The following is a 55,739-nucleotide window of genomic DNA, read 5'->3' as shown; positions in this document are numbered from 1 at the left end:
GCGTTGACCAGCGCGCCGCCGGAGTTGCCGGGGTTGATGGAGGCGTCGGTCTGGACGGCGCCGCCGATCGTGGTGGGCTCGCCGCCGCTCTGCTCCGGCTGCTGGCCCCAGCCGGGCGGGACCTGCTGGTTCTGCTCGCCGCCGACGGTGAGGGTGCGGTCGAGCGCGCTGACGATGCCCTTCGTGACGGATCCGGCGAGGCCGAGCGGGCTTCCGATGGCCAGCACGTCGTCGCCGACCTTCAGCAGGTCGCTGTTGCCGAGCGTGGCCTTGGTCAGCCCGGAGACGTCCTCCGCCCGGATGACGGCCAGGTCGGTGGCCGGGTCGGTGCCGACCACGCTGGCCTTGGCCGTCTTGCCGTCGCTGAACTTGACGGTCATCTGCCCTCCGCGTCCCGCGCCTTCGACCACGTGGTTGTTGGTCAGGATGAGCCCGTCCTCCGACAGCACCACGCCGGAGCCCTCGCCGGTCTGGCCCTGGATCATCACGACGCTCGGCTGCACCTTGGCGGCCACCTCGGTGACGCTGAGCTCGGCGGAGGTGTTCTTGAAGACCGGGCTCGGCGTGCCGGTGTTGCTGTTGGTGCTGACGGTGACCGGATCGGGCTGGAACGCGTTGGCGACGACGGCCCCCACGACGCCGCCGCCGATGGCCGTGGCCGCCAGGGCCAGCCCGGCCACCGTCTTACGCCCGAAGCCCGGCTTCTTCGCAGGCGCGGGCGGCGGCGGAGGCGGCGGCTCCATGATGATCGTGTCCCGCCGGGGAAAGCCCCCGGCGGCCGGCGCGGTGGCGCCGAACTGGCTCCACCCGGCACCCTGCTCGCGAGGCTCGTTCGCGTCCATCTGTCATCTCCCTAAGTCCCGATGACTCTAGGGTCGCAGGGTAGGCGTAAGACCTCGTTAAGCCGGTGATCGGAGGACCGTGAGACCGTTCACGGCCGCCTTATCGACGCTGCTCGCACACGGTGCGCGATCGCTCGAATCGGTCAAGAGAACGGCGCCTGACTCCGCCGGAGCCCGGCCGGGCGTGCGGCTCGACCGGGGTCAGCCCACGCCGTGGGCATCATCGGTGATCAGCAGGGTCTCCAACTCCTTGAGGAGCACCACCGCCCGGTCGGCGTCGGCCGGGTCCGGCACCGCTCCCCGTACGACCTCCTCCACCGGCGTGGTCGCGCGCCGGAACAGCAGGTGCAGGGCGGCGTCCGCCACCCGGACCTGGGTGCGGCGGCCGTCGGCCGGGTCGGGGCCGGTCTCCAGGATGCCGCGCTCGCGCATCCGGGCCACCGAGGCGGACACGTGGCTCTGGGCGAACCCCGTGCGGGCCTGGATCTCCCCCACCGCGCTGCCCGGGTGCCGCAGCACGTCCTCGAAGACCGCCTCCTCTCCGGGCGTCAGCAAGGGCTGATCCTCGCCGTCCGTGGCCTTGGACAGCTCCACCAGCCGCCGCCCCAACCTGCGCAACCTCGCGATGTTCATGGTGGCATATTACATCGCCACCGATGCATCGCTACCGATGAAATTGGCTCCGTGACACAGATCACGGAGCGGATCAGGAATGGCGGGAGCTCACCCTGTCGTTAGCAACGGCGTGAACGAGGCATACGCGAACACCTACGGCGCCCATCGGGCGGCCGCGTGTTGTCGCATGCGTATGGGGCGAATGCCGGCCCGCTAGACCAGACCGTCCGCCCGTTCTCCTCGAAGGTCATCATGATCGCACCTGGCTTCGTGCTGCGCAGGTTGAGCCACCTGCCGTTCCACCCGGGCACCCGCTGACCCCGGCCACACGCACCGGCACCTGTTCGTCCGAGCGGCCCAGGCCGCTCTCAGTCGTGGGGATTTTCCGTGATCCAGGCTTCAGGCCTGCGCAAGCAGTACGGTGGCACCGTCGCGCTCGACGGTGTCGACCTGCATGTGCGCGAAGGCGAGATCTACGGCGTGCTCGGCCAGAGCGGCGCCGGCAAGAGCACCCTCCTGCGCTGCGTCAACCTGCTCGAGCGCCCCACCGCGGGCAGCGTCACCGTGGCCGGCCAGGACCTGACGGCGCTGCGCGACGCGGAGCTGAACCGGGCCAGACAGCGCATCGGCATGATCCACCAGCACTTCGCGCTGCTGTCCTCGCGCACGGTGGCCGGTAACGTCGCCTTCCCGCTGGAGGTCATGGGCGTGCCCAGGGCCGAGCGCGAGCGCCGCGTCGCCGAGCTGCTGGAGCTGGTCGGGCTCGAAGGCCGCGGCAAGGACCGCCCCCACCAGCTGTCCGGCGGGCAGAAGCAGCGAGTCGGCATCGCCAGGGCCCTGGCGGGCAACCCATCCGTGCTGCTGTCCGACGAGGCCACCTCCGCGCTGGACCCGGCCACCACCCAGTCGATCCTGGCGCTGCTCAAGCGGCTCAACGCCGAGCTGGGCCTGACGATCCTGCTCATCACCCACGAGATGAACGTCGTCAAGAGCGTCTGCGACTCCGTGGCCATCATGGCGCGCGGCCGCATCGAGGAGTCGGGCGCCATCGCCGACCTCATCAGGACGCCCGGGTCCCGCCTGACCAGGGAGATCTTCCCGCTTCCCGAGCCCGCACCGGCCGGCTCGGTCACGCTCACGTTCACCGGCGACCCGCGGCAGCCGGTGGTGTCGGAAATCGTGCGGAAGTTCGACGTGGACCTGAGCATCCTGGGCGGCTCGATCGAAGAGCTCGCCGGCGGCTCCGTCGGCCGGTTGCGCGTGTCGCTCGACGGCGCCGACGCCCCCGCCGCGCTGGCGTACCTGCGCGGCTCGGGCCTGATCGTGGAGGAAGCGGCATGACCTGGGACGAGATGCTGCCGCTGCTCTGGCCGGCGACGCTGGAGACGGCGCAGATGGTCGGCTGGTCGGCGGTGTTCACCGTGTTGCTCGGGTTGCCGCTGGGCGTGGCGCTGGTGGTGTTCGACCGGGACGGGCTGCGGCCGGCGCCCGCGCTGAAGTCGGCGCTCGGGTTCGTGGTGAACATCGGGCGGTCGCTGCCGTTCATCGTGCTGATGATCGCGATCATCCCCTTCACCCGGCTCGTCGCCGGGACCACCATCGGGACCGCGGCCTTCGTCGTGCCGCTCACCGTCGGGGCGGTGCCGTTCTTCGCCCGGCTGGTCGAGACCGCGCTCAGGGAGGTCGGCACGGACGTCGTGCAGGCGGCCCAGGCCATGGGCGCGAGCCGGACCACCATCGTGCGCAAGGTCCTGCTGCCCGAGGCCCTGCCGGGGCTGGTGGCGGGCCTGACCGTGACCGTCGTCGCGCTCATCGGCTACTCCGCCATGGCCGGCACGCTCGGCGGGGGCGGCCTCGGCGACCTGGCCGTCCGGTACGGCTACCAGCGGTTCGAGACCCTCCTGATGATCGTGACGGTCGTCCTCCTCCTCGTGATCGTGCAACTCCTGCAAAGCCTGGGCGACTGGGTCGCTCGGCGCCTATCGCATAAGTAAGGAAAAGAAATGAAGTTTCGTGCCATTGCGGGTGCTGTCGCGCTAGCCCTGTCGCTCGCCGCATGCGGTACGTCGCAGTCCGCCACCAGCACGGCGGCCGAAGGGGCCGACGTGGTGCTCAAGGTGGGCGCCAGCCCGGTGCCGCACGCCGAGATCCTCAACTACGTCAAGCAGAACCTGGCCCCGGCCGGCGGGCTGAAGCTGGAGGTCGTCGAGTTCACCGACTACGTCCAGCCGAACGTGCAGCTCGATGAGGGCCAGCTGACCGCGAACTTCTTCCAGCACAAGCCGTACCTGGACGACTTCAACTCCTCCAAGGGCACCGAGCTGAGCTTCGTCGCCCCGGTCCACCTGGAGCCGCTGGGCCTGTACTCCAAGAAGATCACCGCGCTGTCCGCGCTGTCCGGCGGCGCCACCGTGGCCGTGCCCAACGACGCCACCAACCTCGGCCGCGCGCTCAAGCTGCTCGCCGACAACGGCCTCGTCACGCTCAAGGACGGCGCGGGCACCGCGGCGACCGAGCGCGACGTGGTGGAGAACCCGAAGAACCTGCAGTTCAAGCCGCTGGAGGCGGCGCAGCTGCCGCGTTCGCTCGACGACGTGGACGCCGCCGTGATCAACGGCAACTACGCCATCGAGGCCGGGCTCAAGCCCGCCACGCAGGCTCTGGCGCTGGAGAAGACCGAGGGCAACCCGTACGTCAATGGGCTCGTCGTCCAGGCCGGCCACGAGAAGGACGCGAACATCGTCACCCTCGGCAAGCTGCTGCAGGACCCGAAGGTCAAGGACTTCATCAAGCAGAAGTACGCGGGCTCCGTGATCGCCGCGAACTGATATTGAAAACGCGCGGCCGAAACAGGAATAATCCCTTATCACACCGGTTCGGGCGTCAAGCGAATTGTAAGCGCGGCGCAATTGGGCGGGCGCAGGAATGCCGGGTCAGGAAAAACCCTCTCCCGAGGAGGACCCAAAGTGCGATTCGTTTCACGAATCCTGCTCGGCGTCACCGCCGCCACGTTGGTGGCGATCGGCGCACCGGTCGCCGCCAACGCGACGACCACGCCGGCATCATCCGCCGCGAGCTCGTACGACGCCGCGTGGGGGCCCTACTACTCCGGCGATCACAAGGCCAAGTCCTACGGCCACGTGAGCGTCGAGAAGAAGAAGTTCAAGTTCTGGTACTGGAAGTGGATCACCGTCAAGAAGGAGATCTGCTGGAAGGACAAGGACGGCGACAAGCACTGCAAGTGGGTCGAGAAGAAGGTCAAGAAGCGCTTCTGGGAGTGGCGCCACGACTACTTCTTCACGGTCCACAGCACGCTTCACAACGCCAAGTGGTGGGGCAAGAAGAAGTGCGCGTGGGAGACGTTCAAGGTCGTGAACAAGGACGGTTCCGCGTACTTCAAGAGCTTCCGCAACTGCTCGAAGCACCCGCAGGAGTTCACCTTCTACGGTAAGAACGCCGCCCACATCTACGTGGACGTGAGCCGGGGCACCTGGCACCAGCCGACCGGCTTCCACTCCGGCTGGGAGGACGTCTTCCACGCGGCGGCCTGACCGCCCTGTTCCCGGAGCCGCGGCCTCAACGGAGAGGTCGCGGCTTCCGTGCTGCCGGTGGGCCGAATAGTGTTCGGATATGTATCCGGGAGCCATCGCAGCAGTCACCCCAGACAAGCCCGCTGTGATCATGGCGGGCTCCGGACGGATCATCACCTATCGCGAGCTCGACGAGGAGTCCAACCGCCTGGCCCACCTGTTCCGCGCGGCCGGGCTACGCCCGGGCGACCACCTCGCCTTCATGCTGCCCAACCATCCCCTCTTCCTGGCCATCGCCTGGGCCGCGCACCGCTCGGGCCTGTACTACACGCCGATCAACTCCCGGCTGCAGACCGACGAGGTGGCCTACATCGTCGGCAACTGCGGCGCTCGGGCGTTCATCTCGAGCGCGGACCTGGCGAGCGTCGCCACCTCGATCACCGCCGCCACGCCCCGGGTCGAGCTGCGTCTCATGATCGACGGCACCGCCGAGGGCTTCGACTCCTACGAGGAGGCGGTCGCCAAGCAGCCGGTCACCCCGATCGACGACGAGTGCACCGGCACTGACATGCTCTACTCCTCGGGCACCACCGGCCGGCCCAAGGGCGTCAAAGTGACCGCCCCGCACGGCCCCCTCACCGAGCCCGGCATGCTGTTCATGCTCATCCAGGCGTTGTTCGCGCCGTCGGCCGACAGCGTCTACCTCTCCCCCGCGCCGCTCTACCACGCCGCCCCGCTGCGGTACTGCCTGACGTTCCAGCGCTTCGGCGCCACGGTGGTGGTGATGGAGCGCTTCGACCCGGAGCAGTGTCTGCAGGCGGTCGAGCGCTACCAGGTGACGCACGCGCAGCTCGTGCCCACGATGTTCATCAAGATGCTCAAGCTGCCGGAAGAGATCCGGACAAAATACGATATTTCATCGCTCCAGCATGCGATCCATGCCGCCGCCCCCTGCCCCGTCCCCGTCAAGGAGCAGATGATCGACTGGTGGGGCCCGATCATCCACGAGTACTACGCCGGCACCGAGGGCAACGGCTTCCTCTACGTCAACGCGCAGGACTGGCTCCAGCACAAGGGCACGGTCGGCCGCTCGCTCCTCGGCGTCGTGCACATCCTCGACGAGAACGGCGACGACCTGCCGCCGGGCGAGCACGGCACGATCTACTTCGAGAACGGCGCCAGGTTCGAATACCACGGCGACCCGGACAAGACCCGCTCCGCACGGGACCCCCAGGGCCGCGGCTGGACCACGCTGGGCGACATCGGCTACCTGGACGACGACGGTTTCCTGTATCTCACCGACCGCCGCTCTTACATGATCATCTCTGGCGGGGTGAACATCTACCCGCAGGAGGCCGAGAACGTGTTGTCGGTGCACCCGAAGGTGGCCGACGTGGCGGTGTTCGGGGTGCCGGACGAGGAGATGGGCGAGCAGGTCAAGGCCGTGGTCGAGCCGATGTCCATGGACGAGGCGGGGCCGGAGCTGGAGGCGGAGCTGATCGCGTACTGCCGCGAGCGCCTGGCCCACTACAAGTGCCCCAAGTCCGTGGACTTCCGCGCGGAGCTGCCCCGCCACCCGACGGGAAAGCTCTACAAGCGGCTGCTCAGGGACGAATACTGGCCGCCCCGCACATGACAACGCCCGCCGTACCCGGGCGGGTACGGCGGGCGATCCGGCGTCAGGCCGCTACCGTAGAGGCGACCTGGGCCGGGGTGAGCGCGATGTCCAGGACCTCGCGCACGTCGCTGACCGGGTGGATGGTCAGCTCGCCGCGGACCTCCTCGGGCACGTCGTCCAGGTCCGGCTCGTTGCGGGCCGGGATGAGGACGGTGGTGATGCCCGCCCGGTGCGCGGCCAGCAGCTTCTGCTTGACGCCGCCGATCGGCAGGACCCGCCCGGTCAGGGAGATCTCGCCGGTCATGGCCACGTCGCTGCGGACCAGCCGCCCAGACAGCAGCGAGGCCAGCGCGGTCGTCAGCGTCACACCGGCCGACGGCCCGTCCTTGGGCACGGCGCCCGCCGGGAAGTGCACGTGGACCGAGCGGTCCTTCAGCGCGGTGACCGGCAGCTCCAGCTCCGCGCCATGCGAGCGCAGGTACGACAGCGCGATCCGGGCCGACTCCTTCATCACGTCGCCCAGCTGGCCGGTCAGCGTGAGCCCGGTCTCGCCGGTCTCCGGGTCGGCCATGGACGCCTCCACGTAGAGCACGTCACCCCCGGCCCCGGTGACCGCCAGGCCCGTCGCCACGCCCGGCACCGAGGTGCGCTGGGTGGCCTCCGGCAGCGAGGACTCCGGCACGAACCGCGGCCTGCCGAGGTAGCCGACCAGGTCGCCCTCGCCGACGGTGACGGGCAGCTCGTCCCCGTCCGTCGTCGCGGCCGCCACCTTGCGCAGGACCCTGGCGACCGCCCGCTCCAGTGAGCGCACGCCGGCCTCGCGGGTGTACTCGGCGGCCAGCTTGCGCAGCGCGTCGTCCTCGACCTTCACCTCCTCGGCGCTCAGCCCGGCCAGCTCCAGCTGCCGCGGCAGCAGGTGGTCGCGGGCGATCGCGACCTTCTCGTCCTCGGTGTAGCCGTCGAGGGTGACGACCTCCATCCGGTCGAGCAGCGGCCCGGGGATGGCCTCCAGGACGTTGGCCGTGGCCAGGAAGAGCACGTCGGACAGGTCGAGCTCGACCTCGAGGTAGTGGTCGCGGAACGTGTGGTTCTGCGCCGGGTCGAGCACCTCCAGCAGCGCGGCCGTGGGGTCGCCGCGGTAATCGGCGCCGACCTTGTCGACCTCGTCGAGCAGCACGACCGGGTTCATCGAGCCGGCCTCGCGGATGGCGCGGACGACGCGGCCGGGCAGCGCGCCGACGTAGGTGCGCCGGTGGCCGCGGATCTCCGCCTCGTCGCGGACGCCGCCGAGCGCGACGCGCACGAACTTGCGGCCCATCGCGCGCGCCACGGACTCGCCCAGCGAGGTCTTGCCGACTCCGGGAGGACCGGCGAGGGCGAGCACGGCGCCGCTGCGACGGCCGCCCACCACGCCGAGCCCCTTGTCCTGGCGGCGCTTGCGCACGGCCAGGTGCTCGATGATGCGGTCCTTGACGTCGGACAGGCCGGTGTGGTCGGCGTCGAGCACGGTCCGCGCGCCCGTGATGTCGTAGTTGTCCTCGGTCCGCGTGTTCCAGGGGATGTCGAGGACGGTGTCGAGCCACGTGCGGATCCAGCCGGTCTCGGGCGACTGGTCGGAGGTCCGCTCCAGCTTGTCGACCTCCTTGAGCGCGGCCTCGCGCACCTTCTCCGGCAGGTCGGCGGCCTCGACACGGGCCCGGTAGTCCTCTTCCTCGGTCTCGGTGTCGCCGTTGAGCTCCTTGAGCTCCTTGCGCACGGCGGCGAGCTGCTGGCGCAGCAGGAACTCGCGCTGCTGCTTCTCCATGCCCTCCTGGACGTCCTTGCGGATCGTCTCGGCGACGTCGAGCTCGGCGAGGTGCTCGCGGGACCACTCGATCAGCTTGGCCAGCCGGTCGGCCGGGTCGGCGGCCTCGAGCAGCTCGACCTTCTGCGCCGTGGTCAGCCACGGGGTGTAGCCGGAGCTGTCGGCCAGCAGCGACGGGTCCTCGATCTGGTTGACCTGGTCGACCACCTGCCAGGCGCCGCGCTTCTGCAGGATCGTGGTGGCCAGGGCCTTGTACTCCTTGGCCAGCTCATGCGCGCGCTCGCCGGCGGGGACGGCGTCGATCGTGTCGGCCGCGACCCACAGCGCGGCGCCGGGGCCGGTGGTGCCGATGCCCACGCGGACGCGGTTGACGCCGCGGACCACCGCGGCCGGCTCGCCGCCCGGCAGCCTCCCGACCTGCTCGACAACGGCCTGCACGCCGACCGGGCCGTAACGGCCGTCGATCCGGGGAACGAGGAGGACCCGCGGCTTGTTGCCACCGGATGCACGGGCCGCGTCTATGGCTGCGCGCACCTCGGAGTCGGACAGGTCCAGCGGGACCACCATGCCCGGCAGGACGACCTCGTCGTCCAGCGGCAGGACCGGGAGGGTCAAGCTCTCACTCATGCGAACTCCCAAGGGTTGAGTTATACCGACTCAATTCATTGGAGCCCCGCATTGTTCCCTTCCTTGTTGATGTTCGCTCAGGGCGATCGTAATCATGTAAGCGCGTGGGAGGGTGACGGGCCCGGAACCGCGCCGTACAGTCGGCTGATGGACCCGGTTGAGCTCTTCCATCAGGTGGCGGCGACCGTTCCCGCCTACAGGGCCTTTCTCGCGGCCAACAACGTCGATCCGGCCAAGGTGACGACATTTCAGGACTTCGAGCGGTTGCCGATGACCACGAAGGACTCCTACACCCTTCGCCACCCCCTGCCGGACCTCTGCAGGAACGGTGAGATCGGCGACATGATCGCGGTGTCGTCGGGCTCGACGGGCGTTCCGTCGTTCTGGCCGCGCTCGGTGGCGGACGAGCGGGTGATCGCCGCGCGGTTCGAGGAGGTCTTCCGCGACTCCTTCGCCGCCCGGGAGCGCCGGACGCTGGCCGTGGTCTGCTTCGCGCTCGGCACCTGGGTGGGCGGCCTGTTCACCATCAACTGCTGCCGCCACCTGGCCGAACGCGGCTACCCGATCACGGTCGTGGCGCCCGGCACCGACCGCAGGGAGATCGCGCGTGTGCTGCCGGAGCTGGCCCCGTACTTCGACCAGGTCGTCCTCCTGGGCTACCCGCCGTTCCTGAAGAACGTCATCGACACCGAGGACCTGCCCTGGGCCTCCTGGAACATCAAGCTCGTGACGGCGGGCGAGGTATTCAGCGAGGAGTGGCGCACCCTGGTCGCCGAGCGGGCCGGGATCGCCGACCCCGTGCGCGGCATCGCCTCCCTCTATGGCACCGCCGACGCGGGCGTGCTGGGCAACGAGACCGCGCTGTCGGTGGAGATCCGCCGCTTCCTGGCCAAGCGCCCGAACACGGCGAGGGAGCTGTTCGGCGAGTCCCGGCTGCCGACCCTCGTCCAGTACGACCCGCGGGTGCGCTTCTTCGAGGAGCACGAGGGCACGTTGCTCTTCTCGGGCGACAACGGCATCCCGCTCATCCGCTACCACATCGCCGACGAGGGCGGCGTGATCCCGTACGACCAGATGGTGGGCTTCGTCCGGCGGCACGGCTTCGAGCCGGCCGAGCAGGGCCCTGAGCGGCCCTTCGTGTACGTGTTCGGCCGCGGTCATTTCACGCTCTCCTACTACGGGGCGAACGTCTTTCCCGAGAACATCGCGGTCGGCCTGGAGCAGCCCGAGGTCGCCGGCTCGGTGACGGGCAAGTTCGTGATGGAGGTGGTGGAGGACGCCCAGCGCGACCGGCACCTGACGGTGACCGTGGAGCTGATGCCCGGCGAGAAGCTGTCGGAGGAGACGGCGCAGGCCGTGGGCGCGTCGATCCTGGCCCAGCTGCTGCGGCTGAACAACGAGTTCGCCGGCTACGTGCCGCTGGCGCAGCAGATGCCGTTCATCCGCCTTCGCGAGGCCGGGGACCCGGAGTATTTCCCTCCGGGCGCCAAACACCGCTACACCCGCTGACCGCCGTCCACAACTGGACGCCCGGCAGGTGCAGGCGCAGGTGGTGAACCTGTTCGCGGAGCTGCAGCGCACGCTCGGGGTGGCGCTGGTGTTCATCGCCCACGATCTCGCCGTGGTGAGCCCGCGCTGGAAGCCGTGGAGGACCACTACGCGGCCTGTCACTACGCGGAGCGCCCCGACCGCGTGACCTCTTGACGTGCCGTTTTCGGGGTACAGAAGAGAGGAGGTGGGCTTTGATGACAGACTGTCGTCAAAAGCTTGACGTACGACGACGGCGTTTGTGACACTTCGTCATGAAACGTTAGCGCAAGTAGAGGTGGCCTGTGACGACGCCGTTCTCCGAAACCCTGAGGAACGCCACGTGGGGCGACCACCAGTCCGCCGAGTCCGAGGGCTACCTGGCGGCGCTGATGGACGGCCGGCTGAGTGAACACGAGTACGGCGAGATGGTGGCCCAGCACTACTTCGCCTACGTCGCACTCGACGGGGTGTCGCGCCGGCTCGCCGACCACCCGGTAGCCGGCGGCTTCGTGTTCCCCGAGCTGTACCGCGAGCGCGCCTTGGAGCGCGACCTGTCGAAGATCTACGGTCCGGGCTGGCGCGACCGGATCGCCCCGTCCACGTCCACCCGAACCCTTGTCGCGCGGATCCAGCAGGTGTCCGACTGGCCTGGGGGCTACATCGCCCACCACTACACCCGCTACCTGGGCGACCTGTCCGGCGGCCAGTTCATCCGCATGGAACTGCAGAAGATCTACGGGTACGGCGAGGGCGGCGGCGTCGACTTCTACCGCTTCGACGAGCTGGGCAGCCTGCCACGCTTCAAGAACGAATACCGTGCCCGCCTGGACGCCCTGGAGCTGGACGAGCAGGAGCGGCAACGCATCATCCGTGAGGTCAAGCTGGCGTACCAGCTGAACACGGAGGTGCTGGCCGAGCTCAAGCACGTCGTGAAGAGCGCCGCCTGAGGTCGCCCGATCAGCTTCGATAGGGGTCCCGCAAGGGGGTGACCCGCTCGGCGAAGTCCGCTTTCAGCTCGGCCATCCGCGGGCCGGCCTCGTAGTAGCGGCCCTTCGTCTCGCCGTACGGCTGGAGCCAGCCCTTGGCGGCGAGATCCCGCAGGTCGCGGGCGGCCTGGCCCTGGCTGAGGCCCTCGTCGGACTGATATCTGCTGCGGCGCAGCCGCCTGCTCACGAAGGCCTCGTAGAGCGCCGAGACACAGCGTGTATTGAGGCCGGCCGCGTCGACCTGCTCCTCCAGCAGCATCCAGATCTCGCCGGCCTCGGCGAGGCGCCGGCGCACCCGCTGCGCCTGCATGTGGTGCGCTCTCAGGCAGAAGCGCACCCACTCGAGGGTGTCGCCGTGCGGGCTCCACCGCCGCTGTTGGACCTCGCCGAGCATGTCGTAGTACTCGAAGGTGGTGCGCTGCTCACCGAGCCATTCCTCAATGGAGGAAAACTCAGGCGTCATGATCTGGTCCCGGCCCAGGACCAAGGTCTGCAGGGCACGCGACATCCGGCCGTTTCCATCGCGCCACGGGTGGATGCTGACGAGATTGAAGTGGGCCATCGCGGCCCGCACATAGCTCGGCGCCTCCAGGTCGCCCTCGTTGAGCCAGAGGACCAGCTCGTCCAGGAGCCCTTCGACCAGTTCGACATCTGGTCCTTCGTAAACCACTTCTCCTGTGCTCGAATCCCGGACATAGATGCCTCCCGGCCGTATCACTCCAGGAGTTTTGTTGCGGTGATGGCCGATCATCATGAAGTTCAGCGCGTTGAGCATGCCGACGTCGTAACGGAACACGGAAGCGCGCGACAGCATCCCGATATAGGTCAGAGCCTGCTGGTAGCCGGCGATTTCCTTCGCGATGGCGGCGGATGCCTCAAGAGGCTCGTCGCCGGCCATGATCGACTGAATGTCCTCGACGCTGGCCTTGTAGCCCTCGATAGAGTTCGATCCTTGGATCGCCCGTGCCTGGAGTTGTCTGCGGAGCTGGCCGTCCCACCGGTGCGTTTCAGCGAGGCGGTATTTGAGGTCTTGCCGCATGTCCTCGATCTCGGCCAGCACCGTCTTGTCGGCCGGCTCGAGTGCGGGAGTGCCGTAGAGCATGAACCCATGAAAGCACGAATCAACCATCCATTCAAGTGACCGAATGATTTAACCATATGTCCCCCGATATGATCACCATTCGTCCCAGATGGAGGCCAGTGAGTGGATGGTCGCCGATCGCAGCAGCGCCGTGCCGCGGTCAGCAAACAGGCCCACGCGGGGCGAGCCGGGGTCGGCGAAGACCTGTTCGGTGAAGACGACCTGACCGCGGTCGAAGAAGACCTCGACCGAGGAGGTGTCCACGATGGCGGTCAGGCGCAGGCCATCCGCGGAAAGCGGGGCGGCGTGCCTGCCGCTGGGCGTCCCTTCCACGAACGTCTCGCCACGGACGACGTCGTACCCGATGCGCAGTCCCTCGTGGATCACCAGCCCGAACCGCTCCGCCGTACCCGGCTCGAACTCCGCGGTGATCTCCAGCGCCCCCTCGGGGAGGGGACGGAACGTGACGCCGGGCGGGACGTCCAGATCGGCGAGGTGGACGGCGTCGGTCGTGCGCAACGCCTGGAGGGCGGCCACGGGCCGCTGCACCAGGCGCGGGCGGCCGCCGATGTCCTCCAGCAGCAGCTCGCGCGGCAAACTCTGCGCCCCACGCCAGGGATCGGTGGGGTGGGCGGCGGCGTCGTCCCAGTTGCTCATCCAGCCGATCCAGCGGCGCCGCCCGACCGGGGTGTGGTTCCAGGAGACCGCGGCGTAGAAGTCACGGCCGTGGTCCGCCCAGGAGGCCGGCCAGTCGCTGGTGAAGGTGACGCCGTCGAAGCGGCCCACGAAGTATTGGACGCCGGAGCCGCCGGCCGGCCCGCCGGGATTGAAGCTGACGACCAGCACCCACCTGCCGTCCAGCTCGAACAGGTCGGGAACCTCCCAGACGCCGTCTACAGATCCGTCAGGTCCGAAGTCGCTCAGCCACGTCCAGGAGAGCAGGTCGTCGGAGCGGTAGAAGCTCACTTTCCACTCCAGGGCCAGCACGACGGCCATGACCCAGTAGCCCCCTGGGCCGTACCAGAAGACCTTGGGGTCGCGGAACTCCTTGGAGCCGATGTCGAGGACGGGGTTGCCCGGGTGGCGGGTCCACGTCCTGCCCCGGTCGATGCTGCGGGCCAGCGATTGCGCCTGCAGCCCCGACGCGGGGTAGTGGCTGGTGTAGACGGCCACCATGGTCCCGTCGTGGTCGATCACGGCGCTCCCGGAGAAGACGTACTCGTCGTCGGTGGCCTCGATCGCGACGCCGAGCTCCTCCCAGTGGACCAGGTCGGTGCTGACGGCGTGTCCCCACGACATGTTCCCCCAGTCGTTCCCGTAGGGGTTGTACTGGTAGAAGAGGTGGTACTCGCCGTCGTGCCAGACCAGGCCGTTGGGGTCGTTCATCCAGTTGCGCGCGGGTGTGTAGTGCAGCTGCGGACGGTGCGGCGTCACCGCGGCACCGCCACCGAGTCGCGGACGACCAGCGGGCACGGCATGAGCTTGTGCTCGGTCGCGTCGCCCTCGGCCTTGCTCAGCAAGCGGGACGCCGCCCAGGCGCCCATCTCGTAGTGCGGCAGGGCGACGGTGGTCAGCCCGGGCTCCAGTGAGTCGGCGATGTGCTCCTGGTCGTCGAAGCCGACGATCGACACCTCGCCCGGCACGGCGAGCCCCAAGTGGCGGGCGGCCCGGTAAGCCCCCATCGCCACGCGGTCGTTGTAGCAGAACAGCGCGGTCGGCCGGTCGGGCCGCGACAGCAGCTCCCGCGCCGCCCACTGCCCGCTGTGGACGTCTCCGGTCGTCCCACGCATCACCAGCGACGGTTCGAAGTGCTCGCCGAGCGTGTCCTGGTAGGCCTCCAGCCGCTGGTGGGCGGCCGGTATGTCGTCATCGATCGTGCAGAACCCGATCCGGGTGTGCCCGGCGGCCATCAGGTGCTCCACCGCGGCCCGCGCGCCGCCGCGCTCGTCGGGCACCACCCAGTCGACGTCCCCCTCGACGGGCCGCCCGTCCAGCACGATCAGCGGCAGCCCTTCGGGGATCTCCGGCAGCTCGATCTCGCGGTGGTACATCGAGGCGTAGATCAGCGCGTCGACATTGCGCTGGACCAGTGCCTGCACTGCGCTCTGCTCCATCTCGGCGTTGCCGCCCGTGTCGATGAGCAGCAGCAGGCAGCCCTGCTCCCACGCCGCCTCCTGGGCGCCCTTGAGCATCCGGCCCGCGAACGCCGTGCTGGCAACCATGTCCGACAGCAGGCCGATGGTGTTGGTCTGGCGGGTGCGCAGACTACGGGCGAGCAGGTTGGGCGCGTAGCCGAGCTCGGCCGCCGCGCGCCTGACGCGCTCACCGATGGCCGGCTTGACCCGCCCGGCGTCCCTGCCGTTCATGACGAGCGACACGGTGGAGACCGAAACGCCCGCTCTCGTCGCCACATCCTTCAGCGTCGCCACCAGCCGCTCCTCTCACGTCAAACGATTTACGTGGAACGATTGACGTGATTGTTGGGCAGAGGTTTCCCCGGTGTCGAGCGGGAGGCATCGGACGTGACCAGACTGTTATAAGGGGCGCCCCACCCGTCATGTGAGGACCGGGAGCCGGCGGCGATCAGCCCGGCTCGGCCTACCATGGGCCTATGCCCCGCATCTCGGCCGCCACGATCGGCGAGCACCGTGCTCAGACGCGCGACCGCATCCTGCAGGCCGTCTCGCGCCTGGCGCGTGTGCAGGGCATCGACGGCATCTCCCTGACAGACGTGGCCGCGGAGGCCGGGATCACCCGGACGGTGCTGTACAACTACTTTCCGGACAAGGCCGCGTTGCTGCTGGCGTTCACCGAACGGGTGACCCAATACTTCATCGCCAGTTACGAGCGTGAGCTGCCGGAGGGCGCCCCGCCGGCGGATCGGTTGCGGGCGTTCGTGCGCCTGCAGCTGGCCGGGTTGCTGGCGCATCCGCATCCTGGGGCCGCCGATCTCAGTGCGGCGCTGGGGCCGGACGCATACCAGCAGTTGGCCGAGCACGTCGCGCCCATGCAACGCATTCTGGTGGAGATCCTGGAGAGCGGCATGGCGTCGGGCGACTTCCGGGTGGTCGATGTCGCGGCCACCGCCCGCATGGTCCTGGCCGTCATCGGGGCCGAGCGGGTGCCGCTCATCAGCGGGGCTGTCACGGTGGAGGCGGCGCAGGCGCTGGTGTGCGAGTTCGTGTTGCGGGCGCTCGGCAGCGGATCCGCTACCTGACCGCGTTCGGCGCGATGACAGGATGGGGCCCATGACATTCGGCCCCAAAGAGCTCCACAATGGCGACCACCTGGAGCTGAAGTCGGCGAGCGGCCGGTGGGTGTTACTGGCGACCGTCCTCGGGTCCGGGCTCGCGCTGCTCGACAGCACCGTGGTCAACGTCGCGCTGCCCTTCCTCGGACGAGAGCTCGACGCGGGCATGGACGGCCTGCAGTGGACGATCAACGCCTACACGCTCACCCTCGCCGGGCTGATCCTCCTGGGCGGGTCCCTCGGCGACCGCTACGGCCGGCGGAGGGTCTTCCTCGTCGGCACGGTGTGGTTCGCCGTGGCGTCCGCGCTGTGCGGGCTGGCGCCGAACATCGAGGTCCTGATCGCGGCCCGGGCCCTGCAGGGCGTCGGCGGGGCGCTGCTGACGCCGGGGTCGCTGGCGATCATTCAGGCGTCATTCGTGCGGCACGACCGGCCGCGGGCGGTCGGGGCGTGGTCGGGGCTCGGCGGAGTGGCCGCCGCGATCGGGCCGCTGCTCGGCGGGTGGCTGGTGCAGACGGTGGGGTGGCGGTGGGCGTTCCTGATCAACCTGCCGTTCGCGCTGGTGGTGGTGCTGGTCGCGCTGCGGCACGTGCCCGAGAGCAGGGACGAGCAGGCGGCGGGGCGCTTCGACGTGCTGGGATCGGTGCTGGCGGCGCTGGCGCTGGCCGGCATCACGTACGGGCTGATCGAGACGGGCGCCCTGGTCCCGTTGCTGGTCGGGCTGGCGATGGCGGCCGCGTTCGTGGTGCTGGAGATCCGCAGGTCGCCGGACGCGCTGGTGCCCGTGGGGATCTTCAAGAACCACGTGTTCTCGGCGGTGAACGTGGTGACGCTGATCATGTACGCGGCCATGGGCGTGGTGTTCTTCCTGCTGGTCGTGCAGTTGCAGGTGGTGTCCGGGTTCTCGCCCATCGCGGCGGGCCTCGCCATGTTGCCGACCACGATTCTGATGATCGTGCTGTCGGCCAGGGCGGGTGACATCGCCAAGCGCTACGGGCCGCGTCTGCCGATGACCATCGGGATCCTGATCGCGGGCTGCGGGTTCCTCTGGATGAGCACGATCGGTCCGGACGCCTCCTACGTGCTGCAGGTCCTGCCCGCGGTGTCCGTCTTCGGGCTCGGGCTGTCGGCGGCGGTCGCGCCGCTGACGGCCACCGTCCTGGCCACCGCCGACGAGCGGTATGCGGGCACCGCCAGCGGCGTCAACAACGCGGTCGCCCGCACCGGCAGCCTGCTCGCCGTGGCCGCGGTGCCGCCGCTGGTCGGGCTGGTGGGCGACGCGTTCCAGAATCCGCCGGTGTTCGACGCCGGGTTCCGGATGGCGATGCTGATCAGCGCCGGGATGATGGTGGTGTCGGCGCTGATCACGTTCGTCACGATCAAGGAAAACGTGCTGGCGGCCGAGGACTAGAAGGTGAACGCCTGGCTGCGGACGCTGTTGTCGAAGTTCGACAGCAGCAGCTCGGGCTCGCCGACGGAGCGGACGCCGGGGAGCCTGGTGAGCAGCTCGCGGAACATCGTGCGCATCTCCTGCCTGGCCAGGTTCGCACCCAGGCAGAAGTGCGGTCCCGGGCCGCCGAAGCCGACGTGTGGCTTGGTGTCGCGGGTGATGTCGAACGTGTCCGGGTCGGGGAAGACCGACTCGTCCCGGTTGGCGGAGCCGTAGAACAACACGACCTTGTCGCCCTTCTTCAGCTCCAGGCCGCGCAGCGCATAGTCCTCGGTGACCGTGCGGCGGAACTGCATGATGGGCGAGACGTAGCGGACCATCTCCTCGATGGCCGCGTTGATGTGCGTGCCGAAGTCGCTCATGAGCAGCTCGCGCTGCGCCGGGTTGTCGGTGAGGAGCTTGATGCCGTGCGCCATCGTGTTGCGGGCGGTCTCGTTGCCGGCGACCAGCAGCAGCGCGAAGAAGGAGCCGAGCTCCTTATCGGTCAGCTTCTCCCCGTCGGGGTTGGCGTTGACCAGGAGGGAGACGAGGTCGCCCTTGGGGTCGGCGACGCGTTCGTGGCCGAGCTTGATGACCATGCGCTGCAACGCCAGCAGGGCCAGCATGTTCTGGCCGGCCATCTGGACGCTGCGGGCCAGGCTGGGGCGTACGCCGGTGTAGGCGGTGGAGATGTCGACGTGCTGGTGGACCTTGGCCCGCAGCTCCTGCGGGATGTCGAGCATGTCGCAGATGACGTGGATCGGCAGGCGGGCGGCGACCTGGGTGACGAAGTCGCGGGGGCCGTCCTTGACGACGTCGTCGACGATGCGGGCGCAGGCGGCCTCGATGTCGCTCTGCAGGCCGGCCAGCATCTTGGGGCTGAAGGAGCGGGTGACGATGCGGCGCAGGCGGGCGTGGCGCGGGTCGTCCATGTTGACCATCGACTCACCGAACACCTGCTTCACCCAGCCGGGCGGCTCCGGGTTGGTGACCGCCGGCTCGCTGGAGAAGATCTTGGCGTTGCGGCTGGCCTCGACCACGTCCGCGTGCCGTACGAGCGCATAGAAGCCCTTGCCGGAACGCAGGAGCGGCACCTTCTTCTCCGGGAAGAACACCGGATGCTCTAATTGCCGGAGCCGGGCGAACGCCTCATTCCGCTCTTTGAGCGGCCTGCGCCAGAAATCCAGATCAGCGAGGTCGATGTCCACCCGTCTATCCTGGCACGTTCCCACGGTGTTAAAGCCGGGTTCGTGCGGGCCGGACATACCTGCAAGTATGAATGCGCTGCTCGCCGCCTGCCTGGTTCTGCCCCTCGCTTCCGGCGCCACTCCCGCCGCCGCCCGCTCGTGCGGCGGGCATCCTCTCGACTTCGACGGCGACAGCCGTCCCGACCTCGCCGTGGCCGCCCCCTACGACAACGCGCGGGCCGGTTCGGTGACCGTCATGTATGGGTCGGGGAAGAAGGTGAAGCTCGCCCAGGACGGCGCGGAGCCGGGCGACTCGTTCGGCTCCGCGCTGGCCGTCGGCGACTTCAACGGCGACAAGTGCGCCGACCTGGCCGTCGGGGTGTCGGAGGAGTTCGCCGGGGAGCGGATCTCCGGCGCCGACGGGAACGGGGTCGTCCAGCTCTTCAGCGGGTCCGTGGACGGTCTGGTCAAGGGCAAGGAGCTCGCGGTCGCGAAGCCGTCCAGCGACCGGTTCGGGGCCTCGCTGGCCGCCGGGGATCTCGACGGAGACGGGCGGGACGAGCTCGTCGTGGGTGCGCCCAGCCACCGGTCGGGTGGCGCGGTGACGGTGTACTGGATGAAGGGCCGCAAGCCGTACCAGATCACGCAGAAGACGCCGTGGGTGCGGCAGGCGGCGAACGTGACCGACCAGTGGGGCGCCTCGCTCGCGACCGGGGACTTCGACGGGGACGGGCGCGACGAGCTGGCCGTCGGGGCGCCTGCCGACAGCGTCACGCTGGACGGGCAGGGTTCGGTGACGGTGATCGACGTACGGGGCGAGCGGGCGCGGCAGCTCACCCAGAGCAGCCCGGGCATCAAGGGCGCCTCCGAGAAGTGGGACGGGTTCGGCGCGGCGCTGGCCACCGGGGACTTCAACGGCGACGGCAAGGCCGACCTGGCCATCGGCGTGCCCGGCGAGGGCATCACCAAGAACCAGCGCGCCCTGGACTACGGCGACGGCACCGTAGACGTCCTGTACGGCTCCCGCAACGGGCTGCGCACCGACAAGACCGAGGCCTGGTCGCAGAACACGCTCGACGGCAAGCCCCGTTACTACGACCGGTTCGGCGCGTCGCTGGCCGCCGGGGACTTCAACGGCGACGGCAGGGACGAGCTGGCCATCGGCGTGCCCGGCGAGCGGGCGGTCCAGGTACTGATGGGCCGGTCCTCCGGCGGGCTGACCAGGGTCGGGAACCTGCTGATCAAGGGCAAGGGCCGGGACTTCGGCGCCTCGCTGGCCGCGCTGCCCCTGGGCGAGCGCTACCGGCCGCTGGAGAAGCGCCGGCCGCTGTACGGGCTGGTGGTGGCGGCGCCGGACCAGGGGCTGGTCATGTACGCGCCGGGCTCCAGGAAGCCGGGTCTGCGGCTGGGCAAGGTCCGCCAGCTCAGCAAGGGCACCGGCCTGTTCGGCTACGCCATCGGCTGAGTCAGCGGGAGGATCACCCGGAACAGGGCGCCCTTGCCGGGCTCGGACTCCGCGGTGACGATCCCGCCGTGGGCCTCCACCAGGGTCGCCGCGATCGACAATCCCAGTCCCGACCCGCCGGCGCCGCGTGCCGGGTCGGCCCGGTAGAACCGCTCGAACACCCGCTCCGCCACGTCCGGCGGGAACCCGGGCCCTTCGTCGGCCACCTCCACCACGGCCTGGTCGCCGTCCACGCCGACCCGCACCTGGAACGCCGTGCCCGCCGGGGTGTGGGTGAGCGCGTTGGTCACGAGGTTGCCGAGCACCTGCCCGAGCCGCGGCTCGTCCCCGATCACCACCACGTCGCCGTCTCCCGCGAACAGCCGTACCAGCTCGATCCGCCGGTCGGGCGCCAGCGTCCGGGCGTCGATCACCGCCGTGGCCGCCAGGCTCAGCAGGTCCACGGGCTGCATGGCCAGCTCGCGCCGCTGGTCCAGCCGGGCGAGCAGCAGCATGTCCTCCACCAGCAGCCCCATCCGCGCCGCCTGCCCCTCGATGCGGCTCAGCAGCCGTATGGCCTCGTCCAGGTCGCGCTCCTCCCCCAGCCGGTAGAGCTCCGCGAACCCTCTGATCGACGTCAGCGGTGTGCGCAGCTCGTGGGAGGCGTCGGCCATGAACCGGCGCATCAGCTCTTCCGAGCGCCTGGCGGCCGTGGCGGAGCGGCGGGCGGACTCGGCCGCCTTCTCCCGTTCCCGCGCTGCCGACTCGATCCGGGCGAGCATGGTGTTGAGCGAGCGGCCGAGCTTGCCGACCTCGGTGGTGGCCGCCCAGAGCGGCACGCGGCGCGACAGGTCGCCGCCCGCGATGTCCTTGGCCGTCCGCGCGATGTCGCGCAGCGGGCGCAGGCTGCGGCGTACCAGCCAATGGCAGACGACGCCGAGCACGATCAGCGTGCCGCCGCCGGCCACCGCCACGATGAGGGCGAGCTGCGAGACCGTGGCGTCCACATCGCCCAGATTGACGCCGATCACCCGGCTCTCGCCCTCGCGCCCGGGCGCGGCGACGACCCGCCAGCTCGGGCCGCCCGCCGCTCGCGACTCGACGGTGAACGGGCGGCCCTGGAGGGCGCGCACGTCGGCGGCGGCCAGCCGGGGCAGGGCGGGGACGTGCTCGTCGGTCGACTCGCTGAGCGTCCTGATCGTGGCGCCGTTCGCGTTCAGCACCACGACGTGGAACAGCCCGAAGAAACGTGCCGGGCGCGCCGGGCGCGGCTCGGGCGGCGGGGTCACGTCGCGCGGGGCGCTGGCGGCACGCAGTTGCTGGTCGACGCGGTCGACGAGGTAGCCGCGCAGCAACCGCACGGCGAACAGGCCGGTCAGGGTGATGGCGAGGGTGACCAGCAGCAGGGTGGCCGAGACCAGCCGCAGCCAGAGCGGAGTCCGCGCCAGATATTTCCTCATACGCGGGGCGGGCGCAGGATGTAGCCGACCCCGCGCAGCGTGTGCAGGTATTTGCGCTCGCCGGTGTCCACTTTCCTGCGCAGGTAGGAGACGTATGACTCGACGAGGCCGACGTCGGTGCGCCAGTCGCCGTTCCAGACGTGGTCGAGGATCTGCGTCTTGGACAGCACCCGGCCCACGTTGAGCATGAAGTACTGCAGCAGCCTGAACTCCGTCGGCGACAACTTCACGGGGATGCCGTCCCTCCAGACCTCGTGGGTCTCCTCATCCAGCTCCAGGTCGGCCACCTGCAGCCGGTTCGGCGGCGGAGTGCCGGAGCCCGCGCGCCGGGTCCTGCGCAGTACCGCCCGGATCCGGGCGATGACCTCTTCCAGGCTGAACGGCTTGGTCACGTAGTCCTCGCCGAGCCCCAGCCCGGCGATCCTGTCTTCGGGCGCGTCCTTGGCGGTCACGAAGAGCACCGGGACCCGGCGGCCGCGGGACCGCAGCCTGCCCGCGACCGCCAGGCCGTCAAGGTCGGGCAGCATCACGTCGAGCATCACCAGGTCCGGCGAGCTCTCCTCGGCCACCCGCAGCGCCTCCATGCCGTCGGCGGCGGTCAGCACCTCGAACCCGGCCATGCGCAGGCTGGCCGAGAACAGCTCCCTGATGTTGGGCTCGTCGTCGACCACCAGCAGCCTGGCCTCGGGCTCGCGGCTCATCGCGGGCCGCCTCCCTGGGTGATCGAGGCCGCGGCCACGGAGCCGTCGTCGCCCTGCCGGCCGCGTACCGTGACCGTGCTGCCCGCCTGCAGGTCGGACACCTTGCCCGGCTTGGCGATCTGGACGGTGGTCTGGTCGGTGGTGGTGACGGTGACGGTGGAGCCGTCCATGGTCTTGACGTAGATCGTGCCGCCCTCCACCTTCTCCACGGTCCCGATCGTGCCGCCGCCGCCCGTGCGCTGGGCGAGGCCGCCCTGCCGGCCGCCGTACCCGGGGGGCGCCTGCTGCACTCCCGCGGGGCCGTACCCCTGGGGCGCCTGTTGCATTCCTCCGGCGCGCAGCTGGGCTGCCGAGGTGCCGGCCGAGCCGCCGGTCAGCTTGCCGGCCTGGATGCCGATGATGATCCCCGCCACCAGCACGACGCCGGCGGCCAGCGTCAGCGTGAGCTTCGACAGGCCCGCGCGGGGCTGGACGGTGAGCTCCTCGCGCAGGTCGTCGGGGTACGGCGAGGAGTCGAGCTGGGCCATGTGCATCTCCTTACGTGGCGCCCTACTCATGGCGCAGGGCCTGGATCGGCCTGAGCTTGGCCGCCCGGTTGGCGGGATAACTGCCGAAGAACAGCCCGATCCCCACCGACACGCCCAGCGCCAGCGCGACCGACGACGGCACCAGGACGGGCTCGATGCCGGCGATCGTGAATCTGGTCCCCAGGAACGCCACCAGCACCCCCGACAGCCCGCCGACCAGACTCAGCAACGTGGCCTCCAGCAGGAACTGGCCCAGGATGGCGCTCCTGGGCGCGCCGATCGCCTTGCGGATGCCGATCTCGCGGGTGCGCTCCGTGACGGTCACCAGCATGATGTTGGTGATGCCGATGCCGCCCACCAGCAGCGAGATCGCGGCGACGGCGCCGAGCAGCACGGTGAAGGTGCCCGTCGCCGCGCTGACGGTCTCCTGCAACGTGGCCTGGTTGAGCAGGCGGTAGTCCGGGTTGTCGTTGGTGATGCCATGTCGTTGGTTGAGGATAGCCGTGACCTCCGACTGGGCCGTCGTGGTGGTCCCGGCCCCGGTCGCCTGGACGACGATCGAGCTGAGCGAGCCGAACCCGCTCAGGCTCTGCTGCACGGCCGGCAGCGGCGCGACGGCCACGTCGTCGGCGTCCTGCATGCCGGTCGACCCGGCCTCTTTCAGCACGCCGACGACCGTGAACGGCACGCCGGACACGCTGACCTGCTTGCCGATCGGGTCGACGGTACCGAACAGCTCCTCCACGACGGTCCGGCCGAGCACCACGACCTTCCTGGCGGCCAGCACGTCGTCGTTGAAGAAGTACGTGCCCTTCGCCACGGGCTTGTTCGTGGCCTCGAAGTAGCTCGGGTACGTGCCGACGAACTGGGCGATCGTGTGGCTGGCCGCCCCGTACGCGGCGGTCGAGGAGGAGGGGGTGACCACGGGCGAGACGCTCTTGACCGAGGGCGCGAGCGTCTTGTCGGTCAGCGCCTTGGCGTCGGCCAGGCTGAGCTGCCTGGCCTGGGTGCGCGGGCCGGTGTTGCCGCCCTGCGTCCGCATGCCCGCGCCCCCGCCACCGCCTCCGCCCCCGGAGAAGGAAGGGGAGATCGTCAGCGTGTTCGCGCCGAGGCGCTGGATGTTCTGCTGGATGCTGCGCGAGGAGCCCTCGCCGACGGCCACCAGCATGATGACGGCGGCCACGCCGATGAGGATGCCGAGCGTGGTGAGCGAGCTGCGCATCTTGTTGGCCAGCAGGCCGCGCAGCGCGAAGCGGAGGATCTCGAGCTGGTTCACCGGGCCGCCATCCTCGGGGGCGGGCCGTCCACGGGCGCCTGCCGGCGGTCTTCGACGATCTCCCCGTCCACCAGCCTGACCACCCGCTTGGCATGCGCGGCCACGTCGTCCTCATGGGTGATGAGCACGATCGTGCGGCCGGAGTCGCTGAGCCGGTCCATGATCTGCAGCACGTCGCCGGTGGAGGCGGTGTCGAGGTTGCCGGTCGGCTCGTCGGCCAGCAGCAGGGCCGGCGCGGTGACCAGTGCCCTGGCGACGGCGACGCGCTGCTGCTGGCCGCCGGAGAGCTGGTTCGGCTCGTGGTGCACGCGGTCGGCCAGGCCGACCTGCTCCAGCGCGGCCAGCGCCCGGGCGCGCCGCTCGGCCTGGCCGACGCCACCGTACACGAGCGGCAGCTCCACGTTGGCCAGGGCGCTCATGCGCGGGATCAGGTTGAACGACTGGAAGACGAACCCGACCCGGCGGTTGCGCAGGATGGCGAGCTGGTGCTCGTCCAGACGGCCCACGTCGGCGCCGTCGATCAGGTACGTGCCGCTCGTGGGCACGTCCAGGCAGCCGAGGATATTCATGAGCGTGGACTTGCCGGAGCCGGAGGCGCCCATGATGGCGACGAAGTCGCCGCGCTCGACGTCCATGCTGACGCCGCGCAGGGCGCGGACCCGGGCATCGCCCTCGCCGTACTCCATGACGAGGTTCCTGACGCGCAGGACCGGCGCGGGGCCGTCCGGGGCCGTCATTGCCCGCCTCCCTGCATGCCGCCCCCACTGCGCACCGGGCCGCCGGCGGGGAAGCCCCCGCCGCCGAACTGGCGCTGGATGCCGCCGCCGGTGGTGGTGCCGGTCGAGGCCGCCGGCGGCACGATCCGGTCACCCTCGGACACGCCCGACGTGATCTCGGTCAGCGTCGCGCCGCGCACCCCGACCTCCACGGGGGTCCTGGTCTGCCTGCCGTCCTTGAACAGGGTGACCGTGGTCTGCCCGCCGCTGGTGGAGACCGCCGTGGAGGGGACGGTGACGACGTCGTCCGCCTGGCCGACCACGACCTCGACGGTGGCGGTCTGGCCCAGCCGCACTTGGCCCGGCACCTCCGTGAAGGTGACCGTGACCGGATACTGCACCACGTTGTTGCTGGTGGCGGCGACCGGCTCGATCTGGGTGACCTTGCCGGTGGCGCGCACGCCGGGCAGCGCGTCGAACGTGACCGTGGCCGTCTGGCCCTGCTTGAGCTTGCCGGCGTCGGCTTCGGTGAAGGAGGCGACCAGCTGGAGCTTGCCGGTGTCGGCGATCTCGATGAATCCGCTGGATCCCGACCCGGAGCCGGTCTGGGCCTGTCCGGTGCTCTGCCCGGAGCTCTGTCCCGAGGTCTGGCCCGAGCTTTGTCCTGAGCTCTGTCCTGAGCCGCTGTTGCCGCCGACCGAGCCGTTCACCGCTGTGACCGTGCCGCCGAACGGGGCCTTCAGCACGGTGCCCGCCACGGTGCGCCGCGCCTCCCGATAGTCGTTGCGGGCTTTGATGGAGGCGGAGTAGAGCTGGGCCGTGCCGGTCCCGTCGGCCACGGCGCTGTCGTACGCGGCCTTGGCCGCCGCCAGGCTCTCCTGGGCGGCGTCGTCGTCGAGCCTGGCCAGGATGGCGCCCTTGCCGACCTTGTCGCCGGCCTTCACGTAGATCTTCTCGACCGTCCCGGACGTCCCGAACGAGAGGGCGCGGGACTTGGAGCTCGCGACCGCGCCCGAGGCCGACACGGAGGCCACCACGGAGCCGCGGCTCGCCGTCACCGTGCGCACGGTCGTCTCGCCCGCCGCCTGTCCCGTGCCGAGCTGGCCGTAGGCGAGCACGGCACCGCCCAGCAGGAGCACTGTCAGGGCTCCGTTGGTCATCAGCGCCCGGCGGCTCATCCGCGCTCTGCGCCTGTTCGACACCTTCACAGGCGGTGACCCTTGCACACAAGCCTGCGCCGCAGCCGCGAGCAAGCTGAACGTTCGCTGACAACGCCGGTCCCGGGGCGGACGCACAGCGAACTCTGAGGCTCCTCGCAGCGTGCCGCGAACCTGCTTCGCCAGGATGATCCGCCATGAGACGGACTTTCGCGCTGGGCGGGCTCGCCCTGGCCGTGCTCGCCGCGGGATCCGGCCTGGCGCTCACGCTGCGCGACGACACCCCGGCCGCCCTTCAGGTACGGCTCGCCGCCGCCCAGCGCGGGCAGGTCACGGCCGTGGTGAGCGCCGCCGGCAACACCGTGGACGGCTCCCGCCGCGACCTGGCCTTCGGTTCTTCCGGGACGCTCACCAAGGTGTACGTCAAGGTCGGGGCCAAGGCGAAGAAGGGCCAGGTCCTGGCCAGGATCGACGGGCGGGCGGCGCGGGAGGCGTACGAGGCGGCCCAGGCCGGCGTGGCGGCGGCCGAAGAGGCCCTGGAGGAGGCGTCCGCCACGACGGGCACGTCGAACAGCGCGGTGACCTCCTGCGCCCCCAGCGGCGGGGGTGCCCTGGGTCCAGCGGGCCGTCGCTCCGCAGGCCCGAGTCCGAGTGCGAGCCTCAGCCCGACGGGAAGCTCGACGCCGGACCCGGCGGGCAGCCCGCGCCCGTCGGCCACCCCCACCACGGAGCCGACCGGCCCGGGGCCCGAGCCCCGGCCCACGGTGACGGTCACCGTGACCGCCACCGTCACCGCGACCGTCACCGCCACGCCGAGCGGCGGCGCCCAGCAGCCTGGCGACGGGCGGCCGTCCTCGGCCGACGGCAGCCCGTCGGCCACGAGTTCCCCCACTGGCTCCCCCACCGGCTCCCCCGCCGGCAAGCCATCCGCCGGCGGAAAACCCATCGCGAGCGGGAGGCCCACCGCGAGCGGTAAGCCGTCGGCGCGACCGAGCACCGGTGCGTCGAGCGGCGCTCGCCCTACGCAGGGCACCGGCCCCTGCGGGCCGAACCAGACCGGGGCCAGGGCCGAGGCCGGCGAAGAGCAGGCCGCCGCCAACGTGGACCGCGCCGAGGCCGCGCTCGAGCAGGCGGCGGACGCGGTACGCGCCACTCGCATCGTGGCCCCGGCCGCGGGAACGGTGCTGTCGGTCGCGGGCGGTGTCGGCGACACGGCGGGCACGGACACCTTCATCAGCCTCGGCCACCTGGACGAGCTGCAGGTCCAGGCCATGGTCACCGAATCCGACGTCAACCGGCTCAAGCTCGGCCAAAGAGCTCAGATCACGCTCGCGACGCGTGGCGGCGAACGCCATGAGGGCACGGTGACGGCCATCGCGCCGACCGCCACCGTGGACGGTCAGCTCGTCCGCTACTCGGTCACCCTCGCTTTCGACGCGCCGCCGTCCGGCCTCATGCTCGGGCAGACGGCCTCGGTGACCGTCACCACGGACGAGGCCAAGAACACGATCTACGTCCCCGCGGCGGCGGTACGCAACAGGTCCGACGGCACCCAGGTGGTCACCGTACGGTCGGGAGGCCGGGACGTGGCGAAAGTGGTGCGGACGGGAGTACGCGGTGACCAGTTCGTCGAGGTCACCGCGGGCCTGGGCGAGAGCGACCAGGTGGTCATGTCGGGCGGCACGACGGGCGAGTTCCCTGACGGCAACTGGCCCGGCGCATGACCTCCGCCCCCCGCCACCTGTGTTGAGGGGATCTTCAGCTGGTTCCCAGCGGACGTTCAGCCAACCGGGGGCGCCCCCGCCTGGCCGGCCGCCGCCGCCCCCGTCAGGGCCGGGATGCTGATGCGGTGGGCGGTCTTGGCCTTGGCGCCGCGGCGGGAGATGTAGTCCAGCGTTCGGTAGTCGACGGACAGGTCGTCGCGGGTCAGGCGGGCCACCAGGTAGCCGCGGCGCTGGTCGATGTAGGAAATGTGGGGATTCTCCTGGAGAGCCTCCGCGATCCACGTCCGGTCCCGGTACCCGTCCCCATCGCTCGCGATCGACGACGCCACCAGCTCCCTGGCCACCACCGGCGAGTCGGGGTCGTCGAAGTCGGTCTTGAGCTCGGCCAGGTGGTGCATGTGCGCGTCCCCCGTCAGGACCACCGGGTTGGGCGTACGGGCCAGCGACCCCAGCAGCCGCGTCCGCTCGGCCGCGTACCCGTCCCACGAGTCCAGGTTGACCTCACGCCCCGGCCCGACCTTGTAGTCGCGGTGCGTCATCATGATCTGCTGGCCGAGCAGGTTCCAGCGGGTGGTGGAGCCGCGCAGCCCCTCCTCCAGCCACCGCCACTGGCCGGCGCCGAGCAGCGTGCGCTGGTCGGCGAGGCGGTCGTCGCACCCGGCCCGTACGCCGTCCAGGCACGCCTGGTCATCGCGGAACTGCCGGGTGTCGAGCAGGTGGAAGCGGGCCAGCGTGCCCCAGGAGATGCGCCGGTTCACCTTGAGCACCGCCCCGTTGAGGCTGGCGCGGCGCAGCGGCATGTTCTCGTAATACGCGCGGAACGCCTCGGCCCGCACACGGGCGAACCCGGGAGTCTCCCTGCTGGAGACCGGCCCGGCCCAGTTGTTCTCCACCTCGTGGTCGTCGAAGGCCACCAGCCACGGCGCCGCCGCGTGCGCGGCCTGGAGATCGTGGTCGCTCTTGTACTGGGCGTGCCGGAGCCGGTAGTCGGCGAGCGTCTGGCACTTGCCGGGCGTATGGGTGCGGACGCGGCCGGCAAGTGCCGTGTAGCCGCTGGGGCCGTACTCGTACATGTAGTCGCCGAGGAACACCACCAGATCGGGCTCCTCCTCGGCCAGGCGCCGGTAGGCGGTGTAGTAGCCGTGCTCGTAGTGCGCGCAGGCGGCCACCGCGAAGGTGAGCGGTGTCGTCTCGCCGGCAGGCGTCGTCCTGGTGCGGCCCGTGGGCGAGATCCGGCCCTCGCTCCTGAACCGGTAGAAGTAGTCGCGCCCCGGCTCCAGGCCCTTCAGCTCGACGTGGACGCTGTGGGCGTCGCGGGCCCGGGCGGTTGCCGTACCGGACTCGACGATCCTGGAGAAGCGCTCGTCGGCCGAGACCTGCCAGTCCACCTGCACGTCGCGGGCCGGCATGCCGCCGCGGCCGTCGCCGCTCAGCGGGTTGACGGCCAGCCGCGTCCACAGGACGAAGCCGTCGGACGAGGGGTCGCCGGAGGCCACGCCGAGCGTGAACGGGTCGGTTCTCAGGGTTCTGGAGGAGGACGTGGCGGATGCTGGGGAGATGGGGGCTTGTGAGCTGAGGAGGCCGGCTGTCGCCGCCGCCGTCAGGAAGGCTCTACGGTCCACGTCCACAGGTATGTCCGCCTGCGCTGACCCCGCCGTGACAGTGGAGTCAAGGGCGGATGAACAGCATCAGTCGTCCCGTACGTCGGGCAGCGTTTCGCGCAGGGCCGCAGCATCGGTGAAGTGCACGCCGCGCATGCCCGCGCGTTCGGCGCCCTCGACGTTCTCCTGACGGTCGTCAATGAAGACGATCTCTGAGGGGGCGGCGCCGAGCGCGCGGGCCATCTCGTCGAAGATCTCCCGATCCGGCTTGACCAGGCCCATCCTGCCGCTGTAGAAGCGGCGGCCGATGGCGGCGACCCAGGGCAGCTGGTCCAGCCCGTCGCCGATGCAGACCGGCATGTTCGACAGCAGCGCGACGTCGCACCCCGCCTCGATGAGCTCGCCGAGCAGGGTCACCGTGCCCTCGTTGGGATGGGCCCAGCTGGCCACGTCCATGGCGACCAGGCGGGCGACCTCGCCGTGGGTGGCGCTCCTGCCGAGCACCGCGGACCAGTAGGCGAGCGGGGGCAGGCCGCGGTCGAAGTCCAGGCGGTGCTCCCAGTAACCCTCCTTGAACACCTCGGGGTCCACGTTCACCGCCCGCGCCATGGCCAGGGCATCGGACTCGGGCTGGGGCTGCGACAGGACGCCGCCGTAGTCGAAGACAATCCACGTCATACCAAGAATGGTCGCAGATGCGGATCAAGCACCGGGCAGCCCAGGTACTTCTCGGCGGTGTGGAAGTCGATCCAGTCGAGATTGACCAGCTCCTCGACGTCCACGCCGGCGAAGCTGCCGCACAGGTCGGGCGGGATGGCGGCGATGTCGTCCTTGTCGGCGATGTTCACCCAGCGCCGGACCCCGGACGGGCGCTCGCCTCGGCCGTTGATGGGGGCCGGCAGCAGGCGCTCGAAGACGACGTTGCGCATGCCGAGCGGGCTGCCGAGGGTGATCAGCAGGTCGATCCGCAGGTCGGGGTTGGCCCAGAGGGCCTCGTACGCGACGACGCTGCCGAGCGAGTGCGCGATGACCACCTTCGGCCGGTTCCTGCGGATGGTCTCGGCGACGACCTGCCGGCACTTCTCGCGCCTGGCCTGGTCGGTGAGGTATGCCGCCACCTCCGGCGCGAACAGCTGGGCGAACGCCGCCGACCTGCCGTCGAGCTTGGTGAGCAGCCAGCCGGTGAACGACTTGAGCGCGCCGGTGATGTGCTCACCCACGCCCAGGTTCTTCGCCCATTCCACGAGGACCTGCTGAGCGGGGGCCTCCAGGGCGGCCAGCGAGCGCGGGGCGTCCTTCCCGTCGTGCAGGTGGTGGGAGAAGTACGCGATCTCGCTGAAGTACGCCCTCGCCTCGCCGCCGAGCGCGGTGTGCAGGTAGCGGTCCCATTTGAGGCGCATGGCCTGCGCGGCACCGGCCGCGGACCGGCCGGCCTCCACGTAGTAGTTGTACTTGCCGATCCCGTGTACGCCGACGATGACCGCCATCCTGCCTCCTCACGCGCGATCTTCTGGCGCGATGGTGGCACATGCCGCTTGCATCCGGCCATCACGAGAACGCCCGGCTTCAGGGTCTGAGCCGGCGCGATCCCGAAGGCAGTCATGGAAAATGCCGTTGCGTGCGGCATATGGCGCACAGATACGGTGACACTTACCTACATCAGGCATATTTCTGAACAGGAGCCCCACCCATGTCCCGCCCGTTGGTCGTCAACGACTCGGTCGTCATCCCCGACGCCGAGCTCGTCTGGCGCTTCTCCCGTTCGTCAGGCCCGGGCGGCCAGGGCGTCAACACCACCGACAGCCGTGTGGAGCTGATCTTCGACGTCGCCGCGAGCACGGCGCTGCCACCCCCGCTCAAGGCGCGGGCACTCGACCGGCTCGGCTCCGGCACGATCACGATCGCCGCTTCGGAGTACCGTTCCCAGCTCAGGAACAGAGAAGCCGCCGCGCACCGCCTGGCGCAGCGGCTGCGCGAGGCCATCGCCCCACCGCCCAAGCGCCGCCGCCCGACCAAGCCGAGCCGGGGGGCCATCGAACGCCGCATCGCCGCCAAGAAGCACCGCGCCGACCTCAAACGCCAGCGCCGCGAACCTTAAAGCGCACAGCACGGGCCCGGCTCAGAGCAGGAGCGCGGGCTCCATCACCTCGGCCGGGCACAACTGGGCGATCACGGCGCGGACCTGGCGGCGCAGGGCGGGATCGGCGAGATAACCGTCCTCGTCGAAGTGCGGGCAGGCAGGCGAGATCACCAGCTCGGCGCCCATCACGACGGCCCCGGCCGCCTGGAGCCGCTTGTACAACTCCGCCTGCGCCCACATGGCCCCGCAGGCTCGCGCGCTCGCGCTCATCACCGCCACATGCTTGCCGGTCAGCGCCTCACCGGCGGACATCCAGTCGAGGGTGTGGATCAGCTCGCCAGGCAACAGGCTGTGCTCGGGTGCGGTCATGAGCACCGCGTCCGACGCGGCGAGGAGCCCCAGGAGCTTTCGGACGGGCGCCGGCACCGGCCCGGCCGCGTACGACGGTATCTCGCCCAGTCCCGGCCACACCTGGAATCCGACGCCCTCGGGCAGCTCACCGCCCGCCGCATCCAGCAATCTGTTGATAAAAGACCCCTCGTGGAGGCCGGCGGCGATCCCGATGATTTTCACCCTCTGCTCCCAAGGGGTTCCGGTGTTACCGGGAAACCTGCCCGATGCCGTGGATGTCCAAGACCATCTCCGGGTCAAGAACGGTACGGCTGACGCGCCGCGGCGGCGTGGGAGCCTGCGTTCTTACCTCCTCGCGGCGGCGCGGGCCCTGCGTTCCTCACGGCGCTCGACGAACCTGGCCGCCGTCGCCTCCGTCTTGTCCAGGAACGCGGCCAGCTCCTCGCGCGCCTTGTCGCCCTCGGGGCCCAGGTCGCTCTTGTCGAACACCGACCACTGCCGCAGCACCGGCATGAGCACGTCGTCGAGGTGCAGGCGCAGGTCGTAGATGCCCTCGTTCGCGATGATCATGGCCTTGCGGACGAAGCCGTCGATGTTCGAGCCCGGCATCTGGAAGGTGGTGACGACGTCGGTCACCGCGCGCATGGTCTGGCTCGGGTCCAGCTCGAAGGCCGCCTTGAGCAGGTTGCGGTAGAAGAGCATGTGCAGGTTCTCGTCGGCGGCGATCCTGGCGAGCAGCCGCTCGCAGCCCTCGTCGCCGGAGGCCCTGCCGGTGTTGCGGTGCGAGATGCGGGTGGCCAGCTCCTGGAAGGAGACGTATGCCAGCTGCTGCAGCATGGTGCCGTAGTCGCTGATGAAGCCGTTCTCCATGTGCTGCATGCGGGCCCGCTCCAGCGCCACGGGATCGACGGCGCGGGTGACGGTCAGATAGTCGCGGATGGCGGTGCCGTGCCGGTCCTCCTCCGCCGTCCAGCGGTGCACCCATGTGCCCCACGCGCCGTCACGGCCGAACGTGGTGGCGATCTCATGGTGGTAGCTGGGGAGGTTGTCCTCCGTCAGGAGGTTCACGATGAGCGAGATGCGGGCCGCCTCGGGGATCTTCGAGTCGCTCTCCTGCCACGCCTCGCCCCCGTAGATGCCGTCGAAGTCGCGGCCCTCGCTCCACGGAATGTACTCGTGCGGGAACCACTCCTTGGCCATCTGGTGATGACGGTCGAGTTCCCCGGCGACCACGGGCTCGAGCTCGTGCAGCAGCTCAGTCTGAGTCATCGCCATAAAGATCTTCTCCTTCAGGTTACGGTACCGTAGGTTAGGTTACCCGAAGGACCTGTCGAGCGATTAACGGCATCCGTCCCGATTTAGCAGCCGATCGAGCTTGATGCCCAGATCGAGCATCTCCGAGCGGACGGAGCCGAACTCGTGGGCGAGCTCCGCCCGTACGGCCGCGAACCCCTCCACCATGTCGAGCCGCAGATCCCCGTCCTCGTCGCCCCTGTCCCCCGGCCGCGCGTTCACCGCCCGCCGCACGCCCTCGACCTCGGTCTGCACGGCGGCGACGTCCTCACCCAACTCGGCCCGGGCGGCGGCGAGCTCGGTGCGGAGCTCGGCGACCTCGGCCTGGAGATGCCTGGTCCGGTCGTCGACCTCACGCAGCAGGTCCCCATACCAGGCCGGCGTACCCGTCTGGAGAACCTCCCCCTGCACGTCCACAGACGCCCTACTTTCCTCTGCTTTCGTCACCATGCGGTTGCAATCAGTAGCGATGGTAATCAGCGGCTGACCGCGCCGAGTGCGGTTTTACCCATCAATCGACCGGAGCCCCCGGCCCGCCCAGGACCGGGGGCGCCGCGACGCCTCTACGCCCCGATCTTGTCCAGGACTCGATCCAGCTTGGCGTCAAGGGTCGAGACCTTGGCGTCGAGCTCGGATACGTCCGAGCGGATGGCTGCGATTTCGGTGTCGACGGCGGTGAATCGCTCATCCACGGCGGCGAATCGCTCATCTACGGCGGTGAATCGCTCATCGATGGCGGCGAATCGCATGTCCACGGCCGCGAACCCCGCGTTCATCTCCTTCCGAAGGTCGCCGACATCAGCCTTGACGTCGGCGATATCGTCCTTCATCACGGCGATGTCGCCGTCCATCCGGGCGATGTCGGTCTTCATCGCGGCGATGTCGCCGTCCATCCGGGCGATGTCGCCCTTCATCACCGTGATGTCGAGCTCGATGTTCTTCGTCCGGTTGTTGATCTCGCAGAGCAGGTCCGCGTGCCGATCCAGCTCTTTCGAGTGGTCCGACAGCAGTCCTCTCCTGCCCTTCACGCCCACGATCCCCTCTACGAAGTCCATGCGCTCCTTCAAGCCTTCGATCTCGGTCTGTACGTGCACGTGCCCCTCCCGTAGGTTGGCCGGAAGGGACCTGGCTACTAAGACTAGCCGGGTCCCACTTTCTGTCAGCACATGATTGCAGAGAGTGCGCGGGCGCGTCGCCACGAGGGAAGGCCACGGGAGTGGTTTTCTTACACCCGGTCTTCGATCTCCCACACGTGGTCGATGACATGCCAGGCGATGCGCCTGATGGCATACCGCGGCGGCCATTTGGCCGTCTGGGGCGGGGCCCAGGACCGGGAGAGGACCTCGGCCAGCTCGGCACGCATGGCGTCACGGTCCGCGACCGAGGTGAAGGGCTTGTGGCGGACGTCGACCATGCGGGCGTAGCCGCGCTCGGCCTCCACCACGTGATCCACGATCTTGCTGCGGTCCCGCCCGCCCCCGCGCGGGCCCTTGCGGAGCTCTTCCGGGGAGGCGGCGGCGACCTCGTCGAACAGGTCCCAGGCGGCACGGACCAGGGCGACCTGGCGCGCGGCCTCGTCGGCGGGCAGCGGCTCCTGGTCCAGGTCGGGCACCGCGTACGGCACGCCGAAGTCGGACGTGGGACTGCCGGGCACCCGGGCCACCACCACCGGGTCGCCCGGCGAGAAGGACAGGCCGGCGCGCTCGGCCACGACGCGGTAGCGGGGCACGTAGTCCATGAGGCGGTCGATGGCCGCCTCCTCACCCTTGGCGATCCGGCACCAGCCGGGCCAGTCGAGCGAGCAGGCGAACACCTTCTTGGGGCCGATCTCCAGGTACAGGCGGGTCATGACACATCAGCGTCCCATCTATACCTGTCAGCAGGGGTCAGGTTCAGATGAGGTCGATGAGGTCGGCCACCGAGTCGACGACGAGGGAGGGCCGGTAGGGGTAGCGGTCGATCTCCTCGCGCCGGGTGACGCCGGTGAGGACGAGGATGGTGTAAAGACCGGCCTCCATGCCGCACACGATGTCGGTGTCCATGCGGTCGCCGATCATCGCGGTGGTCTCGCTGTGGCCCTCGATGTCATTGAGCGCGCTGCGCATCATGCGGGGGTTGGGCTTGCCGACGAAGTAGGGGGCGACGCCGGTGGCCTTGGTGATGAGCGCGGCCACGGCGCCGCAGGCCGGCAGGGAGCCCTCGGTGGAGGGGCCGATGGAGTCGGGGTTGGTGGCGATGAAGCGTGCGCCGCCCTCGATGAGGCGGATGGCGCGGGTGATCTGGGTGAAGCTGTAGGTGCGGGTCTCGCCGAGCACCACGTAGTCGGGGTCGAGGTCGGTGAGGATGTAGCCGGCCCCGTGCAGGGCCGTGGTCAGCCCGGCCTCGCCGATCACGTAAGCCGACCCGCCCGGCCGCTGGTCGTCGAGGAACTGGGCGGTGGCCAGCGCGGAGGTCCAGATGGACGCGGCGGGCACGTCCAGTCCCGCGCCGGCCAGCCGCACGGACAGGTCGCGCTGGGTGTAGATCGAGTTGTTGGTGAGGACCCGGAACTTCTTGCCGGATTCGCTGAGCCGTTTGATGAATTCGTCCGCCCCGGGAACCGGCCGGCCCTCGTGGACGAGAACGCCGTCCATGTCGGACAACCAGGAGTCGATCCGCTTACGCTGAGTCACCCGGCCATCGTACCGAGCGCGCCCTGTCGACTTCCGTGCCGGTACGTGAACAATGTTCTTCATGTCGTTCACTGAATCCGCGCTGGACCTGCGGGACGAGCTGGTCCGCCTCAGGCACTCCCTCCACACCACTCCCGAGCTGGGTCTGCACCTTCCGCGAACCCAGGAGAAGGTGCTGGCGGCGCTGGACGGGCTGCCGCTGGAGATCAAGACGGGGACGGCGCTCAGCTCGGTGACCGCCGTGCTGCGCGGCGGCCGGCCGGGCCCGGCGGTGCTGCTGCGCGGGGACATGGACGCGTTGCCCGTGACGGAGAAGAACGACCTGCCGTACGTCTCCCAGCTGCCCGGCCAGATGCACGCGTGCGGGCACGACCTGCACACCGCGATGCTGGCGGGTGCGGCGCACCTGCTGAGCGCGCGGCGCGAGGAGCTGGCCGGCGATGTGATCTTCATGTTCCAGCCGGGCGAGGAGGGGCACGACGGCGCCAAGCACATGATCGCCGAGGGTGTGCTGGAGGCGGCGGGCGCGCGCCCGGTCGCGGCGTACGGCATGCACGTCGTGTCGGCGATGTTGCCCATCGGGCTGTTCGCCTCCCGCCCTGGGCCGATCATGGCGGCGGCGGACGTGTTCTGCGTGACGGTGAAGGGGCGCGGCGGGCACGGCTCCACTCCGCACCGGGCGCTGGACCCGATCCAGGCGGGGTGCGAGATGGTGAGCGCGCTGCAGACGATGGTGACCAGGACGTTCGACGTGTTCGACCCGGTGGTGGTGACGGTGGGCAGCTTCCACGGCGGGTCGGCGGACAATGTGATCCCGGACGAGGCCAGGTTCGAGGCCACGGTGCGCACGTTCAGCAAGGACAACCGGACGCTGGTCAAGCGCAGGCTGGTGGAGGTGGTGCAGGGCATCGCGGCGGCGCACGGGCTGGAGGTCGAGGCGTCGTTCGGGATGGGCTACCCGGTGACGGTGAACGACCAGAGCGAGGCCGAGTTCGTGGGGAGGACGGCCGACGAGTTGTTCGGCGCCGGCCGGTATTTCGTCTCGCCGCAGCCGGTGATGGGGTCGGAGGACTTCTCGTACGTGCTGGAGGAGGTGCCGGGGGCGTTCGTCTTCCTGGGCGCGTGCCCGCCGGACCGGGACCCGGCCACGGCGCCGTACAACCACTCGCCGGAGGCGATCTTCGATGACGCGGTGCTGCCGGACGGCGCCGCGCTCTACGCCACTCTCGCCTCCACACGTCTCGCCCCGTGAAAGCGTGGGTGGTGCGCGAGCCGGGGCCGATGGCGTCCGGGCCGCTGGCGCTGATCGAGCGGGAGATGCCCGAGCCCGGCCCTGACGAGGTGCTGGTACGGGTGGAGGCGTGCGGCGTGTGCCGTACCGACCTGCACCTGGCCGAGGGCGATCTCCAGCCGCGGCGGCCGCTCACCACCCCCGGCCACCAGGCGGTCGGCCGGGTCGTGGGCACCGGGCAGCGGGTCGGCGTGGCCTGGCTCCGCTCCACCTGCGGGACGTGCCGGTATTGCGCCAGGGGTATGGAGAACCTCTGCCCGGACTCCACCTACACGGGGTGGGACGCCGACGGCGGGTTCGCCGAATATCTGACGGCGCCCGCCGGCTACGTCTATCCCCTGCCGGACGACGTGCCCGCCGAGCGGCTGGCGCCGCTGCTGTGCGCGGGCATCATCGGCTACCGGGCGCTGGCGCGATGTGATCTGCCGCCGGGTGGGCGGCTCGGCATCTACGGGTTCGGGGCGTCGGCGCATCTGACCGCGCAGGCGGCCATCGCGCAGGGCGCCACGGTGCACGCGGTGAGCAGGTCGGCCGCGTCCCGGCGACTGGCGCTGGAGCTGGGGGCGGCCTCGGCCGGTGACCGGCCGCCGGAGCCGCTGGACGCGGCGATCCTGTTCGCGCCGGTGGGCGATCTGGTGCCGCCCGCGCTGGAGGCGCTCGACCGCGGCGGAACCCTCGCCATCGCCGGGATCCACCTGACCGACGTCCCGGTCCTGAACTACGACCGGCACCTGTTCCAGGAGCGCACCCTGCGCAGTGTCACCGCCAACACCAGGGCCGACGGGCGGGCATATCTGGAGCTCGCTCTGGCGCATCCGCCGCGCGTGAAAATCGCGCCCTACCCCTTCGCCGCCGCCGCTCAGGCGCTCACTGATCTGGCAAATGACCAGGTCAACGGGGCCGCCGTACTGATCATGACGTGAAGTTTTACTTGACGGCGCTTAGTTCCACTCCGCACACTCATGAAGGAAAGTTACATTAGCCTTACAACCTGTGGAGATTATTGACGCTGATGTGGCGTGATCGTAGTGTCCGGTCAATCCCTAGAGACATCCCCCGGAGCGGCAAATGAAGCGACTTGCAGCGGTAGTGGCGGTGCTGGGCCTGGCCGCCGCGACAGCGGCGTGCAGCGGCGGCCCCACCAAGTCAGGCGGCTCGGGCGGCGGTGGCGGCCTGTTCACCACGGTCGACGTGCTCAAGCCCGGTCTCGACGCCAGCGGCCCCGCGAACCCCTGGGCCCCTAAGGGCAACTCTTTCCTGGGCTACAACGCGATGAAGCTCGGCTGGGTCAGGAACCATCTTACCGACCCCAACCAGTTCTACCCGGGCATCGCGGCGAAGTGGGACATCGCTCCCGACAACTCCTCGATCACCCTCCACCTGCAGCCGAACGGCAAGTGGTCCGACGGCAAGCCGGTGACCGCCGAGGACGTCAAGCTGTCCCTGGGCATCGCCTACACGACCGGCAGCACCGCGTTCGCGGTCACGCCGGGCGCCGCCGGCGCGGCGGCCGACATCCAGGTCGTCGACGACAAGACCGTCAAGATCACTCAGGACATGAGCAACCCCAGCGCGAAGTTCGCCCGGGGTGTCATGGACAGCTTCGTCGTCCCCGCGCATGTGTGGAGCAGCGTGCTGCCCGCCGACTTCTGGGACAAGCTCAAGGCCTCCAAGGGCACCGGCGCCGAGGCAGACAAGGCGCGCGAGGAGATCCTGGCCATCGGCCAGAAGGTCCTCGCCTTCGCCCCGCCGAAGGACGTCTCCGGCGGCCCGTTCGTGCTGGAGCGCGTCAACCCCGGCGAGGCGCTGCTGCTGAAGAACAAGAACTTCTACAACGCCGCGAACATCGTTCCCGACCAGGTGAAGTTCCTCAACTACAGCGGCAACGAGCAGATCTGGAACTACCTGAGCGCCGGTAAGCTCGACCAGGCCGGCTTCACCGCCATGCCCACCGATGTGATGAACCGGATCAAGCAGGCGCCGGGCTCCAACGTCATCAGGGGCTTCTCGCCGGTGGCCGTCGGCATGGCGTTCAACCAGTCGAAGAAGCCGTACGACAACGTGCACGTGCGCCGCGGCCTGGCCTACCTGGTCAACCGCGACCAGGTGACCAAGGTGGCCTCGCCCGAGGGCGGCACCCCGGCCGTGACGACCTCCGGCATCCACCAGAAGCCGGCCCAGGAGTGGATCGGCTCGGAGCTGGCCGCCCTGGAGCCGTACAAGCACGACGTCGCCAAGGCGGAGGCCGAGTTCAAGGAGGCCGGCCTGCAGAAGAAGGACGGCAAGTGGACGCTGGCCGACGGCAAGCCGTGGAAGGTCACCATGACCGCGCCCGCGCCGTTCTCCGACTGGATCTCCGCGCAGGAGAACATCAAGAGCCAGCTGGTCGCGAACGGCGTCGACGCCGAGGTCGTGACCGTCGCGGACTATCCGGTCTACTTGGAGGAGCTCTCGGCCGGCAAGTACGACGTCGGCTTCTGGCTGATGGCGCTCGGCCCCGCGCCGTACGACATCTTCCAGCGCCTCTACGGCGCCTCCAACGGCTGGACCAACGTCGCCGGCAAGGTCGCGCACAGCGCGCCGGGCAAGGGCGGCAACTGGATGGGCAGCGCCGAGGAGATCGACGTCGAAGGCATCGGCAAGGTCAACCCCGGTGAGCTGACCGCCAAGCTGAACGCGGTCTCCGCCGAGGAGGCCAAGCCGATCATGGCCCAGCTGGCCAAGACCGCCAACCAGGATCTCCCCGCGATCCAGCTGTGGGACTACGTCAACACCCAGTTCACCAACACCACCCGGTTCGGTGGCTGGCCCGAGCAAGACGCCGATGTGCTGCGCCTCCCCGCGGGGGTGTGGATGCAGCTCGGCATGGTCAAGAAGAAGCAGTAATACATGGTTGTCATCGCACGCAGGCTCGCGGGCCATCTGGCCCGCGGGGTCGTCATGATCCTGGTCGTCGCCACGATCAGTTTCTTCATCGTCAGGAGCATCCCCGGCGATCCCGTCGCCGCGCACACGCAGAAACTGATCGAGCAGGGCATGTCGCCCGAGGCGGCCGAGCAGGCCACGCGTGTGCTGTACGGGTTCCAGCCGAAGGGCTCCCTCTGGGAGCAGTACGGGGACTACGTCTCCGGGCTGTTCACCTTCGACCTCGGCCAGTCCATCACCCACGCCGGCGCGCCGGTCACGGACGTGCTGGCCGAGGCGGCCAAGTGGACCGTTCTACCGGTGCTGGCCGGGACGCTGCTGAGCTTCCTCGTCGGCATCATCATGGGCGTCTACGCGGCCATCAAGCGCAGCGGCAAGCTCGGCGACGCGCTGGCGATCTCCGGGTCGCTGCTGCACGGCGTGCCCCAGTACGTGCTGGGGCTGCTGCTCACCACGATCTTCGCCACGCTCATCCCGATCCTGCCGAGCGACGGGCCCGTGGACATCCTGTATGAGCCCGGGTTCAACGCCGGCTACATCGGCTCGCTGGTCCAGCATGCGGTGCTGCCGGTGGCGACGTACGCGCTGTCGGCGTACGGCGGCTGGATCCTGGCCATGAAGTCCAGTGTCGTCACGGTGCTCGGCGACGACTTCATCCTGGCCGCGGAGCTGCGCGGGATGAAGCGCTCGATCATCTTCAGGTACATCGCGCGCAACGCGATCCTGCCGCTGTTCACGATCCTGGCGCTGTCGCTGGGTCTGCTGCTGGGCGGCGCGGTGTTCATCGAGCGCATCTTCAACTACCCAGGGCTCGGGAAGCTGCTGCTCGACAGCATCACGATGCGCGACTACGCGCTGATGGGCGGGGCGTTCCTGCTGATCACAGTCGCGATCATCGTGGCGAACATCCTCGCCGACCTGTTCTACAGCGTGATCGACCCGCGGGTCCGCAGCGGGGAGGAGGTGTCCGCATGAGTGTTCTCCTGGAGAGCTCATCCACCAGCGCCGCGATGCGCCGCAACTTCTGGCGGGGCGTCTGGCGGGTCATGAAGCGCAAGCCCAGCCGCCTGGTGGGCGCGGCGCTCATGATCGGGTTCGCGTTCATGGGCCTGTTCGGGCCGATGTTCTACCCGAACCCGCTGCCCGGCGACGCTGACCAGATCACCAGGCCGCCGAGCTGGGAGCACTGGCTCGGCACCGACGACCAGGGCAGGGACGTCATCGCGCTGGTCGTGACCGGGTCACGCTACGTGCTGCTCGCGGCGCTCGTCACCGCCGTCATCACGGTGGTCGTGGGCGCCGGGCTCGGGCTGTTCGCCGGCTTCAAGCGGGGCCGCTGGGACACGATCCTCATGCGGCTGACCGACATGAAGCTGACCATTCCCGGCCTGCCGCTGCTGCTGGTCCTGTCCACCGTATGGAAGTTCAGCAGCGCCGTGCAGATGGGCCTGGTGCTGGGGCTGCTCAGCTGGGGCGGCGTGGCGCGGGCGGTGCGGTCGCAGACGCTCTCGCTGCGCGAGCGCGGGTTCATCGAGGCGGCGCGCGGGCTCGGGCTGTCCACCTCCCACATCGTGGGCAAGGAGCTGCTGCCGAGCATGGCGCCGTACATCGCGATGAACATGCTGATCGCGATCACCGGCGGCGTGTACGCGCAGGTCGGCCTGTTCTTCCTGGGCGTGCTGCCGTACGAGTCGAACAACTGGGGCCAGATGCTCAACACGGCCGTGTTCCGCTCCGGAGCGCTGACCGTGCCGAGCGCGCTCGGCTTCCTGCTCGGGCCGCTGCTGGCGATCCTGCTGCTGACCCTGGCCATCGTGCTCGTGGTCGACGCCATGGACGAGATCTTCAACCCCCGGCTGCGTGAGGAGTAATACGTGCGGAAGCAAGCGCCGGGAGTGCGCATCGACGGCCTCACGGTCGTCTACAAGACCCCCGCGGGCGAGCTGCCCGCCGTCCGGGACATCAGTCTGACGCTGGAGCCCGGCACCATCACCGGCATCGTCGGCGAGTCCGGCTCCGGCAAGTCCACGCTGGCGTTGTCGCTGCTCAACGCGGTGCAGCCGCCGGGCAGGATCGCCGCGGGCAGCGTCGACATCGACGGGCTCGGCGACGTGGTCGCGCTGCGCGGCGAGGACCTGCGCAAGGCCCGCGGCAAGCACGTCGGGTACGTCTTCCAGGCGGCGCAGAACTCTCTCAACCCGCTCAAGACGGTCGGCAAGCAGCTACTCGACCTGGGCCGCTCGCACGGCGTGGACGACCTGCGCGGCCTGGTGCGCGAGGCCAAGGAGCTGCTCGGCCGCATGGGACTGGACGGGGCCAGAGTGCTGGACTCGCACCAGCACGAGCTGTCCGGCGGCATGCGGCAGCGGGTCGGCATCATGCTGGCCTTGGTGCTCAACGCCCACCTGGTGGTGCTGGACGAGCCGACGACCGCGCTCGACATGATCACGCAGGCCAATATCCTGAAGATCGTGCGCGAAGTGCACGCCGAGCGCGGCCTCACGACCCTGGTGATCACGCACGACATCGGCGTGGTGGCCGAGGTCGCCGACCGGCTGGCCGTCATGTACGGCGGCCGCCTGGTCGAGCAGGGCCCCACCAGGCAGGTGCTGGGCGCGCCGCGGCACCCGTACACCAGGGGTCTGATCAAAGCCATTCCGCGGCTCGTCGGCGACATCGCCGAGGCGCAGGCGCTGCCGGGACGGCCGCCGACGCTGGTGACCGTGCCGAAGGAGGGCTGCGTGTTCAGGGAGCGCTGCCCGCTGCGCATGGACGTCTGCGACACCGTGGATCCCGAGGCGCTGTCCGAGGGGCCGCGCGTCGTGGCCTGCCATGCCGTGAACGTGAAGGAGCACGCGTGATCACCGGAACCGGCATCGTCAAGACCTTCAAGCAGCGGGGCAAGGTGCTCGGCGCCCGTGAGGTCCAGGCACTGCGCGGCGTGGACTTCGCGATCCCGAAGGGCGGCGCGGCGTCGTTCATCGGCGAGTCCGGCTGTGGCAAGACCACGCTCGGGCGGATCATCGCGGGGCTGGAGACGTACGACGCGGGCGAGCTGCTCATCGACGACGTCGCCATGTCGCCGTTGAAGCCCAAGCACCGGCAGCCGCACTTCCGCAAGATCCAGTTGATCCACCAGGACCCGTACTCGGCCCTGAACCCGACCAGGACGATCCACCAGACCCTGTACGCGCCGCTGAGCCTGCGGGCCAGGCAGACGGGGCGGTCCTCATCCTGGATCGAGGAGCGGGCGGCCGAGGTGCTGACGCTGGTGGGCCTGGACCCCGGCACGGTGTTGTCGCGCTACCCGCACCAGCTGTCCGGCGGCATGCGGCAGCGCGTCGTCATCGCGCGGGCGCTGACCGTGGACCCGGAGATGCTGGTCGCCGACGAGGCCGTCTCGATGATCGACGTCTCGCTGCGGCTGGGCATCCTGGCACTGCTGAAGGACCTGCGCGAGCGGCTCGGCGTGAGCGTGCTGTTCATCACCCACGACGTGGCCACCGCCCGCTACATCGGCGACGACGGCGAGCTGTACGTCATCTACCGTGGGCAGGTGGTGGAGCGCGGCGCGGTGGACACGGTCATCGCCGACCCCGTGCACCCGTACACGCAGGCGCTGCTGTCGGCCATCCCGGTGCTGCACGGCCTGGAGCAGCCGGGCGAGCAGCCGGTGATGCCGCTGGAGACGCTGGACGACAGCCAGGCCGACACGGGCTGCCTGTTCGCCCGCCGCTGCCCGTTCCGCGGCGAGCGGTGCACGAGCGAACGGCCGCTGCTGCAGCTGACAGAAGGGGTGCCGCAGGAGCACGCGTGCTTCTACCCCGAGCGCCGCAGCGTGATCGCCCGCCCGATGAGCGAGGTGTGATGACGGCTGCAAAGCTCGCCGAGGCGGCGACGATCGCCGAGGCCGCGCTGACGCTGGACGCCGGGGAAGGCGCGGCCCTCGTGGAGCGGCTGTCGCGGCCGCCGGCTGACCGGCGGTGGACGGCGCTGACCGTGGACGGCGGCGTGGTGATGGCCTCCCTGTCCACCAAGGACCCCACCGTCGGCCACCTGGATCTGCTGGCCGTGCACCCGTCGGCCCAAGGGCAGGGGCGCGGCCGGGCGCTGGTGCTGGCGGCCGAGGAATGGCTGCGCGACCAGGGCGCACGACAGGCCCGCTGGGCCGGCAACCCGCCGTGCTACGCCTGGCCCGGCATCGACGTGCGCTACACCGCCGCCGCCTGCCTGGCCGAGAGCCTCGGCTACGAGCGCTACCACGTGGCCTGGAACATGACGGCCGACCTGACCGGCGACCTGTCCGTCGAGGAGGACCTCCAGCGCCTGGACCAGGCCGGAGTGGCCGTGCGCGCGGCTGGTGCGGACCGCGAGCGCGTCGCCGCGTTCGTCGCCGAGCACTGGAACGAGCGGTGGGCGTGGGAGGCCGCCAACGCGAGCGGGCTGCACTACGCCGAGCGCGACGGCACGATCCTCGCCTTCGCCGCCTGGGGCGCCCGGCCGGCCTGGTTCGGGCCCATGGGGACCGCGCCGGCCGCCCGCGGGCTCGGTCTCGGCCGGGTGCTGCTGCGCAGGTGCCTGGCCGAGCAGCGGGCCGCGGGCCAGGCCAGCGCGCAGATCGGATGGGTGGGGCCGCTGCGGTTCTACTCGCGGGCCGTGGGCGCGCGGGCCGAGCGCGTTTTCTGGCTCTACCGGCGCGACCTGGTGTGATGTCACGCGTAGAGCAGCCGTCCCGCCGGGCGACCCGGTGGCGGGCACAGATCGCGGGGGTCCGCACCGGACTCCAGGCGGCCGGCGAGCGTGCCGGAGCCCCACAGGTGGTCGAGGAACTCCAGCAGGCGGAAGTCGTCCGGGTAGAGCGTGCGGGCCACATGCAGCATCGACAGGCCGGTCAGCACCGGCCGGAACGTCTCGCGGTCGTGCACGTGCAGCTGCACCCCGCGTACGGGGACCCCGGCGTGCTTGTGGAACGTCGGCGTGAACCAGACGTCCCTGAACCGCACGCCGGACAGGCCGAGCGCATTGAGCTCGCAGGCGAGGCGCGCGTCCGCGTAGGGAGCTCCGACCAGCTCGAACGGCCTGGTCGTGCCGCGCCCCTCGGAGAAGTTCGTCCCCTCGAACAAGCCAGTCCCGGGGTAGACGAGCGCGGTGTCCGGGGTGGGCATGTTCACCGACGGCATCACCCAGGGCAGCCCGGTCTCGGCGTACGTCATGTCGCGCCGCCAGCCCGCCATCTCCACCACGGTCAGGTCCAGGTCGAACCCGAACAGCAGCGCCAGCTCCCCGGCCGTCCTGCCGTGCCTGATCGGCAGCGGGAACCTGCCCACGGAGCTGGCGAACGCCGGATCCAGCAGCGGCCCCTCGGTCACGGTCCCGCCGAGCGGGTTGGGCCGGTCCAGCACCACGAACCGCAGCCCCAGCCGGGCGGCCGAGGCCATCAGGTCGTACATCGTCCAGACGTAGGTGTAGAACCGGGCGCCCACGTCGGCGATGTCGAACACCAGCGTGTCCACGCCGGTGCCGGCCACCACCCGGTCCAGTGCCTCACCCGGCAGCTTGTGGGTGTCGTACACCGGCAGGCCGGTCCGGTCGTCCACGGTGTCGGCCTCGCTCCCGTCCGCCTGGGCGGTGCCGCGCAGGCCGTGCTCGGGGCCGAACAGGGCGGTCAGCCGTACCCCCGCGGCCAGCAACGCGTCCGGCGTGGGGGTCAGGTCGGGCAGGACTCCGGTGGGATTCGTGACCAGGCCGAGGCGGGAGCCTCCCGCGAGCGCGGGATCCGCCGACAGCCGTTCAGCTCCGGTACGCACATGTGCCATCAGGCCATTGTGCTGAAATATATTTACAAGAAGGAAGATTAGGGTGGAAATTAGCGTCATGATTGATCCGCTACGCGAGCTGTCCACCGAGCAGAGCGATCCTCGCTACAGCCAGATCGACCGGCTGCCGACGGAGCAGATCGCCCAACTGATGAACCAGGCCGACGCGGCCGTGCCCGCGGCCGTCGCGGTGGCCATCCCGGCCATCTCGGACGCCATCGACGCGATCTCCGCCAGGATGGCCGAGGGCGGCCGGCTGCTGTACGTCGGCGCGGGCACGTCGGGACGACTCGCCGTGCTCGACGCCAGCGAGTGCCCACCCACGTTCGGCACCGACCCGTCGCTGGTGCAGGGCATCATCGCGGGCGGACCCGACGCGCTCACCCGGTCCGTCGAGGGTGCGGAGGACGACGCCGAGGCAGGCGCCGCCGCCCTGCAAGACCTGGAGGCCGGCCCGCTGGACTCGGTGGTGGGCGTGTCCGCCAGCGGGCGGGCCCCTTTCGTGCTGGGCGCGCTGGCGGAGGCAGCCCGCCGCGGCGCGCTCACCGTGGGCCTGTCGTGCAACCTGGGCGCGCCGCTGTCGGCCGCCGCCGAGCACGCGATCGAGGTGGTCGTGGGGCCTGAGGTGGTGACCGGCTCGACGCGGCTGAAGGCGGGCACGGCTCAGAAGCTCGTGCTGAACATGATCTCCACGATCTGCATGGTCAAGCTCGGCCGCACCTACGGCAACCAGATGGTCGAGATGTCGGCGATGAACAACAAGCTCGCCGGCCGGGCGCTGCGCATGGTCACCGACATCACCGGTGCGGACGAGGAAACGGCGGGCGCGGCACTGGACGCGGCGGGCGGTCAAACGAAGATCGCGGTGCTGATGATCCAGCACGGGCTCGACGCGGAGGCGGCGCGCGCGCTGCTGGCTTCGCACGGAGAGCGCCTCAGCGACGCGCTGAGCGGCTGAACGGCCTCTCCTGGGGGAGAGGACGGGTTCGGGGCGACGGATACGGGGCTCGGGGCTTAGGGGGACGGGGATGTCCGATCGACGGGCTTAGGGGGACGGGGATGTCCGATCGGGCGGGTCGCATGACGGAGCTGCGGGCGATCCTGGAGGGCGCGGTGCCGCGGGTCTGCTCGGCGGCGGTCGCGCTGATCGCCGTGGACGGCGCCGTGGCCGCCGCGGCCGCGACCGGCGAGCTCGTACGCTACGCCGACGCCGGGGGAACCCTCACCGCCGACCGGCCGCCCGCGCGCCGCGACTCGATCTTCGACCTGGCCTCGATCAGCAAGCTCTTCACCACGGTCGTGCTGCTCTCCCTGGCCGAGGAGGGCCGCATCGCCCTGGACGAGCCGGCCGCCGCCTGGATCCCCAGCCTGGACCGGCGCATCACGCTCCGCCGGCTGCTCACCCACACGGCGGGCCTGACCCCGACCCGCCGCATCGATCTGGAGCTGCCCGCCGCGGACCCGGCCGAACGTCTGGCCGCGATGCTCGAGACACCGATCAGCCACCCGGTCGGCGGGCCCTACCTCTACAGCGACGTCGGCATGATCATGGCCGGCCGGCTGGCCGAGTTGACCGGCGGCGCGCCCCTCGACGTGCTCGTGCGCTCCCGCATCACCGATGTGCTCGGCCTGGCCGACACGGGCTACCGGCCGGGCGCGCTGCCGCGCGTCGCCGCCACCGAGTGGAAGCCCGAGCGCCCGGGACCCGGCTGTGTGCGCGGCGAGGTGCACGACGAGACGGCGTACGCGCTGGGCGGCGTGGCCGGCCACGCCGGGCTGTTCGCCACGGTCGACAACCTGCTGGCCTTCGGCGAGGCGCTGCGGCTCGGCGGCGGGCCCGTGCTGCGGCCGGAGAGCGTGGCCGAGATGGTGCGCGATCAGGGCGCCGAGGGCGCCGCCTTCCGGCATGGGCTGGGCGTGCGGATCGGCGACCCGGCCCTCGCAGGCACGCCGGGCGACGGCGCGTACGGCCACTCCGGCTTCACCGGCACCTCGCTCCTCATCGACCCGACCCGCCGGCTCACTGTGGTGCTGCTGACCAACGCCGTCCACCCGGTGCGGGGCCGCGACGGCATCCGCGAGCTGCGCCACGCCGTCGCGGGCGAGGCGCAGCGTTTGGCATAACCTTCGAAGTATGGCTGTCCATCTCAATCACACCATCGTGCCGGCGAAGGACAGAGACGAGACCGCCGCCTTCTTCGTCGACGTGCTCGGCCTCGACCCGGCGCCGGTTTACGGTCCGTTCCGCGTGGTCACGCTGGGCAATGACGTCTCGCTCGACGTGGTCCAGGTCGACGGGCCGGTGCCCCAGCAGCACTACGCGTTCCTCGTCAGCGAGGAGGAATTCGACCAGATCCAGGGCCGGATCAAGGAGCGCGGCCTCACCTACTGGGCGGACCCGTTCCACCAGGAGCCGGAGCGGATCAACACCAACGACGGAGGCCGCGGGCTCTACTGGTCCGACCCCAACGGCCACAACCTGGAGATCATCACGGTCCCGTACGGCGGCGGCTAGGGCGCCAGCGCCTCCATCGCCTCCTCGGCCCGGCGCATGGCCTCCTTCGGGTCGGCGGTGACGATCTCGTGGTCGAAGTTGAGGTCGTGGAAGACGTCCGTCACGCCGGCGGCGGCCAGCTCGTCCAGGTCCCGCCTGATCTTGTCGTACGGGCCCGTCAGCGGGCGTCTACCGTCGTCCCTGACCTGGGTGACGCCGCGGCACACGAACCTGAACGCGGCCGCGTCCCGCCCGGACTCCGCCAACGCCGACGTGATCAGCTCCACCCGCCCGGCGATGGCCGACAGGTCCTCCCTGCTGGAGCTCACCCATCCGTCGGCCAGCCGCGCGGCGCGCCGCAGCGCGACCTCGGCGGTGCCGCCGAGCAGGATCGGCGGCGGCCCCGGCACGGGCTTGGGGTCGATGTGGGCCGGCGGCACCCGGTAGAACTCGCCCTCATGGTCGACCACGTCATCCGTCCACGCCTTGCGCAGCACCTCGACGAATTCCTCGCCCCTGCGCCCCCGCCGCTCGATGCCCACACCCGACGCCTCGAACTCCTCCGGCAGCCAGCCGAGGCCGATCCCCGCCGTGAGCCGGCCTCCGGACAGCGTCTGCAGCGTGGCCAGCTGCTTGGCCAGCAGCACCGGCGGCACGTACGCGTTGATCACCGCCACGGCCAGCCCGATGCGGCCCGTCATACCCGACAGGTGGGCCAGGGTGGCGATCGGGTCGTGCACGCTGCGGTAGGTCGGACCCATCGGATGCCCGACCGGGTACAGCAGCCGCTGGAACGTCCAGAGATCGTGATAGCCGAGCTCCTCGGCCCGTACGGCGATGCGGCGCATGTTCTCGGGTGTGGCCCAGGGCCCTGACTGCGGTACGGCGAAACCGATTCTCATGCACCCTAGTCTGACCGACGCGAAATCGTCCCAGAAATGAGCCTGTGACCTGCGAAGAAGCACGAGACGAGCCGCCCACCGGCGTGGCCACCCGGTCGGCTGCACCAGCTACAACACCACCGTGCCGCCCCTGTACACCGACATGATCTTCGGCACGGGCCCTGGCACACTCGGCGTGGTTGAGCTCCAGGGCGCGCCTGGCCGGGGTCGGTCAGCAGATCGAAGGTCACCTCTACGCTGTGCGCGTGACGACTGAACCCCCGCGCGACGCCGCGCCGCCCCGGAGCGGGCAGCTTGCCAAAGAGGATCGCCTGGGGCGCTCTCGCGCTGTTCCTGGCCGCGTTCGCCGTTTTCGAGAGCCAGAAGTACGGCCTTCCAACCACGGCCGCCGCGCTGGTGTTCTTCGTGCTACCCGATCTGACGCGGCTCGCCGGGGTCCGCCCGCCCGGCGCGCTCCACCAGGCCGTGAACCGCGTGTGGATCCCGCTCGTGGTGCTGGTGGCTACACCTTCGGGCCGATCGTGTGGCCGCCACTCTTCACGGCCGGCCTGGGCTGGCTCACCCGCATCGCCCTCGCTCGGATGCTCGGACGCGGGCTCGCCCCCACCTGACCGGGAGGCAGCTTGCCGCGTTCAGCGTGCTTTCCCGCTGGGTCCGGGTCAGGAGACCGCCGAGTGAGTCAGCGCCTCGGCCGACCGACCGCCATCTCGTGACCGTCTGCGAGCTGAGGACCGATCTCCAGCGCGGTCTCGGGCGGAGGGGTCACGGCGAGCCGTCCGGCGTCGAATACGCCACCACATGCCTGCTGATGTGGAACCGACTCCCACGGCCGAGATGGGGGCTTCACCTATCAGCCGTCAGACGGCGAAGCGCACGGCACTATATTGCATTGCCCGCTCACCATTGCGGACCCGAGGGAGACGTGTGAACGACAGCGTGTCGTTGGCCCAGCTTGTCCATCGTCTGGAAGAGGTAGTGGGCGAGCTACGAGGAATCCCCGTCGACGTCGAGCGGGTGGATGACGACGCGCTCGCCCGGCAGCAGATCGCGCAGGCCGTCCCCGCGGCCGGCGAGCTACGCGCCATGCACCCCTTGGGCTCGATGGAGCAGGGCTCCCAGGAGCATAAGAGCAGACGCAGTGTGCTCGATGCCCTGCAGCGTGGCATGACGATGCGCACGATCGTCCACGCGAGCGTGCTGGACGACCCTCGCAAGGCGGCCCGCATCAGGCAGTTGCATGTCTCCGGTGACCTGCACCGGGTCGTCGACGAGCCGATTCAGCAGGTGCTCATCTTCGATCGCGCGGTGGCGTTCCTGCGGATGGCCCCCTTCGTCTACGCGCCGGGCACTCTGGTGATCAGGCAGCAGAGTCTGCTCACCGCCCTCATTGACCTGTTCGAGCGAACCTGGGCCAAGGCCAGGGAGGTCGACGAGCCGACCCACAGGCTGAGTATCCGCGAGCGCGAGGTGCTCGCCCTGATCGCGGAGGGGCGCTCCAACAGCGCCGTCGCGCGCGCCCTGTCGATCACGGAGGCAGCCGTTGGCAAGCACGTGGCCAGCGTGTTCGCCAAGCTCAAGCTGCCCGAGACGCCCGACGACAACCGGCGGGTGCTGGCGGTGCTGGCCTACCTGCGCGGCACAGTGAGGTAGTGCCAACCCGACCACGTTCTCGCCCCAGCCCCCATGCAGACGCAGTCTCGGGCGCAGTTCGATGACGTCATGCAGCGAATGACTGGATTACTGGTTGGCGCGATCTTCGGCGCGGTCTTCGTCGTCGTCAACGCGCAGAGCCCGCTGAACGCCGTGACCGTGAACCTTCTGCGGGCAGCCGCCTGCGTGGCGGCCGCGAGCGTCATCGGCATGTGGTTTGTCACTGCCCGGAGGGAGCGTTCCGCCGCGCGCCCCCAGCGGAACATGTTCGGTCGTGGCTACCTGATCGTCGTCGCCGCCGAGGCGATCCTGCTCTTCGGCGGGCTTCGGATGCTGGCCGCCTGGGGACATCCTGAGCAGGCCAACGTGGCGTGGGTGGCCTTGGTGGTGGGCGTGCATTTCATCGCGTTGGCGCCGGTCTGGAAGGACTGGGGCATCGCCGTACCGGGCGTGGTTCTCACCCTGCTCGGTGGCGGCGGTCTGGTTCTGGCGTTGACGGCCACCGTCGCCTGGGTACCGTTCATCAGCGGCGTGCTGTCCGGGGTGGTGCTGCTGACTGGCGCCATCGCCTTCGGTTGGCGCGCTGTGACGACTCGGACGGCCTGACCGGCTGACTCCGGGCGGCAAGCTCGTGATGTCGTGCGCGCCGGCCGTCCCGGGCAGCTACGGCATCCAGGGCATGTACGGGGTGGAGCCAGCGCCGAGCGATCGCGTCCGGCGGCATGAACCGCCCATACCGCCGAATAGTCTGTACGAGTGGGTCTGGAGGAGGAGCTGGCGGGCATAGCCGCCACGTACGGCGGCGCGGGAGCCCCCGTGTTACACCCGACGCGCACGGACGTCGTCGTGCTCCGCAGAGGCGAGGTCGTGGTCAAGGCCCATTCCGCCCGCGACGACGGCGACGCCCTGCGCGTCCGGCTGCGGGCCGCCGCCGCGGCCGCGGTCAGCGGCGTCATGCTGGCCCCGCTGCACCCCGAGGTGCTGGCGGCCGGCGGGCGCGCGGTGACGGTCTGGCCCGCCGGGAGCCCCGTCGCGCAGGACGACCCCGATGCGGCACCCTGGGAGGAAGGGGCCAGACTGCTGGCCGCCCTGCACGCCACCCCCCTCACGCTGCTGCCGGCGCTGCCCGCCGCCGGGGGGCCGGCGCGGGCCGCCCGCGCGGTGGGGCGCATGACCGGTGACGGGCCCGTCGAGCAGCTCATCAGGCGGGCGTTCAAGGAGCTGCCGGAGTCGGCGCCCGCCCCGGGGCTGCTGACGCACGGCGACTGGCACCTGGGGCAGCTCGTCTGCCGCGACCGCTGGCTGCTCATCGACGTGGACGACCTCGGCGTCGGCGACCCGGCGTGGGACCTGGCCAGGCCGGCCGCCTGGTACGCCGCGGGGCTGCTGGATCCGGCGGTGTGGGAACGGTTCCTCGGCGCGTACCTGGCGTCCGGCGGGCCGGCGCTCGGCCGGGGGGACGACCCGTGGCGGCGGCTCGACGTGCCGGCCAGGGCGCTCACCGTGCAGCTGGCCGCGGTGGCCGTGGTCAACGCCGAGCGCGACGGGCGGGAACTCGACGAGGTCGAACACTCGTTAGTCGAGTCGTGCAACAGAATCGTCCGAGCGTGACGGGGTTGCGCGCGGTAGGTTTCATCCTGCAAGCCCCAACCAAGGAGAGCGACTTAGATGCAGTGCCCTAAGTGCCGCGGGAACATGCGGACCTATGAGCGCAACGGCGTCCACATCGAGCAGTGCGACAACTGCCGGGGGATCTTTCTCGACTACGGCGAGCTGGAGACGCTGACCAGGATGGAGACGCAGTACCACGCGGCTCCCCCGCCGCCCGCCGCCCCCGGCCCGGCCTGGGGCGCGCCGCACGGCGGCGGTCACCACTACGGCCACCACCGGCAGCGCAGCTGGGTGGGCATGCTGTTCTCGACCTGATCTCATCGGCGAGGCGAGGGCCGCGCACCGGGCGGGTACGCGGCCCTGACGCCTGCCGAGCCTCAGCTGGGGAAGTCGCCCGGGTCCACGGGCGCCGTACGGGCGTTGCCGCCCGAGATGGCGTGCAGCGTGACCCGCCAGTCGTGCCAGCGGATCTGCGTGGCGGTGAAGGTGGTCTTGAACGTCACCGCCTTCTGGAACCGCTCGAAGCTGCACTCGCGGGTGAACGCCTTGCTCTTGCCGTCCCAGTCCACGCCGTGCGTGAAGAAGATCTTGTAGCTGCCGTCCCGCACGCCCCGGACCTTGAACTTCGCCTTCTTGCGCACGTACACGCTGAAGGCCTTGCTGCCGCCTCGTACGACGGTGACCACGGCGTCGCGCGGGGCGCCGTTGTCGATCTCCAGTGAGCTGCGGCCGTTGAGCGTGCTGCCCTTGCGGACGAACGAGCCGTTGCTCAGCCGCCTGGTCTGCTTGCGCCCGGCCTTCACGCTCACGATGTCCGCCGGGTAGTCGCCGGCGCTCTGCAGAGCCTCGCCCGCCTCGTCGAGGGCGGCCAGCTTGTCGTCGAGGTCGATGAGCACGGCCGACGACGTGCACAGGTCCCTGGCGCCGACCTTGCCCTCCGTGGACCCCAGCTCGCTGGCGAAGTCCCGCAGGCTCGCCACGTACGCGTCGTGCTGGGCGCGTACGGTGTCGGGCGGGTTGAGGGCGCCCAGCGCGTCGGCGGCCCCGCTCAGCGCCTCCTCGGCCTTGGTCACCCGCTGGTCCAGCGCCTTGACGTCGCGCGCGCCCGCCAGGGCGCTGATCGCGCCGGACAGGGACTTGTGCCTGCTGTCGAGCTCGGCCTTGTATGCCTCGGGCGTGAGCGCCGCCGGGCTCGGGCTGCTGCTCGGCGTGCTGCCGCCGTCGGCCCCGACGCCGCCCGTGTCGCCCGTGCCGCCGGCGACGCCGCTGACCCTCGGCTCGCCGCCCTCAGGGGTCGGCACGGAGGGGGAACACGCGCTGAGCGTGAGTGTCGCTAAAGCGAGAACGCACGAGATCAACCGGGGTGCAGCCACCTGCCACACTATCGCCCGGTTGCTCCCTGCCCGTCAATCACGATTCCGTCAGGCCGTCCTCCCTGTCCTGCCGCAGTCGGCGGGTGATGCCGATCGTCTCCAGGAACGGCAGATCGTGGCTGGCCACGATGAGCGCGCCCCGGTAGGCCGACAGCGCCTGCGCCAGCTGGCGGATGCTCGGCATGTCCAGGTTGTTGGTCGGCTCGTCCAGCAGGAGCAGCTGCGGGGGCGGCTCGGCCGACAGCAGCGCGGCGAGCGTGGCGCGGAACCGTTCGCCGCCCGAGAGTGTGCCGACGGCCTGGTTGACCCGCTCGCCCCTGAACAGGAAACGTGCCAGGCGGGCGCGCACCTCGTTGACCGAGGCGGACGGCGCGACGGCGCGCACGTTGTCCATCACGCTCAGCGCGTCGTCCAGCAGGTCGAGCCGCTGTGGCAGGTAGCGGACCGGCACGTGGGCGCCGTGCTCGACGATCCGCTTGAGCAGCGTGGTCTTGCCGGAGCCGTTCGGCCCGAGCAGCGCGATCCGCTCCGGCCCGCGGATGACCAGCGTCTCCAGCACCGTCACCCGCGTCTCCTCCTCCCCTGCCCAGGCGTTCCCGGGATCGCCGACGGGCAGGGTGAGGACCGTGCGGCCGGCCGGCACCTCGGTGCCCGGCAGCTGGATGCGGATCTCCGCGTCGTCGCGCACCGACTGCTCGGCCTCGCTCAGCCGGTCACGGGCCCCCTCCAGTTTCTCCAGGTGCAGCGTGCGCTGCTTGCCCGCGGTCACCTGGGCCTTGCGCTTGAGCCCGTTCGCGACGATCTTCGGCGCCTTGTTGTTGGCGGCCGCCTTCTTGCCGGCCCGGATGTTCCTGTCGATCCTGATCCTGGCCTCGACCAGCTCGCGCTGCTGCCGTCGCACCTCCCCTTCTGCGGTGCGCACGGTGCGCAGGGCGGCCTCCTGCTCGGCCGCGACCTGGTCCTCGTAGTCGGCGAGGTTGCCGCCGTACATGCGTACGACGCCCTCGCGCAGCTCGGCGACCTGGTCGACGAGCCCGAGCAGCGCGCGGTCGTGGCTGACCACCACGAGCACGCCCGCCCAGGCGGACACGGCGGCATAGAGCCGCTCGCGCGCGTCGAGATCGAGGTTGTTGGTGGGCTCGTCGAGCAGCAGGACGTCGGGCCGTTTCAGTAGCTGGGCGGCGAGCGCGACCATGATGGTCTCGCCGCCGGACAGCGTGCCGACCGTGCGGTCCAGCCCGATGTGGTCCAGGCCGAGCCGGTCGAGCTCGGCCCTGGCGCGTTCCTCGACGTCCCAGTCGTCCCCGATCGCGGTGAAGTGCTCCTCGGCGACGTCGCCGCTCTCGATGGCATGCAGCGCGGCCCGCTTGCCGCTGATCTCCAGCAGGTCGGAGACGGTACGGGCGGCCGCGAGCGGCACGTTCTGCGGCAGGTATCCCACCACGCCGGACACGGAGACCGACCCGGACTGCGGGACCAGCTCTCGAGCGATGATCTTCAACAGGGTGGACTTGCCTGACCCATTGACCCCGATGAGCCCGGTACGGCCGGCCGGGAAGGCGGCGTCGAGCCCGTCAAGGACGTTGGTGCCGTCCGGCCAGCCGAAGGAGACGTGGTCGACGACAATGGAAAAAGACATAAAGGCGGCTCCCATCACAAAACCCGAAATTTCGTGACTTGGCGGGAATCACCGCAGATGCGCGCAACGCACAAGGAACTCGTCTCGTCCACGACAGAGGGCGAAGAGGTCGCCAGAGGTCCAGGTGTGCGCGCAATGCCCACGACAGGGCGGAACGGCGCGGTGCCCGCGACCTCAGATCCTCAAATCAACTGCCCTCACGGGTCGGGGATAAGACGTCTGCCAGCGTAGGCGACGGCCCGATCAGCTGGCAACCCGGCGCGCCCGGTGGGCCGCCACGTTGACCCTGTTCGCGCAGGCCAGTGAGCAGAACCGGCGCCGCCCGTTCCGCGAGGTGTCGACGTAGACGATCCCGCACCCCTCCCGGTCGCACCGCCCCAGGCGGCCGCCGCCGGCGAACGACATGCACATGGCCAGCCCGCCGGCGGTCGTGTCCTTGGCCCTGGAGACGATGTCGGCGTCAGGCGAGTAGAAGTGCAGGTGGGGCTCGCGTCCGTCGTGGGCACTGACGTACGGCTTCGACGCGGTGACGTCGAG

55 protein-coding genes (2 of these 55 running past the window's edge) are annotated in these 55,739 nt (G+C 70.2%); 28 read left to right on the top strand and 27 right to left on the bottom strand.

What is annotated here, in order from left to right:
• Positions 1–842: the 5' portion of a S1C family serine protease gene (locus tag ACTWQA_RS03180; protein WP_443157793.1), read on the bottom strand. Its footprint begins 397 nt before the window's first position; only the first 842 of its 1,239 coding nucleotides appear in the window; it begins with the start codon at positions 840–842; the stop codon falls past the left edge of the window.
• A gap of 201 nt (positions 843–1,043) precedes the next feature.
• Positions 1,044–1,475 carry a MarR family winged helix-turn-helix transcriptional regulator gene (locus ACTWQA_RS03175; RefSeq protein ID WP_443157792.1) on the bottom strand — a complete coding sequence of 144 codons (432 nt, stop codon included), beginning with the start codon at positions 1,473–1,475 and terminating at the stop codon, positions 1,044–1,046.
• Positions 1,476–1,844: 369 nt separating this feature from the next.
• Here ACTWQA_RS03175 and ACTWQA_RS03170 point away from each other — a divergent pair, with 369 nt between their 5' ends.
• The 5 genes from ACTWQA_RS03170 (at position 1,845) to ACTWQA_RS03150 (ending at position 6,623) form a co-directional block, all read left to right on the top strand.
• Positions 1,845–2,798: a methionine ABC transporter ATP-binding protein gene (locus tag ACTWQA_RS03170; protein ID WP_443157791.1), complete on the top strand. Its 954-nt coding sequence runs from the start codon at positions 1,845–1,847 to the stop codon at positions 2,796–2,798.
• Positions 2,795–3,451, top strand: coding sequence for a methionine ABC transporter permease (locus ACTWQA_RS03165; RefSeq protein WP_443157790.1), 657 nt, complete (start codon positions 2,795–2,797; stop codon positions 3,449–3,451). The genes ACTWQA_RS03170 and ACTWQA_RS03165 overlap by 4 nt, the downstream gene beginning before the upstream one ends.
• Before the next feature lie 9 nt (positions 3,452–3,460).
• A complete protein-coding gene (locus ACTWQA_RS03160; protein WP_443157789.1) occupies positions 3,461–4,285 on the top strand; it encodes a MetQ/NlpA family ABC transporter substrate-binding protein in 825 nt (274 codons plus the stop codon).
• Between the two features lie 138 nt (positions 4,286–4,423).
• On the top strand, positions 4,424–5,008 hold the full coding sequence (locus tag ACTWQA_RS03155; protein ID WP_443157788.1) for a hypothetical protein: 585 nt from the start codon (positions 4,424–4,426) through the stop codon (positions 5,006–5,008).
• Between the two features lie 79 nt (positions 5,009–5,087).
• A complete protein-coding gene (locus ACTWQA_RS03150) occupies positions 5,088–6,623 on the top strand; it encodes an acyl-CoA synthetase (protein ID WP_443157787.1) in 1,536 nt (511 codons plus the stop codon).
• A gap of 43 nt (positions 6,624–6,666) precedes the next feature.
• Here ACTWQA_RS03150 and lon read toward each other — a convergent pair whose 3' ends face one another.
• A complete protein-coding gene (lon, locus tag ACTWQA_RS03145; RefSeq protein ID WP_443157786.1) occupies positions 6,667–9,036 on the bottom strand; it encodes an endopeptidase La in 2,370 nt (789 codons plus the stop codon).
• 147 nt (positions 9,037–9,183) lie between these two features.
• On the opposite strand from lon, the gene ACTWQA_RS03140 reads away from it, so the two are divergent.
• The 3 genes from ACTWQA_RS03140 (at position 9,184) to ACTWQA_RS03130 (ending at position 11,513) form a co-directional block, all read left to right on the top strand.
• Positions 9,184–10,545 carry a phenylacetate--CoA ligase family protein gene (locus ACTWQA_RS03140; RefSeq protein ID WP_443157785.1) on the top strand — a complete coding sequence of 454 codons (1,362 nt, stop codon included), beginning with the start codon at positions 9,184–9,186 and terminating at the stop codon, positions 10,543–10,545.
• Positions 10,546–10,588: 43 nt separating this feature from the next.
• Entirely contained in the window at positions 10,589–10,732 is a 144-nt protein-coding gene (locus ACTWQA_RS03135) for a hypothetical protein (RefSeq protein WP_443157784.1), read from the top strand.
• 136 nt (positions 10,733–10,868) lie between these two features.
• Positions 10,869–11,513: a biliverdin-producing heme oxygenase gene (locus tag ACTWQA_RS03130; protein ID WP_443157783.1), complete on the top strand. Its 645-nt coding sequence runs from the start codon at positions 10,869–10,871 to the stop codon at positions 11,511–11,513.
• 10 nt (positions 11,514–11,523) lie between these two features.
• On the opposite strand, the gene ACTWQA_RS03125 is transcribed toward ACTWQA_RS03130, so the two are convergent.
• The 3 genes from ACTWQA_RS03125 to ACTWQA_RS03115 form a co-directional block, all read right to left on the bottom strand.
• A complete protein-coding gene (locus ACTWQA_RS03125; RefSeq protein WP_443157782.1) occupies positions 11,524–12,612 on the bottom strand; it encodes a Fic family protein in 1,089 nt (362 codons plus the stop codon).
• A 114-nt stretch (positions 12,613–12,726) separates the two neighbouring features.
• Positions 12,727–14,067 carry a glycoside hydrolase family 32 protein gene (locus ACTWQA_RS03120; protein ID WP_443157781.1) on the bottom strand — a complete coding sequence of 447 codons (1,341 nt, stop codon included), beginning with the start codon at positions 14,065–14,067 and terminating at the stop codon, positions 12,727–12,729.
• On the bottom strand, positions 14,064–15,062 hold the full coding sequence (locus ACTWQA_RS03115) for a LacI family DNA-binding transcriptional regulator (RefSeq protein WP_443157780.1): 999 nt from the start codon (positions 15,060–15,062) through the stop codon (positions 14,064–14,066). The genes ACTWQA_RS03120 and ACTWQA_RS03115 overlap by 4 nt, the downstream gene beginning before the upstream one ends.
• A gap of 182 nt (positions 15,063–15,244) precedes the next feature.
• Between ACTWQA_RS03115 and ACTWQA_RS03110 the strand changes: the two genes are divergently transcribed.
• On the top strand, positions 15,245–15,850 hold the full coding sequence (locus ACTWQA_RS03110; RefSeq protein ID WP_443157779.1) for a TetR/AcrR family transcriptional regulator: 606 nt from the start codon (positions 15,245–15,247) through the stop codon (positions 15,848–15,850).
• A gap of 31 nt (positions 15,851–15,881) precedes the next feature.
• Positions 15,882–17,294 (top strand): MFS transporter, encoded by a 1,413-nt coding sequence (locus tag ACTWQA_RS03105; RefSeq protein ID WP_443157778.1) that lies wholly within the window; start codon positions 15,882–15,884, stop codon positions 17,292–17,294.
• Here ACTWQA_RS03105 and ACTWQA_RS03100 read toward each other — a convergent pair.
• Positions 17,291–18,520, bottom strand: a complete 1,230-nt coding sequence (locus ACTWQA_RS03100; RefSeq protein WP_443157777.1) for a cytochrome P450 — start codon at positions 18,518–18,520, stop codon at positions 17,291–17,293. The genes ACTWQA_RS03105 and ACTWQA_RS03100 overlap by 4 nt on opposite strands.
• Before the next feature lie 67 nt (positions 18,521–18,587).
• Between ACTWQA_RS03100 and ACTWQA_RS03095 the strand changes: the two genes are divergently transcribed.
• Entirely contained in the window at positions 18,588–19,964 is a 1,377-nt protein-coding gene (locus tag ACTWQA_RS03095; protein WP_443157776.1) for an FG-GAP and VCBS repeat-containing protein, read from the top strand.
• On the opposite strand, the gene ACTWQA_RS03090 is transcribed toward ACTWQA_RS03095, so the two are convergent.
• The 6 genes from ACTWQA_RS03090 to ACTWQA_RS03065 are packed head-to-tail and all read right to left on the bottom strand — an operon-like array spanning position 19,949 to position 25,783.
• Positions 19,949–21,403 (bottom strand): ATP-binding protein, encoded by a 1,455-nt coding sequence (locus ACTWQA_RS03090; RefSeq protein WP_443157775.1) that lies wholly within the window; start codon positions 21,401–21,403, stop codon positions 19,949–19,951. The two genes, ACTWQA_RS03095 and ACTWQA_RS03090, sit on opposite strands and share 16 nt — an antisense overlap.
• Positions 21,400–22,104 carry a response regulator transcription factor gene (locus ACTWQA_RS03085; RefSeq protein ID WP_443157774.1) on the bottom strand — a complete coding sequence of 235 codons (705 nt, stop codon included), beginning with the start codon at positions 22,102–22,104 and terminating at the stop codon, positions 21,400–21,402. Before ACTWQA_RS03085 ends, ACTWQA_RS03090 begins: the two co-directional genes overlap by 4 nt.
• Positions 22,101–22,631, bottom strand: a complete 531-nt coding sequence (locus ACTWQA_RS03080) for a DUF5666 domain-containing protein (protein WP_443157773.1) — start codon at positions 22,629–22,631, stop codon at positions 22,101–22,103. Before ACTWQA_RS03080 ends, ACTWQA_RS03085 begins: the two co-directional genes overlap by 4 nt.
• Before the next feature lie 22 nt (positions 22,632–22,653).
• A complete protein-coding gene (locus tag ACTWQA_RS03075) occupies positions 22,654–23,907 on the bottom strand; it encodes an ABC transporter permease (RefSeq protein WP_443157772.1) in 1,254 nt (417 codons plus the stop codon).
• Complete coding sequence (locus tag ACTWQA_RS03070) at positions 23,904–24,644, bottom strand: ABC transporter ATP-binding protein (RefSeq protein ID WP_443157771.1); 741 nt, start codon at positions 24,642–24,644, stop codon at positions 23,904–23,906. The genes ACTWQA_RS03075 and ACTWQA_RS03070 overlap by 4 nt, the downstream gene beginning before the upstream one ends.
• Positions 24,641–25,783 carry an efflux RND transporter periplasmic adaptor subunit gene (locus tag ACTWQA_RS03065; RefSeq protein ID WP_443157770.1) on the bottom strand — a complete coding sequence of 381 codons (1,143 nt, stop codon included), beginning with the start codon at positions 25,781–25,783 and terminating at the stop codon, positions 24,641–24,643. Before ACTWQA_RS03065 ends, ACTWQA_RS03070 begins: the two co-directional genes overlap by 4 nt.
• 194 nt (positions 25,784–25,977) lie before the next feature.
• Between ACTWQA_RS03065 and ACTWQA_RS03060 the strand changes: the two genes are divergently transcribed.
• On the top strand, positions 25,978–27,504 hold the full coding sequence (locus tag ACTWQA_RS03060; protein WP_443157769.1) for an efflux RND transporter periplasmic adaptor subunit: 1,527 nt from the start codon (positions 25,978–25,980) through the stop codon (positions 27,502–27,504).
• A gap of 56 nt (positions 27,505–27,560) precedes the next feature.
• Here ACTWQA_RS03060 and ACTWQA_RS03055 read toward each other — a convergent pair whose 3' ends face one another.
• From ACTWQA_RS03055 to ACTWQA_RS03045, 3 genes are all read right to left on the bottom strand, one after another.
• Positions 27,561–29,126: an alkaline phosphatase D family protein gene (locus ACTWQA_RS03055; RefSeq protein ID WP_443157768.1), complete on the bottom strand. Its 1,566-nt coding sequence runs from the start codon at positions 29,124–29,126 to the stop codon at positions 27,561–27,563.
• A gap of 66 nt (positions 29,127–29,192) precedes the next feature.
• Complete coding sequence (locus ACTWQA_RS03050; protein ID WP_443157767.1) at positions 29,193–29,783, bottom strand: HAD family hydrolase; 591 nt, start codon at positions 29,781–29,783, stop codon at positions 29,193–29,195.
• On the bottom strand, positions 29,780–30,592 hold the full coding sequence (locus ACTWQA_RS03045) for a hypothetical protein (RefSeq protein WP_443157766.1): 813 nt from the start codon (positions 30,590–30,592) through the stop codon (positions 29,780–29,782). The genes ACTWQA_RS03050 and ACTWQA_RS03045 overlap by 4 nt, the downstream gene beginning before the upstream one ends.
• A gap of 203 nt (positions 30,593–30,795) precedes the next feature.
• Here ACTWQA_RS03045 and arfB point away from each other — a divergent pair, with 203 nt between their 5' ends.
• On the top strand, positions 30,796–31,203 hold the full coding sequence (gene arfB / locus ACTWQA_RS03040) for an alternative ribosome rescue aminoacyl-tRNA hydrolase ArfB (protein ID WP_305918019.1): 408 nt from the start codon (positions 30,796–30,798) through the stop codon (positions 31,201–31,203).
• Positions 31,204–31,224: 21 nt separating this feature from the next.
• Here the strand turns inward: arfB and ACTWQA_RS03035 are convergent, their stop codons facing one another.
• The 6 genes from ACTWQA_RS03035 to ACTWQA_RS03010 form a co-directional block, all read right to left on the bottom strand.
• Positions 31,225–31,758 carry an NADPH-dependent FMN reductase gene (locus ACTWQA_RS03035; RefSeq protein ID WP_443157765.1) on the bottom strand — a complete coding sequence of 178 codons (534 nt, stop codon included), beginning with the start codon at positions 31,756–31,758 and terminating at the stop codon, positions 31,225–31,227.
• 123 nt (positions 31,759–31,881) lie between these two features.
• Complete coding sequence (locus ACTWQA_RS03030; protein ID WP_443157764.1) at positions 31,882–32,805, bottom strand: acyl-ACP desaturase; 924 nt, start codon at positions 32,803–32,805, stop codon at positions 31,882–31,884.
• Positions 32,806–32,874: 69 nt separating this feature from the next.
• Positions 32,875–33,246: a hypothetical protein gene (locus ACTWQA_RS03025; protein ID WP_443157763.1), complete on the bottom strand. Its 372-nt coding sequence runs from the start codon at positions 33,244–33,246 to the stop codon at positions 32,875–32,877.
• 146 nt (positions 33,247–33,392) lie between these two features.
• Complete coding sequence (locus ACTWQA_RS03020) at positions 33,393–34,028, bottom strand: hypothetical protein (protein WP_443157762.1); 636 nt, start codon at positions 34,026–34,028, stop codon at positions 33,393–33,395.
• 26 nt (positions 34,029–34,054) lie between these two features.
• Entirely contained in the window at positions 34,055–34,678 is a 624-nt protein-coding gene (locus ACTWQA_RS03015) for a hypothetical protein (RefSeq protein WP_443157761.1), read from the bottom strand.
• A 43-nt stretch (positions 34,679–34,721) separates the two neighbouring features.
• Positions 34,722–35,501 (bottom strand): HAD-IIA family hydrolase, encoded by a 780-nt coding sequence (locus ACTWQA_RS03010; protein ID WP_443157760.1) that lies wholly within the window; start codon positions 35,499–35,501, stop codon positions 34,722–34,724.
• A 61-nt stretch (positions 35,502–35,562) separates the two neighbouring features.
• On the opposite strand from ACTWQA_RS03010, the gene ACTWQA_RS03005 reads away from it, so the two are divergent.
• The 8 genes from ACTWQA_RS03005 (at position 35,563) to ACTWQA_RS02970 (ending at position 44,427) form a co-directional block, all read left to right on the top strand.
• Positions 35,563–36,753, top strand: a complete 1,191-nt coding sequence (locus ACTWQA_RS03005) for a M20 metallopeptidase family protein (protein ID WP_443157759.1) — start codon at positions 35,563–35,565, stop codon at positions 36,751–36,753.
• Positions 36,750–37,715, top strand: coding sequence for a zinc-dependent alcohol dehydrogenase family protein (locus tag ACTWQA_RS03000; protein WP_443157758.1), 966 nt, complete (start codon positions 36,750–36,752; stop codon positions 37,713–37,715). The genes ACTWQA_RS03005 and ACTWQA_RS03000 overlap by 4 nt, the downstream gene beginning before the upstream one ends.
• Positions 37,716–37,860: 145 nt before the next feature.
• A complete protein-coding gene (locus ACTWQA_RS02995) occupies positions 37,861–39,678 on the top strand; it encodes an ABC transporter substrate-binding protein (RefSeq protein WP_443157757.1) in 1,818 nt (605 codons plus the stop codon).
• A gap of 3 nt (positions 39,679–39,681) precedes the next feature.
• On the top strand, positions 39,682–40,692 hold the full coding sequence (locus ACTWQA_RS02990; protein WP_327582778.1) for an ABC transporter permease: 1,011 nt from the start codon (positions 39,682–39,684) through the stop codon (positions 40,690–40,692).
• Entirely contained in the window at positions 40,689–41,588 is a 900-nt protein-coding gene (locus tag ACTWQA_RS02985; protein WP_305918028.1) for an ABC transporter permease, read from the top strand. Before ACTWQA_RS02990 ends, ACTWQA_RS02985 begins: the two co-directional genes overlap by 4 nt.
• Positions 41,589–41,591: 3 nt before the next feature.
• Positions 41,592–42,578 (top strand): ABC transporter ATP-binding protein, encoded by a 987-nt coding sequence (locus tag ACTWQA_RS02980; RefSeq protein ID WP_443157756.1) that lies wholly within the window; start codon positions 41,592–41,594, stop codon positions 42,576–42,578.
• Positions 42,575–43,585, top strand: coding sequence for an ABC transporter ATP-binding protein (locus ACTWQA_RS02975; RefSeq protein WP_443157755.1), 1,011 nt, complete (start codon positions 42,575–42,577; stop codon positions 43,583–43,585). Before ACTWQA_RS02980 ends, ACTWQA_RS02975 begins: the two co-directional genes overlap by 4 nt.
• Positions 43,585–44,427 carry a GNAT family N-acetyltransferase gene (locus ACTWQA_RS02970; RefSeq protein WP_443157754.1) on the top strand — a complete coding sequence of 281 codons (843 nt, stop codon included), beginning with the start codon at positions 43,585–43,587 and terminating at the stop codon, positions 44,425–44,427. Before ACTWQA_RS02975 ends, ACTWQA_RS02970 begins: the two co-directional genes overlap by 1 nt.
• Before the next feature lie 2 nt (positions 44,428–44,429).
• On the opposite strand, the gene ACTWQA_RS02965 is transcribed toward ACTWQA_RS02970, so the two are convergent.
• Positions 44,430–45,533, bottom strand: a complete 1,104-nt coding sequence (locus tag ACTWQA_RS02965) for an exo-beta-N-acetylmuramidase NamZ family protein (RefSeq protein WP_443157753.1) — start codon at positions 45,531–45,533, stop codon at positions 44,430–44,432.
• Positions 45,534–45,591: 58 nt separating this feature from the next.
• On the opposite strand from ACTWQA_RS02965, the gene murQ reads away from it, so the two are divergent.
• From murQ to ACTWQA_RS02950, 3 genes are all read left to right on the top strand, one after another.
• On the top strand, positions 45,592–46,491 hold the full coding sequence (gene murQ / locus ACTWQA_RS02960) for an N-acetylmuramic acid 6-phosphate etherase (RefSeq protein ID WP_305918033.1): 900 nt from the start codon (positions 45,592–45,594) through the stop codon (positions 46,489–46,491).
• Positions 46,492–46,592: 101 nt separating this feature from the next.
• On the top strand, positions 46,593–47,657 hold the full coding sequence (locus tag ACTWQA_RS02955) for a serine hydrolase domain-containing protein (RefSeq protein WP_443157752.1): 1,065 nt from the start codon (positions 46,593–46,595) through the stop codon (positions 47,655–47,657).
• 10 nt (positions 47,658–47,667) lie between these two features.
• A complete protein-coding gene (locus ACTWQA_RS02950; protein ID WP_443157751.1) occupies positions 47,668–48,048 on the top strand; it encodes a VOC family protein in 381 nt (126 codons plus the stop codon).
• Here the strand turns inward: ACTWQA_RS02950 and ACTWQA_RS02945 are convergent.
• Positions 48,045–48,929: a TIGR03619 family F420-dependent LLM class oxidoreductase gene (locus ACTWQA_RS02945; RefSeq protein WP_443157750.1), complete on the bottom strand. Its 885-nt coding sequence runs from the start codon at positions 48,927–48,929 to the stop codon at positions 48,045–48,047. The genes ACTWQA_RS02950 and ACTWQA_RS02945 overlap by 4 nt on opposite strands.
• Before the next feature lie 924 nt (positions 48,930–49,853).
• Between ACTWQA_RS02945 and ACTWQA_RS02940 the strand changes: the two genes are divergently transcribed.
• From ACTWQA_RS02940 to ACTWQA_RS02925, 4 genes are all read left to right on the top strand, one after another.
• Positions 49,854–50,579, top strand: coding sequence for a LuxR C-terminal-related transcriptional regulator (locus ACTWQA_RS02940; RefSeq protein ID WP_443157749.1), 726 nt, complete (start codon positions 49,854–49,856; stop codon positions 50,577–50,579).
• 33 nt (positions 50,580–50,612) lie between these two features.
• Positions 50,613–51,185: a hypothetical protein gene (locus ACTWQA_RS02935; protein WP_443157748.1), complete on the top strand. Its 573-nt coding sequence runs from the start codon at positions 50,613–50,615 to the stop codon at positions 51,183–51,185.
• A 150-nt stretch (positions 51,186–51,335) separates the two neighbouring features.
• A complete protein-coding gene (locus tag ACTWQA_RS02930) occupies positions 51,336–52,190 on the top strand; it encodes an aminoglycoside phosphotransferase family protein (RefSeq protein WP_443157747.1) in 855 nt (284 codons plus the stop codon).
• 57 nt (positions 52,191–52,247) lie between these two features.
• A complete protein-coding gene (locus tag ACTWQA_RS02925; RefSeq protein ID WP_305918041.1) occupies positions 52,248–52,505 on the top strand; it encodes a TFIIB-type zinc ribbon-containing protein in 258 nt (85 codons plus the stop codon).
• A gap of 62 nt (positions 52,506–52,567) precedes the next feature.
• On the opposite strand, the gene ACTWQA_RS02920 is transcribed toward ACTWQA_RS02925, so the two are convergent.
• The 3 genes from ACTWQA_RS02920 to ACTWQA_RS02910 form a co-directional block, all read right to left on the bottom strand.
• The gene (locus ACTWQA_RS02920; RefSeq protein WP_443157746.1) at positions 52,568–53,491 is read right to left on the bottom strand and encodes a hypothetical protein; all 924 of its coding nucleotides are present in this window, start codon (positions 53,489–53,491) and stop codon (positions 52,568–52,570) included.
• Between the two features lie 109 nt (positions 53,492–53,600).
• Positions 53,601–55,202: an ABC-F family ATP-binding cassette domain-containing protein gene (locus ACTWQA_RS02915; protein WP_443157745.1), complete on the bottom strand. Its 1,602-nt coding sequence runs from the start codon at positions 55,200–55,202 to the stop codon at positions 53,601–53,603.
• Positions 55,203–55,445: 243 nt separating this feature from the next.
• Positions 55,446–55,739, bottom strand: partial view of a CGNR zinc finger domain-containing protein gene (locus tag ACTWQA_RS02910; RefSeq protein WP_327582790.1) — the 3' portion only. It continues 228 nt past the right edge of the window; the window shows 294 of its 522 coding nt (coding positions 229–522); the start codon falls outside the window, past its right edge — the gene reads right to left on this strand; it ends in the stop codon at positions 55,446–55,448.

The sequence above is a fragment of the Nonomuraea sp. 10N515B genome (assembly GCF_052245915.1).
In the GTDB taxonomy this organism is placed as follows: Bacteria; Actinomycetota; Actinomycetes; order Streptosporangiales; family Streptosporangiaceae; genus Nonomuraea.
The sequence above is the reverse complement of the archived record's forward strand: the minus strand, read 5'-3'. Positions and strand labels throughout refer to the sequence as shown.

Excerpts from the sequence above, each read along its gene's own strand:
- ACTWQA_RS03030 (WP_443157764.1), bottom strand. The coding sequence starts at position 32,805 with ATGACTCAGACTGAGCTGCTGCACGAGCTCGAGCCCGTGGTCGCCGGG.
- ACTWQA_RS03060 (WP_443157769.1), top strand. The coding sequence starts at position 25,978 with ATGAGACGGACTTTCGCGCTGGGCGGGCTCGCCCTGGCCGTGCTCGCC.
- ACTWQA_RS03175 (WP_443157792.1), bottom strand. The coding sequence starts at position 1,475 with ATGAACATCGCGAGGTTGCGCAGGTTGGGGCGGCGGCTGGTGGAGCTG.
- ACTWQA_RS02945 (WP_443157750.1), bottom strand. The coding sequence starts at position 48,929 with ATGAGAATCGGTTTCGCCGTACCGCAGTCAGGGCCCTGGGCCACACCC.
- ACTWQA_RS02995 (WP_443157757.1), top strand. The coding sequence starts at position 37,861 with ATGAAGCGACTTGCAGCGGTAGTGGCGGTGCTGGGCCTGGCCGCCGCG.
- ACTWQA_RS02965 (WP_443157753.1), bottom strand. The coding sequence starts at position 45,533 with ATGGCACATGTGCGTACCGGAGCTGAACGGCTGTCGGCGGATCCCGCG.
- lon (WP_443157786.1), bottom strand. The coding sequence starts at position 9,036 with ATGAGTGAGAGCTTGACCCTCCCGGTCCTGCCGCTGGACGACGAGGTC.
- ACTWQA_RS02935 (WP_443157748.1), top strand. The coding sequence starts at position 50,613 with ATGCAGACGCAGTCTCGGGCGCAGTTCGATGACGTCATGCAGCGAATG.
- ACTWQA_RS03085 (WP_443157774.1), bottom strand. The coding sequence starts at position 22,104 with ATGAGCCGCGAGCCCGAGGCCAGGCTGCTGGTGGTCGACGACGAGCCC.
- ACTWQA_RS02955 (WP_443157752.1), top strand. The coding sequence starts at position 46,593 with ATGTCCGATCGGGCGGGTCGCATGACGGAGCTGCGGGCGATCCTGGAG.
- ACTWQA_RS03015 (WP_443157761.1), bottom strand. The coding sequence starts at position 34,678 with ATGACCCGCCTGTACCTGGAGATCGGCCCCAAGAAGGTGTTCGCCTGC.
- ACTWQA_RS02915 (WP_443157745.1), bottom strand. The coding sequence starts at position 55,202 with ATGTCTTTTTCCATTGTCGTCGACCACGTCTCCTTCGGCTGGCCGGAC.
- ACTWQA_RS03140 (WP_443157785.1), top strand. The coding sequence starts at position 9,184 with ATGGACCCGGTTGAGCTCTTCCATCAGGTGGCGGCGACCGTTCCCGCC.
- ACTWQA_RS03080 (WP_443157773.1), bottom strand. The coding sequence starts at position 22,631 with ATGGCCCAGCTCGACTCCTCGCCGTACCCCGACGACCTGCGCGAGGAG.
- murQ (WP_305918033.1), top strand. The coding sequence starts at position 45,592 with ATGATTGATCCGCTACGCGAGCTGTCCACCGAGCAGAGCGATCCTCGC.
- ACTWQA_RS03095 (WP_443157776.1), top strand. The coding sequence starts at position 18,588 with ATGAATGCGCTGCTCGCCGCCTGCCTGGTTCTGCCCCTCGCTTCCGGC.
- ACTWQA_RS03150 (WP_443157787.1), top strand. The coding sequence starts at position 5,088 with ATGTATCCGGGAGCCATCGCAGCAGTCACCCCAGACAAGCCCGCTGTG.
- ACTWQA_RS03160 (WP_443157789.1), top strand. The coding sequence starts at position 3,461 with ATGAAGTTTCGTGCCATTGCGGGTGCTGTCGCGCTAGCCCTGTCGCTC.
- ACTWQA_RS03110 (WP_443157779.1), top strand. The coding sequence starts at position 15,245 with ATGCCCCGCATCTCGGCCGCCACGATCGGCGAGCACCGTGCTCAGACG.
- ACTWQA_RS03165 (WP_443157790.1), top strand. The coding sequence starts at position 2,795 with ATGACCTGGGACGAGATGCTGCCGCTGCTCTGGCCGGCGACGCTGGAG.
- ACTWQA_RS03090 (WP_443157775.1), bottom strand. The coding sequence starts at position 21,403 with ATGAGGAAATATCTGGCGCGGACTCCGCTCTGGCTGCGGCTGGTCTCG.
- ACTWQA_RS02970 (WP_443157754.1), top strand. The coding sequence starts at position 43,585 with ATGACGGCTGCAAAGCTCGCCGAGGCGGCGACGATCGCCGAGGCCGCG.
- ACTWQA_RS03065 (WP_443157770.1), bottom strand. The coding sequence starts at position 25,783 with ATGACCAACGGAGCCCTGACAGTGCTCCTGCTGGGCGGTGCCGTGCTC.
- ACTWQA_RS03050 (WP_443157767.1), bottom strand. The coding sequence starts at position 29,783 with ATGACGTGGATTGTCTTCGACTACGGCGGCGTCCTGTCGCAGCCCCAG.
- ACTWQA_RS02985 (WP_305918028.1), top strand. The coding sequence starts at position 40,689 with ATGAGTGTTCTCCTGGAGAGCTCATCCACCAGCGCCGCGATGCGCCGC.
- ACTWQA_RS03105 (WP_443157778.1), top strand. The coding sequence starts at position 15,882 with ATGACATTCGGCCCCAAAGAGCTCCACAATGGCGACCACCTGGAGCTG.
- ACTWQA_RS02925 (WP_305918041.1), top strand. The coding sequence starts at position 52,248 with ATGCAGTGCCCTAAGTGCCGCGGGAACATGCGGACCTATGAGCGCAAC.
- ACTWQA_RS03045 (WP_443157766.1), bottom strand. The coding sequence starts at position 30,592 with ATGGCGGTCATCGTCGGCGTACACGGGATCGGCAAGTACAACTACTAC.
- ACTWQA_RS02950 (WP_443157751.1), top strand. The coding sequence starts at position 47,668 with ATGGCTGTCCATCTCAATCACACCATCGTGCCGGCGAAGGACAGAGAC.
- ACTWQA_RS03005 (WP_443157759.1), top strand. The coding sequence starts at position 35,563 with ATGTCGTTCACTGAATCCGCGCTGGACCTGCGGGACGAGCTGGTCCGC.
- arfB (WP_305918019.1), top strand. The coding sequence starts at position 30,796 with ATGTCCCGCCCGTTGGTCGTCAACGACTCGGTCGTCATCCCCGACGCC.
- ACTWQA_RS03070 (WP_443157771.1), bottom strand. The coding sequence starts at position 24,644 with ATGACGGCCCCGGACGGCCCCGCGCCGGTCCTGCGCGTCAGGAACCTC.
- ACTWQA_RS02990 (WP_327582778.1), top strand. The coding sequence starts at position 39,682 with ATGGTTGTCATCGCACGCAGGCTCGCGGGCCATCTGGCCCGCGGGGTC.